The 56439-nt window shown below is 60.4% G+C and carries 53 protein-coding genes and 1 pseudogene; 33 read left to right on the top strand and 21 right to left on the bottom strand.

All coding sequences use genetic code 11. The annotated features are described in order from the left end of the window. Positions 1 to 167 precede the first annotated feature (167 nt). From AOA59_RS32410 to AOA59_RS16320, 3 genes are all read left to right on the top strand, one after another. On the top strand, positions 168 to 341 hold the full coding sequence (locus AOA59_RS32410; protein WP_158235252.1) for a hypothetical protein: 174 nt from the start codon (positions 168 to 170) through the stop codon (positions 339 to 341). 41 nt (positions 342 to 382) lie between these two features. Continuing rightward, positions 383 to 1993 (top strand): anti-phage dCTP deaminase, encoded by a 1611-nt coding sequence (locus AOA59_RS16325; protein ID WP_099488311.1) that lies wholly within the window; start codon positions 383 to 385, stop codon positions 1991 to 1993. 230 nt (positions 1994 to 2223) lie between these two features. After that, on the top strand, positions 2224 to 3720 hold the full coding sequence (locus AOA59_RS16320; protein ID WP_099488309.1) for a YifB family Mg chelatase-like AAA ATPase: 1497 nt from the start codon (positions 2224 to 2226) through the stop codon (positions 3718 to 3720). A gap of 182 nt (positions 3721 to 3902) precedes the next feature. Here the strand turns inward: AOA59_RS16320 and AOA59_RS16310 are convergent, their stop codons facing one another. Further along, positions 3903 to 4481 carry a TetR/AcrR family transcriptional regulator gene (locus AOA59_RS16310; RefSeq protein WP_099488307.1) on the bottom strand — a complete coding sequence of 193 codons (579 nt, stop codon included), beginning with the start codon at positions 4479 to 4481 and terminating at the stop codon, positions 3903 to 3905. A 112-nt stretch (positions 4482 to 4593) separates the two neighbouring features. Between AOA59_RS16310 and AOA59_RS16305 the strand changes: the two genes are divergently transcribed. After that, the gene (locus tag AOA59_RS16305; protein ID WP_170036726.1) at positions 4594 to 5508 is read left to right on the top strand and encodes an ABC transporter six-transmembrane domain-containing protein; all 915 of its coding nucleotides are present in this window, start codon (positions 4594 to 4596) and stop codon (positions 5506 to 5508) included. Between the two features lie 3 nt (positions 5509 to 5511). On the opposite strand, the gene AOA59_RS16300 is transcribed toward AOA59_RS16305, so the two are convergent. Beyond that, positions 5512 to 7488 carry a methyl-accepting chemotaxis protein gene (locus tag AOA59_RS16300; protein ID WP_099488303.1) on the bottom strand — a complete coding sequence of 659 codons (1977 nt, stop codon included), beginning with the start codon at positions 7486 to 7488 and terminating at the stop codon, positions 5512 to 5514. A 167-nt stretch (positions 7489 to 7655) separates the two neighbouring features. Then, a complete protein-coding gene (locus AOA59_RS16295) occupies positions 7656 to 8576 on the bottom strand; it encodes a LysR substrate-binding domain-containing protein (protein ID WP_099488301.1) in 921 nt (306 codons plus the stop codon). Between the two features lie 136 nt (positions 8577 to 8712). On the opposite strand from AOA59_RS16295, the gene AOA59_RS16290 reads away from it, so the two are divergent. After that, positions 8713 to 10116, top strand: coding sequence for a NorM family multidrug efflux MATE transporter (locus tag AOA59_RS16290; protein WP_099488299.1), 1404 nt, complete (start codon positions 8713 to 8715; stop codon positions 10114 to 10116). Between the two features lie 129 nt (positions 10117 to 10245). Here the strand turns inward: AOA59_RS16290 and AOA59_RS16285 are convergent, their stop codons facing one another. Further along, a complete protein-coding gene (locus tag AOA59_RS16285) occupies positions 10246 to 11910 on the bottom strand; it encodes a bifunctional diguanylate cyclase/phosphodiesterase (RefSeq protein ID WP_065931889.1) in 1665 nt (554 codons plus the stop codon). Positions 11911 to 12164: 254 nt separating this feature from the next. Between AOA59_RS16285 and rep the strand changes: the two genes are divergently transcribed. After that, a complete protein-coding gene (gene rep, locus AOA59_RS16280) occupies positions 12165 to 14174 on the top strand; it encodes a DNA helicase Rep (RefSeq protein WP_056860818.1) in 2010 nt (669 codons plus the stop codon). Between the two features lie 58 nt (positions 14175 to 14232). Then, on the top strand, positions 14233 to 14805 hold the full coding sequence (locus tag AOA59_RS16275) for a xanthine phosphoribosyltransferase (RefSeq protein WP_094948722.1): 573 nt from the start codon (positions 14233 to 14235) through the stop codon (positions 14803 to 14805). A 70-nt stretch (positions 14806 to 14875) separates the two neighbouring features. Here AOA59_RS16275 and AOA59_RS16270 read toward each other — a convergent pair whose 3' ends face one another. From AOA59_RS16270 to dadA, 6 genes are all read right to left on the bottom strand, one after another. Continuing rightward, on the bottom strand, positions 14876 to 16798 hold the full coding sequence (locus AOA59_RS16270) for an acetyl-CoA hydrolase/transferase C-terminal domain-containing protein (protein ID WP_065931890.1): 1923 nt from the start codon (positions 16796 to 16798) through the stop codon (positions 14876 to 14878). A 133-nt stretch (positions 16799 to 16931) separates the two neighbouring features. Continuing rightward, positions 16932 to 17348 carry a cytochrome c5 family protein gene (locus AOA59_RS16265; protein ID WP_099488297.1) on the bottom strand — a complete coding sequence of 139 codons (417 nt, stop codon included), beginning with the start codon at positions 17346 to 17348 and terminating at the stop codon, positions 16932 to 16934. A 181-nt stretch (positions 17349 to 17529) separates the two neighbouring features. After that, on the bottom strand, positions 17530 to 18078 hold the full coding sequence (locus AOA59_RS16260; RefSeq protein WP_017135864.1) for a cupin domain-containing protein: 549 nt from the start codon (positions 18076 to 18078) through the stop codon (positions 17530 to 17532). Between the two features lie 116 nt (positions 18079 to 18194). Then, positions 18195 to 19268, bottom strand: a complete 1074-nt coding sequence (gene alr / locus AOA59_RS16255; protein ID WP_099488295.1) for an alanine racemase — start codon at positions 19266 to 19268, stop codon at positions 18195 to 18197. Between the two features lie 79 nt (positions 19269 to 19347). Then, entirely contained in the window at positions 19348 to 19701 is a 354-nt protein-coding gene (locus tag AOA59_RS16250) for a RidA family protein (protein ID WP_056860823.1), read from the bottom strand. Continuing rightward, positions 19673 to 20977, bottom strand: a complete 1305-nt coding sequence (dadA, locus tag AOA59_RS16245) for a D-amino acid dehydrogenase (protein WP_017135861.1) — start codon at positions 20975 to 20977, stop codon at positions 19673 to 19675. Before dadA ends, AOA59_RS16250 begins: the two co-directional genes overlap by 29 nt. 156 nt (positions 20978 to 21133) lie before the next feature. On the opposite strand from dadA, the gene AOA59_RS16240 reads away from it, so the two are divergent. Further along, entirely contained in the window at positions 21134 to 21622 is a 489-nt protein-coding gene (locus AOA59_RS16240) for an Lrp/AsnC ligand binding domain-containing protein (RefSeq protein WP_003176896.1), read from the top strand. Positions 21623 to 21748: 126 nt separating this feature from the next. On the opposite strand, the gene AOA59_RS16235 is transcribed toward AOA59_RS16240, so the two are convergent. Continuing rightward, positions 21749 to 22102 carry a YkgJ family cysteine cluster protein gene (locus AOA59_RS16235; RefSeq protein ID WP_017135860.1) on the bottom strand — a complete coding sequence of 118 codons (354 nt, stop codon included), beginning with the start codon at positions 22100 to 22102 and terminating at the stop codon, positions 21749 to 21751. Positions 22103 to 22217: 115 nt separating this feature from the next. Between AOA59_RS16235 and AOA59_RS16230 the strand changes: the two genes are divergently transcribed. Further along, a complete protein-coding gene (locus AOA59_RS16230; protein ID WP_099488293.1) occupies positions 22218 to 23510 on the top strand; it encodes an FAD-binding oxidoreductase in 1293 nt (430 codons plus the stop codon). Here the strand turns inward: AOA59_RS16230 and AOA59_RS16225 are convergent, their stop codons facing one another. Further along, positions 23511 to 23735 (bottom strand): DUF1127 domain-containing protein, encoded by a 225-nt coding sequence (locus tag AOA59_RS16225; protein WP_099488292.1) that lies wholly within the window; start codon positions 23733 to 23735, stop codon positions 23511 to 23513. A gap of 166 nt (positions 23736 to 23901) precedes the next feature. On the opposite strand from AOA59_RS16225, the gene AOA59_RS16220 reads away from it, so the two are divergent. Both AOA59_RS16220 and AOA59_RS16215 read left to right on the top strand, forming a co-directional pair. Continuing rightward, on the top strand, positions 23902 to 25326 hold the full coding sequence (locus tag AOA59_RS16220; RefSeq protein WP_068933817.1) for a PLP-dependent aminotransferase family protein: 1425 nt from the start codon (positions 23902 to 23904) through the stop codon (positions 25324 to 25326). A gap of 61 nt (positions 25327 to 25387) precedes the next feature. After that, positions 25388 to 26956: a phospholipase D family protein gene (locus tag AOA59_RS16215; RefSeq protein WP_099488290.1), complete on the top strand. Its 1569-nt coding sequence runs from the start codon at positions 25388 to 25390 to the stop codon at positions 26954 to 26956. Between the two features lie 126 nt (positions 26957 to 27082). On the opposite strand, the gene AOA59_RS16210 is transcribed toward AOA59_RS16215, so the two are convergent. Both AOA59_RS16210 and AOA59_RS16205 read right to left on the bottom strand, forming a co-directional pair. Next, complete coding sequence (locus tag AOA59_RS16210) at positions 27083 to 28225, bottom strand: MFS transporter (RefSeq protein WP_099488288.1); 1143 nt, start codon at positions 28223 to 28225, stop codon at positions 27083 to 27085. Positions 28226 to 28405: 180 nt separating this feature from the next. After that, positions 28406 to 29899 (bottom strand): aldehyde dehydrogenase, encoded by a 1494-nt coding sequence (locus AOA59_RS16205; protein WP_065931898.1) that lies wholly within the window; start codon positions 29897 to 29899, stop codon positions 28406 to 28408. Positions 29900 to 30129: 230 nt separating this feature from the next. On the opposite strand from AOA59_RS16205, the gene AOA59_RS16200 reads away from it, so the two are divergent. Next, the gene (locus AOA59_RS16200; RefSeq protein ID WP_069787131.1) at positions 30130 to 30492 is read left to right on the top strand and encodes a cupin domain-containing protein; all 363 of its coding nucleotides are present in this window, start codon (positions 30130 to 30132) and stop codon (positions 30490 to 30492) included. Between the two features lie 71 nt (positions 30493 to 30563). On the opposite strand, the gene rpmG is transcribed toward AOA59_RS16200, so the two are convergent. Both rpmG and rpmB read right to left on the bottom strand, forming a co-directional pair. After that, complete coding sequence (gene rpmG, locus AOA59_RS16195; protein WP_003176906.1) at positions 30564 to 30719, bottom strand: 50S ribosomal protein L33; 156 nt, start codon at positions 30717 to 30719, stop codon at positions 30564 to 30566. 11 nt (positions 30720 to 30730) lie between these two features. Beyond that, the gene (rpmB, locus tag AOA59_RS16190; protein WP_003176907.1) at positions 30731 to 30964 is read right to left on the bottom strand and encodes a 50S ribosomal protein L28; all 234 of its coding nucleotides are present in this window, start codon (positions 30962 to 30964) and stop codon (positions 30731 to 30733) included. A gap of 458 nt (positions 30965 to 31422) precedes the next feature. On the opposite strand from rpmB, the gene AOA59_RS16185 reads away from it, so the two are divergent. Beyond that, entirely contained in the window at positions 31423 to 33015 is a 1593-nt protein-coding gene (locus AOA59_RS16185) for an ABC transporter substrate-binding protein (protein ID WP_056860831.1), read from the top strand. A 27-nt stretch (positions 33016 to 33042) separates the two neighbouring features. On the opposite strand, the gene radC is transcribed toward AOA59_RS16185, so the two are convergent. Further along, a complete protein-coding gene (gene radC, locus AOA59_RS16180) occupies positions 33043 to 33717 on the bottom strand; it encodes a DNA repair protein RadC (protein ID WP_056860832.1) in 675 nt (224 codons plus the stop codon). Between the two features lie 143 nt (positions 33718 to 33860). Between radC and coaBC the strand changes: the two genes are divergently transcribed. The 4 genes and pseudogenes from coaBC to argB all read left to right on the top strand — a co-directional run bounded on the left by coaBC (position 33861) and on the right by argB (position 38117). Further along, positions 33861 to 35069: a bifunctional phosphopantothenoylcysteine decarboxylase/phosphopantothenate--cysteine ligase CoaBC gene (coaBC, locus tag AOA59_RS16175; RefSeq protein ID WP_015886530.1), complete on the top strand. Its 1209-nt coding sequence runs from the start codon at positions 33861 to 33863 to the stop codon at positions 35067 to 35069. Positions 35070 to 35074: 5 nt separating this feature from the next. Then, a complete protein-coding gene (dut, locus tag AOA59_RS16170; protein ID WP_056860833.1) occupies positions 35075 to 35530 on the top strand; it encodes a dUTP diphosphatase in 456 nt (151 codons plus the stop codon). A 240-nt stretch (positions 35531 to 35770) separates the two neighbouring features. Further along, positions 35771 to 37192 (top strand): annotated as a pseudogene (locus AOA59_RS16160) (phosphomannomutase/phosphoglucomutase); the annotation flags it as partial. A gap of 19 nt (positions 37193 to 37211) precedes the next feature. After that, positions 37212 to 38117 (top strand): acetylglutamate kinase, encoded by a 906-nt coding sequence (argB, locus tag AOA59_RS16155; protein WP_015886532.1) that lies wholly within the window; start codon positions 37212 to 37214, stop codon positions 38115 to 38117. Between the two features lie 166 nt (positions 38118 to 38283). Here argB and pyrE read toward each other — a convergent pair whose 3' ends face one another. Next, positions 38284 to 38928 (bottom strand): orotate phosphoribosyltransferase, encoded by a 645-nt coding sequence (gene pyrE, locus AOA59_RS16150; RefSeq protein WP_017135848.1) that lies wholly within the window; start codon positions 38926 to 38928, stop codon positions 38284 to 38286. Positions 38929 to 39010: 82 nt separating this feature from the next. On the opposite strand from pyrE, the gene AOA59_RS16145 reads away from it, so the two are divergent. After that, positions 39011 to 39790 carry an exodeoxyribonuclease III gene (locus tag AOA59_RS16145; RefSeq protein ID WP_003176915.1) on the top strand — a complete coding sequence of 260 codons (780 nt, stop codon included), beginning with the start codon at positions 39011 to 39013 and terminating at the stop codon, positions 39788 to 39790. Between the two features lie 58 nt (positions 39791 to 39848). Here AOA59_RS16145 and AOA59_RS16140 read toward each other — a convergent pair whose 3' ends face one another. Both AOA59_RS16140 and rph read right to left on the bottom strand, forming a co-directional pair. Further along, positions 39849 to 40217 (bottom strand): DUF4870 domain-containing protein, encoded by a 369-nt coding sequence (locus AOA59_RS16140; RefSeq protein ID WP_065931900.1) that lies wholly within the window; start codon positions 40215 to 40217, stop codon positions 39849 to 39851. Between the two features lie 22 nt (positions 40218 to 40239). Continuing rightward, positions 40240 to 40962: a ribonuclease PH gene (gene rph / locus AOA59_RS16135; protein WP_003213280.1), complete on the bottom strand. Its 723-nt coding sequence runs from the start codon at positions 40960 to 40962 to the stop codon at positions 40240 to 40242. Between the two features lie 218 nt (positions 40963 to 41180). Between rph and AOA59_RS16130 the strand changes: the two genes are divergently transcribed. The 6 genes from AOA59_RS16130 to AOA59_RS16105 all read left to right on the top strand — a co-directional run bounded on the left by AOA59_RS16130 (position 41181) and on the right by AOA59_RS16105 (position 46477). Further along, entirely contained in the window at positions 41181 to 42044 is an 864-nt protein-coding gene (locus AOA59_RS16130; RefSeq protein WP_056860836.1) for a YicC/YloC family endoribonuclease, read from the top strand. Positions 42045 to 42054: 10 nt separating this feature from the next. Next, positions 42055 to 42675: a guanylate kinase gene (gmk, locus tag AOA59_RS16125; RefSeq protein ID WP_065931902.1), complete on the top strand. Its 621-nt coding sequence runs from the start codon at positions 42055 to 42057 to the stop codon at positions 42673 to 42675. Positions 42676 to 42842: 167 nt separating this feature from the next. After that, positions 42843 to 43106 (top strand): DNA-directed RNA polymerase subunit omega, encoded by a 264-nt coding sequence (rpoZ, locus tag AOA59_RS16120; RefSeq protein ID WP_003176920.1) that lies wholly within the window; start codon positions 42843 to 42845, stop codon positions 43104 to 43106. A 60-nt stretch (positions 43107 to 43166) separates the two neighbouring features. Further along, positions 43167 to 45272, top strand: coding sequence for a bifunctional GTP diphosphokinase/guanosine-3',5'-bis pyrophosphate 3'-pyrophosphohydrolase (gene spoT / locus AOA59_RS16115; RefSeq protein WP_056860838.1), 2106 nt, complete (start codon positions 43167 to 43169; stop codon positions 45270 to 45272). 24 nt (positions 45273 to 45296) lie between these two features. Beyond that, positions 45297 to 45677, top strand: coding sequence for a RidA family protein (locus tag AOA59_RS16110; protein WP_003176922.1), 381 nt, complete (start codon positions 45297 to 45299; stop codon positions 45675 to 45677). Positions 45678 to 45733: 56 nt separating this feature from the next. After that, entirely contained in the window at positions 45734 to 46477 is a 744-nt protein-coding gene (locus tag AOA59_RS16105; protein WP_099488286.1) for a hypothetical protein, read from the top strand. Positions 46478 to 46584: 107 nt separating this feature from the next. On the opposite strand, the gene AOA59_RS16100 is transcribed toward AOA59_RS16105, so the two are convergent. Next, positions 46585 to 47436, bottom strand: coding sequence for an SDR family oxidoreductase (locus AOA59_RS16100; RefSeq protein ID WP_099488285.1), 852 nt, complete (start codon positions 47434 to 47436; stop codon positions 46585 to 46587). 189 nt (positions 47437 to 47625) lie between these two features. Here AOA59_RS16100 and exbB point away from each other — a divergent pair, with 189 nt between their 5' ends. The 9 genes from exbB to AOA59_RS16055 all read left to right on the top strand — a co-directional run bounded on the left by exbB (position 47626) and on the right by AOA59_RS16055 (position 56246). After that, entirely contained in the window at positions 47626 to 48609 is a 984-nt protein-coding gene (gene exbB / locus AOA59_RS16095; RefSeq protein ID WP_065931905.1) for a tonB-system energizer ExbB, read from the top strand. Positions 48610 to 48615: 6 nt separating this feature from the next. Beyond that, on the top strand, positions 48616 to 49041 hold the full coding sequence (gene exbD, locus AOA59_RS16090; RefSeq protein ID WP_003195519.1) for a TonB system transport protein ExbD: 426 nt from the start codon (positions 48616 to 48618) through the stop codon (positions 49039 to 49041). Then, positions 49038 to 49787 (top strand): energy transducer TonB, encoded by a 750-nt coding sequence (locus AOA59_RS16085; protein ID WP_099488283.1) that lies wholly within the window; start codon positions 49038 to 49040, stop codon positions 49785 to 49787. Before exbD ends, AOA59_RS16085 begins: the two co-directional genes overlap by 4 nt. Positions 49788 to 49956: 169 nt before the next feature. Further along, on the top strand, positions 49957 to 50292 hold the full coding sequence (locus AOA59_RS16080) for a cupredoxin domain-containing protein (protein ID WP_170875876.1): 336 nt from the start codon (positions 49957 to 49959) through the stop codon (positions 50290 to 50292). 3 nt (positions 50293 to 50295) lie between these two features. Continuing rightward, positions 50296 to 51123 carry an FTR1 family protein gene (locus AOA59_RS16075; RefSeq protein WP_065931907.1) on the top strand — a complete coding sequence of 276 codons (828 nt, stop codon included), beginning with the start codon at positions 50296 to 50298 and terminating at the stop codon, positions 51121 to 51123. Then, complete coding sequence (locus AOA59_RS16070) at positions 51120 to 51650, top strand: iron transporter (protein ID WP_069787135.1); 531 nt, start codon at positions 51120 to 51122, stop codon at positions 51648 to 51650. The genes AOA59_RS16075 and AOA59_RS16070 overlap by 4 nt, the downstream gene beginning before the upstream one ends. 113 nt (positions 51651 to 51763) lie before the next feature. After that, a complete protein-coding gene (locus AOA59_RS16065) occupies positions 51764 to 52684 on the top strand; it encodes a hydrogen peroxide-inducible genes activator (protein WP_015886540.1) in 921 nt (306 codons plus the stop codon). A gap of 8 nt (positions 52685 to 52692) precedes the next feature. Next, positions 52693 to 54768, top strand: a complete 2076-nt coding sequence (gene recG, locus AOA59_RS16060) for an ATP-dependent DNA helicase RecG (RefSeq protein WP_065931937.1) — start codon at positions 52693 to 52695, stop codon at positions 54766 to 54768. 77 nt (positions 54769 to 54845) lie between these two features. Continuing rightward, positions 54846 to 56246, top strand: coding sequence for an aminoacyl-tRNA deacylase and HDOD domain-containing protein (locus tag AOA59_RS16055; RefSeq protein ID WP_069787136.1), 1401 nt, complete (start codon positions 54846 to 54848; stop codon positions 56244 to 56246). Positions 56247 to 56439 lie beyond the last annotated feature (193 nt).

Genomic DNA, 56439 nt, shown 5'->3' with positions numbered 1-56439 from the left:
ACTCCTTCCGTCATCACACGGAGGCTTTTTGGCCTCCAGGCTTGCCAGGAAGAAACAACAAGCTAACCTATCGATTGTAAAGACATTGATTTTGTGTTTGGCGACTGTAGAATGCACCGACTTTGAAAGCCCACGCTCCGCGCTTCAACGGGAGAAAGGAAACGGAAATGAAGAGATCTGACGATACAAATGTTTATCAAAATGATAAATCAGTCCAACAGGACAAAAATCAGAACTCCAACATCGTCGGCTTCGCTGCTTTCAAAGAAAAAAAAGCCGAAAACGAATACAATAAAGCCATTAAAAATATTCTAGCGCGAGCGCAAAAAGTAGACTGGTAACAAAGGGTAGACCTTTTGTCTCGCGTTCAAGGGCGCGATGAATGTCAGTACCAATTTCTAAGGAAAGAGCCTCACCTAGCAACGACAAAACTACTAATACTCGCGATATCAGAGAGCGAATAGAAGGTCGTCGCAGTGATGAGATAATTATCGCGTTTTGCGGTCCAGTCGGCTGCAACTTAGCAGATGTGATAAGAACTACTCGCACCCAGTTTGAAGAGTACGGTTATGTCACTGAACATATAAAAATCAGCGACATAATAAAGGCTCATTACAAAAAAAACGGGCTTCCCGATAACCTTAAACACTTATCTCTTGAGCCTACTGCGGGCAAAGAACGTTACACAACCCTTCAAGACCTCGGAAACAACCTAAGACAACAGTTTGATCCACAGATATTAGCTGCTCTCTCAATGGCTAGCGTGGCAACTAAACGTGATACAGCAATGTCAAAGGTTGATACGGACAAACCACCAAAAACCATCTATATAATTGACCAACTCAAACACCCCGAAGAGGTGGAGCTTTTTAAACTGGTTTACGGTGAAATATTTTATTTAATAGGTGTTTTAAGCCCGCAAAATGTCAGATTCAATTATCTAACGCGAACAGAAAAAATCCCAGGGCATGAAGCTCAATACTTAATTGATCGAGACCGAAACGAAATAAATGCAACGTACGGACAAAAGCTGGAAAAGACCGTACAACTAGCTGATTACTTCATTAGAAATAATCAAGATTCGATTTCCAATCTTTTTGCTCCTTGCCAGCGTTTTGTAGCATTGGTCCATGGCAAAAACGGCGTTACGCCGACCAAAGATGAATCTGGAATGTACGCCGCCTATTCGGCCTCCCTAAAATCGGCCTGTCTAAGCAGGCAGGTTGGCGCTGCAATCGCAAACAAAGAAGGAAATGTCATTTCCCTAGGTTGGAATGACGTCCCGAAATTTGGTGGAGGACTTTACACATCCGACACTGAAAACGACCAACGCTGTATATATCATGGAGGGAAATGCTACAACGATATCCACAAGTCCGCCCTTATCCAAGATATTGTGGCAATTGTTAGCTCAAAAGTAACTGTTACCGACGAGATTAAATCAGAGCTTGCCAAACTTATCCAAAAGGAAACTAGAGCCGGCTCAATTATTGAGTTTTCTCGTGCGATCCATGCGGAAATGGAGGCAATTCTTGGCCTAGCCAGATCCCAAGGCAATTCGACAGACTCTTGCGTGCTATACACGACTACGTTTCCGTGCCACAACTGCGCACGCCACATTATCGCTGCTGGAATTCAGCGAGTTGTCTACATCGAACCCTATGAAAAAAGCCTAGCGCTTGACTTGCATGAAGATGCTATAACTACTGATGCAAATCATGCTGGAAAAACTCTATTCGAAACGTTCTCTGGCGTTTCACCCAGCAAATATGCATCATTTTTCGTAGCCCGAGGAGATAGAAAAGACAAATCAGGTATGGCCATAGACATAATAAAAATCGAAGCTCTGCATATAGGAACCGAGTACCTAGACCCATACCAAACGATAGAAAGTAAAGTTGTCCAAGATCTAGTATCTAAAGTTTCCCCTCCAATACCACCCGCTCCGCCCCCCTCTGACCCATGGCCTCCAGAACCGCCTAAGGCCGCATGATAAAACGCGAGGCTGGCGCTTATAGTTCCGGCCTACACAACTCGAAGTATTTTGTTCAGAAGTTACCGAATTTTATTGATCAGGACTGTAGTCTAGCCGCTTACCTATGGCTAAAAATCTACTCGCAATATTTTGCTTTATTTCCGACTGCAAATTAAATTAGCACCTCAAAATTTTAATACTACCCTTGAAAAACCCGCAGGAAGCGGCCTCCCACTCAAGGAACGAGCATGTCCCTCGCCATCGTCCACAGCCGTGCCCAAATTGGCGTAGACCCCCCCGCCGTTACCGTCGAAGTGCATATGGCCAATGGTCTTCCATCGCTTACCTTGGTGGGCCTGCCGGAAACCGCCGTCAAGGAAAGCAAGGACCGCGTGCGCAGCGCCATCCTCAACTGTGCGCTGCAATACCCGGCCCGCCGTATCACCCTCAACCTGGCGCCCGCCGACCTGCCCAAGGATGGCGGGCGTTTTGATCTGGCGATTGCCTTGGGCATCCTGGCCGCCAGCGTGCAGGTGCCGGCATTGATGCTCGATGACGTGGAATGCCTGGGGGAATTGGCCCTGTCCGGTGAGGTGCGGGCGGTCAAAGGCGTGCTGCCGGCCGCGCTGGCCGCACGCAAGGCCGGGCGCACCGTGATAGTGCCGCGGGCAAATGCCGAGGAGGCGTGCCTGGCGTCGGGGTTGAAGGTGATTGCAGTGGACCACCTGCTGCAAGTGGTGGCGCACCTGAATGGGCTGGTGCCGATTGAGCCGTATAAGTCCGACGGTTTGCTGTACCTGAACAAGCCCTACCCGGACCTGAGTGAGGTGCAAGGCCAGCTTGCCGCCAAGCGCGCACTGCTGATTGCGGCGGCGGGCGCGCACAACCTGCTGTTCAGTGGCCCACCCGGCACCGGCAAGACCTTGCTCGCCAGCCGCCTGCCTGGTTTGCTGCCGCCCTTGAGTGAGCAGGAAGCCCTGGAAGTGGCGGCCATTCAGTCAGTGGTCAGCCTGGCGCCGTTGAGCCATTGGCCGCACCGTCCGTTTCGTCAACCGCACCATTCAGCGTCGGGGCCGGCGCTGGTGGGCGGCGGGTCAAAACCGCAGCCGGGGGAAATTACCCTGGCCCATCATGGCGTGCTGTTTCTGGATGAGCTGCCGGAGTTTGATCGCAAGGTGCTGGAAGTGCTGCGCGAGCCGCTCGAATCCGGGCATATCGTGATCTCCCGCGCCCGCGACCGGGTGAGTTTTCCGGCACGTTTTCAATTGGTGGCCGCCATGAACCCCTGCCCTTGCGGCTATTTGGGCGAACCCAGCGGGCGCTGTCGGTGTACGCCGGAGCAGATTCAGCGTTATCGCAACAAGCTCTCAGGGCCGTTGCTGGACCGGATCGACTTGCACCTGACCGTGGCACGGGAGACCACTGCGCTGAACCCGACCCAACACACTGGCGATAATACGGCGACGGCTTCGGCGCAGGTGGCAGAGGCTCGAGAACGCCAGCAAAAGCGCCAGGGCTGCGCCAATGCCTTTCTGAATCTGCCGGGGTTACGCGAGCACTGCACACTGGCAAAAGCCGATGAAGGCTGGCTGGAAAGCGCCTGCGAGCGACTGACCTTGTCCCTGCGCGCAGCCCACCGGCTGCTCAAGGTAGCGCGCACCCTGGCGGACCTTGAGCGGGTTGAAAACATTGCCCGGCATCATTTGCAGGAGGCCTTGCAGTACCGGCCTGCGGCAGTCGGCTAGCGCTTAATGAACGCAAATTCTGTGGCATGTGGACTTTTGTGGCGAGCGGGCTTGCCTCGCGTTGGAGTGCGAAGCGCTCCTGATCCGGCCAATACGATTCAACCGGTAGAGCCGGGGCCGCTGCGCAGCCCAACGCGGGGCAAGCCCGCTCGCCACAGTAAAATGGTGTAAATACCGAGCCCTTATGCGGAGAAACCCAACAGCAGCTGCGCCACTTCCATGACCTCATCCAGTACCGCCTCGGCCGATTCCACAGACGGCTTGAGCATCAGGTCATCGGCATACCCCATCGCCAACGCGAAGATTTGCCGGGCCGCGCGTTGCGGCGAGTCGCAGCGAAAAATCCCCTCAGCCACGCCTCGCTCAATCACCTCAGCCAGCATGCCTTGCCACTGCGCGTTTATTACCAGATACGCCTGGGCCATTTGCGGGTCGTGCATGGCTTCGTCCCAGGCATCCAGCCACAACGCCCAGCCGGCATCAGCGGTGCTCGGCAGGCAATCACCTAAAAAACCCACCAGCGCCTCAAGCGGCGGCGTATCCGCCAACGGCTCGCGCACTTCATCCAATTGCTCATTGGCAAAGCGCACAAAGGCTTCGCGACGCAGTTCGTTCCAGTCGCTGAAGTAGTGATAAACGTGGCTGCGCGACAGTCCGGCATGCTCGGCCAGGTCGCGGGTGGACACATCGGCAAAGCCCTTGCTGCGAAACAGCTCCAGGGCAGCGGCGATGATCTGGTCTTTACGGTCGATACGCGACATGGGCAATTCCTTTGGGCGCCGGTAGATAAGCGGCGCTTGCTTTTTGAGCGATCGCTCAAGGATACTTGAGCAGTCGCTCAATAATAGCGTCTATCACTCCTTTGGTGCACCCATGTCATCCGTGACCCCGCAAATCCTGATTGAAGAAAGCAAGAAAATCGGCCAGCAATCCGCCGGCCAAACGCTCAAGGCGATCGCCAAGGCATACCCCGGCAAGCTGTTCTGCACACTGTCACTGGTGGCGCTGGAGAATGCGCTGCTGTTGGCCTACCCGTTGTTTGCCGGGTTTGCGGTGGACTCGATTATCCGTGGCGATGCCACCAGCGCATTGTTCTATGCGTTGGTGGTGATGGCGTTCTGGGTGGTCGGCGCGGCGCGACGGGCGCTGGATACACGCACCTTTACGCGAATCTACGCCGACCTTGCGGTGCCGGTGATTCTTAACCAGCGCCTGCAGAACCACAGCACCTCAAAATCCGCCGCACGGGTGGTGCTTGCGCGCGAATTCGTCGACTTCTTTGAAAAGCACGTGCCGATTATCGCCACGGCGCTGGTCTCGATTATTGGCGCGGCGGTGATGCTGATCGTGATTGAGCCTTGGGTCGGCCTGGCGTGCCTGGCCGCCCTGCTCTTATGCGTGACGCTGCTGCCACGCTTTGCCCAGCGCAACCAGGAACTGCATGAGCGCCTGAATGATCGCCTGGAGAAAGAAATCGGCCTGGTGGAAAAAGTCGGCGCACCGACCTTGCGTCGCCACTACCACGTGCTGTCACGCCTGCGCATCTGGCTGTCCGACCGCGAGGCCGCCGCGTACCTGTTTCTCGGCACGCTGGCAGCCCTGCTGTTTGTGGTCGCGATCAGCCAGCTGGCTTTGTCGCCGGCGGTCAAGGCCGGCCACATCTACGCGGTCATGACCTACCTGTGGACCTTCGTCACCAGCATGGACGAGGCACCGGGGATGGTCGACCAACTGGCGCGTCTCAAGGATATCGGTAAGCGCGTGGACCCAGGCCTGGGCGAGCATTAAGCCTTAACGAAAACGGTCGACCTCCTGCCGCAAGCCTGCCGCCAGGGTTTCCAGTTCCTTGGCGGTAATGGCCAGGTTCGACACCACTTCGCGCTGTTCGCTGTTAGCCAATGCGATGCTTTGCAAGTTGCTGCTCAGCACGTTGGCCGTGCTGCTCTGCTCCTGGGTCGCGGTGGTAATGGCAGCAAATTGCTGGCCTGCCGAACGGCTTTGCTCGTCGATGCGCGCCAGGGCCGAAGCGACGTCGGCGTTGCGCGACAGGCCTTCCTGCATCAACACGTTGCCGTGTTCCATGGTGCTGATGGCGTTGCCGGTTTCCTGCTGGATGCTTTGGATCATCACCGAGATTTCGTCGGTGGCCTGGCGCGTGCGCGAGGCCAGGTTGCGCACTTCGTCGGCAACCACCGCAAAGCCCCGGCCTTGTTCACCGGCCCGCGCCGCCTCGATGGCGGCGTTGAGCGCCAGCAGGTTGGTTTGCTCGGCAATCGAGGTGATCACGCCGACGATCCCGCCAATTTCCTGGGAGCGCTGGCCCAAGGTGTTGATCACCGTGGCCGTGCTGTTGAGGGCGGTGGCGATATGCTCCAGCGACGACGACGCCTCTTGCATCGAGGTGCGGCCAATACGTGTCTGCTGGGCGTTTTCCTGGGCCAGTCGCTCGGTATTGCCCATGTTGTCGGCGATGTTCAGCGAGGTGGCGCTGAACTCTTCCACTGCGCCGGCCATGCTGGTGATTTCGCCGGACTGCTGCTCCATGCCCTCATAGGCCCCACCCGACAGGCCGGACAACGCCTGAGCCCGGCTGTTGACCTCTTCGGCCGCTTTACGGATGTGCGAGACCATGGTCGACAGCGCCTCACCCATCTGGTTGAAGCTGCTCGCCAACTGGCCGATTTCGTCATGGCTGGACACATTCAAGCGTGCGCTCAAATCGCCGGCGCCCAAGGCTTCGGCCTGGCGCACCAAGTCGCTCAAAGGCTGCAATTTGCTGCGCAGCAACCACACCGCCGCGCCCACTGCCAGCAACATCGCCAGCACGCTGCCGATCACCAGGCGAATACCGACTGCCCACGTGACTGCACGTATTTCGGACTTCGGCATACTCGCCACCACCGACCACGGCCCGCCGTCGAACGGCACCGCAACGCTGTAGAAGTCTTCGTTCTTGTCGCTCCAGAAGCGGCCTTTGCCTGGGCTCTTGGCCAGATCAAGAATCACCGGGACCGCCTGATCCAGCGCCTGCACACCCGCCGGCGGCACCAGCCAGTGCTTCTGCTCGTCCAACAAGGCGAGCGAGCCGGTGTGGCCGATACGAAAGCGTTTGAGGTTGTCGAACTGGGCCTTTTGCTCGTCGGTGTAATCAAAGCCGATAAACAACACGGCGATCACCTTGCCGGCGGCATCGCGCACGGGGCTGTACTGGGTCATGTAGGCACGATCAAACAACACCGCCCGCCCAATGTAATTCTGCCCGGCCAAAAGGCGCTGGTAGGCCGGATGCTGGTGATCCAGCACAGTCCCGATAGCGCGATTGCCGTCTTGTTTGGTCAGTGAGGTGCTGATGCGGATGAAGTCTTCGCCACTGCGCACAAACACCGTGGCCACCCCGCCGGACATCTGCTTGAACTCGTCCACCTCTGCGAAATTGTTGTTCAACACCTCATCGCCCAGCAGCAGGCTTGGGGTCTGCACACCGGCCACGGCGACTTGCTGGTCCGCGCGTACACTCAAGCCGGCGCCAAAGCGCTTTTCAAACAGCCCGCTCAATCGCTGAGTGCTCTCGCGCAAGGTGCTGTGGAAGGTGTTGAGTTGGTCGGCCAGCAAGCGTGCCTCGCTGGCCAGGTGTTCCTCGCGGGTGTCGAGGTTGGCCGAGTCGAGGGAACGCAGGGCAAATACCGTACTGCCGCTGATGACGACCGCCAAAATGACGGCCAAGGCGAGGCCTAACTGAGAGGCGATCCGAGCGCGAGGTTGAGACATGACAGCTCCTGGCCGAGGCCAGGATCATCCTGATCTCTTAGCGCAGCTCGGCAAATTATCGTGTGGGAAACGCTGGAAAATGGGGGTTCCAACACACCTTATTCGGCAAGCGCGGGCAATACTTGAGCGATACACAGGGGTATCGCGCAAACGATTGCATCGAAGGGCTAGGCAAGACGTTCAACCTGGGGCAATTCCATGGCGTTGACTTCGCCTTGAAGAAACTCCGCCAATCGCCGCAAGCGCTCACCACCGGGGCGGGTTTTCGGCCACACCAGGTAGTAATTTTCCCCACTGGCCACCGCCGTCGGCCACGGCAGGCTCAAACGGCCCTGGGCCACTTCTTCGGCCACCATCAGCAAATCGCCCATGGACACGCCGTAACCCCGCGCGGCGGCGATCATGCCCAACTCCAGGGTATCGAACACCTGCCCGCCCTTGAGCGACACCTGGGACGACAACCCCATGCGCTCCAGCCAATTGCGCCAGTCACGGCGGTCGGGCGTGGGGTGCAGGAGCTCAGCGCTTGCCAGGCGCGGGATATCCCAGGGGCCGTCATTGAGCAGGTTAGGCGCGCCCACAGGGATCAGTAATTCGGGGAACAGGTAACAGGCCTCCCAATCCGCCGGGAAGTGCCCGTAGCTCAGCAATACAGCGCAGTCGAAGGGTTCCTGGTTGAAGTCCACTTCATCCACGCTCATCCATGCGCTGGTCAGTTGCACCTCATTGCCCGGTTGCAAGGCGCGGAAACGGCTGAGCCGCGCCAGCAACCAGCGCATGGTCAGGGTCGGCGGCGCCTTCATGCGCAGGATGTCGTCTTCAGCGTTCAGGGTGTGGCAGGCGCGCTCCAGCGCCGCGAAGCCTTCGCGCACGCCGGGCAACAGCAGACGCGCCGCTTCGGTGAGCTGCAGGTTGCGGCCACTGCGCTGGAACAAGCGGCAGGAGAAGTGTTCTTCGAGCGTGCGGATATGCCGGCTGACCGCACTTTGCGTAATGGAAAGCTCATCCGCCGCACGGGTGAATGAGTTGTGCCGGGACGCGGCTTCAAAGGCGCGCAAGGCATACAGCGGAGGCAGACGACGTGGCATGAAAGAACCTCCTCAGAGCAATACCCCACCCTAGCATGAGTTTTAATCATGCGAGTGATCGCTTTTATCCTTTTGTGTAATGCGCCAGGAGCGCCGAGAATCAACCCTTTCCCCAACCTCTGACTTTTTGAGCGTGATGATCATGCAACATCCGGTGCGTACTGAACTCTGGGCCATTCTGCGGTTGTCAGGGCCGTTGATTGCCTCACAGTTGGCGCACATGCTGATGGTGCTGACCGACACCCTGATGATGGCCCGCCTGAGCCCCGAAGCCCTGGCCGGTGGCGGCCTGGGCGCGGCGAGTTATTCGTTTGTGGCGATTTTCTGTATCGGCGTGATTGCCGCCGTCGGCACGCTGGTCGCCATCCGCCAGGGTGCCGGTGACATCGAAGGCGCCACGCGCCTGACCCAGGCCGGGCTCTGGCTCGCCTGGCTGATGGCGTTGGTGGCCGGTTTGCTGCTGTGGAACCTCAAGCCGGTGCTGCTGATGTTTGGCCAGACCGAAACCAACGTGCAGGCGGCGGGGCAATTCTTGACCATCCTGCCGTTCGCCCTGCCCGGCTACCTGAGCTTCATGGCGTTGCGCGGCTTTACCAGCGCCATCGGCAAGGCGACACCGGTGATGGTGATCAGCCTGGGCGGCACCGTCATTAACTACCTGCTCAACCATGCGCTGATCGAGGGCATGTTCGGTCTGCCGAAGCTCGGCTTGATGGGCATCGGCCTGGTCACAGCGATCGTCGCCAACTGCATGGCCCTGGCGTTGATGTGGTACATCCGCAGCAACCGCGCTTATGCGGCCTACCCGCTCGGCACGGGCCTGTTGCGCCTTAACACGCAGTATCTGCGTGAGCTGTGGCGCCTGGGCCTGCCGATTGGCGGCACCTACGCGGTGGAGGTCGGCTTGTTCGCCTTCGCGGCGCTGTGCATGGGCACCATGGGCAGTACGCAATTGGCAGCGCATCAGATTGCCCTGCAAATCGTTTCGGTGGCGTTCATGGTGCCGGCGGGGATGTCCTACGCGATCACCATGCGCATCGGCCAGCATTATGGCGCCGGTAAATTACTGCAGGCTCGCATGGCCGGGCGGGTCGGGATCGGTTTTGGTGCATTGGTGATGTTGGGGTTTGCCGTGGTGCTGTGGCTGTTTTCCGATGCGCTTATCGGGCTGTTTCTGGACCATAACGACCCGGTTTTCCACGACGTCATCGTGCTGGCGGTCAGCCTGTTGGCCGTGGCAGCCTGGTTTGAATTGTTCGACGGCGTGCAGACCATTGCCATGGGCTGTATTCGCGGGCTGAAGGACGCCAAGACCACCTTCCTGGTCGGGCTCGGGTGTTACTGGCTGATCGGCGCGCCGTCGGCGTGGTTGATGGCGTTCACGCTGGGTTGGGGGCCAACGGGCGTGTGGTGGGGGTTGGCGCTTGGGCTGGCGTGTGCGGCCGTCAGCCTGACGTGGGCGTTTGAGGCGAAGATGAAGCGGATGATTCGGCAGGAGCCTGAAGTGCACACGCAATTTCAAGCCATGCAGCCAGACTGAAGCATGTGCTCGGTCAATGTGGGAGCTGGCTTGATGGCGATGGCGGTGTGTCAGGTGCCAAATTGGCGGGCTGGCCTGCCGCTATCGCAGGCAAGCCAGCTCCCACATTTTTAATGGGGTTTACAAGATTTAACCCAGCAACGCCTGCTGGCTCTTGCCGAACGTCAAATACTCCACCAGCTCCGGCAACGGCAACGGCTTGCTGATCAGGTAACCCTGAGCCTGATCACACCCAAACAGCCGCAACAACGCCAGCTGCTCAGGGGTTTCCACACCCTCGGCGACCACTTCCAGGTTGAGGTTGTGGGCCAGGTTGATCATGGCGTGCACCAGCTTGCGGTTTTCTTCGCGCTCTTCCATGCCGCCGACAAAGCTCTTGTCGATCTTCAGCAAGGCAATCGGCAGGCTGTTGAGGTGCACGAACGAGGAAAAACCGGTGCCGAAATCGTCCAGGGAAAACCGCACACCCAGGCGGCCAAGGGCGTCCATGGTCTGCTTGACCAGGTCACTGCGGCGCATCACGGCGGTTTCGGTCAGCTCGAACTCCAGCCACTGCGCCTCCACGCCACGTTCGGCAATCAGCCGGCTCAACGTGGAAAGCAGCTGGCTGTCCTGGAACTGGCGAAACGACAGGTTGACCGCCATGTGCAACGGCGGCAGGCCGCGTTCGCGCAGGTCTTGCATGTCGCGCAGGGCGCGGGAGATCACCCAGTAACCCAGCGGCACAATCAGGCCACTCTGTTCGGCCAAGGGCACGAACTCGCTGGGCGGCAACAGGCCACGCTCGCCGTGGCGCCAGCGCACCAAAGCTTCCAGGCCGACGATATGCCCGTCGTCCAGGTCCAGGCGCGGCTGGTAATGCAGCTCCAGTTCGTCGCGACGCAACGCACGGCGCAGTTCACTCTCCAGGTCGGCCAGGCTGCGGGCGTTGCGGTTGATGCGTTCATTGAAGATATGAAAGGTGCAGCCCTGAGTACTTTTGGCCTGCTGCATGGCGATGTGCGCGTGCCACATCAGCGGGTCGGCCCCGGCGCGGGCACGGGCGTGTGCCACGCCCAGGCTGCAGCCGATCAGCAGGCTTTCGCCATCCACCCAATACGGCTCGGCCATGGCTTCGGTAATGCGCTCGGCCATCCACTCGGCGCGCTGGGGCGCACGGCGGGTGTCGATCAACAGGGCGAATTCGTCGCTGCCCAGGCGCGCCAGTTGGTCGCCGGCTTCGAGCTGGCTCTTGAGCCGCGAGACCACTTGCAGGATCAAGCGATCGCCGGCCTGATGGCCCAAGGCGTCGTTGGCGTGACGGAAGTTATCGAGGTCCAGATGGCCGAGGGCAAGGCCACGGCCTTCGTTTTCGGCCAGACGCGCTGCCAGCAAGGTCTGGAAACCCTGGCGGTTGGCGATACCGGTGAGCGGGTCCTGTTCGGCCAGGCGCTGCAGGGTGTTTTCCAGCACGCCGCGCTCACGCACGTGGCGCAGGCAGCGGCGCAAGGTATCGGTGCCCAATGCACCAAGGACCAGCCAATCGCTCACGCCCAGCGGTGAAACCAGCGGTTCCTGCTCCAGCAGCAATATGCACGGCAGGCTGCAACGGCCTGGGCCGGGTTGCAGGCTGGGTGTGGTCAATAACACGGCACTGTGGTCGTCATCGAACAGACGGCTCACCGAGTCCCAGTTGGGCGCGCTGACCAGCACAGCCCCATCGCCCATCGGCGCCAGGCACTCGCGCAACAACGCTGCCCACGCTGGCTCATCGGCCAGTAGCAGCAAACGCAAGGGTTCGACAGGCGTAGACAAGCTAGCTCCCTAGACTCTGCAAAATTTTTGGCGGCGGGCATTATGACGCGCGGCCTGATAATCACCAATGATAGGGGTTATCAAATACGACAGCTGCAAGCATTCGTCGTACAAGTGCCCACATCCTGCGGCAAAGTATCAAAACCGGCAAATTTAGATCGAGTGGTACGTCACACCGTCGTTCTAAAGCAGCAGAATCTTGCCAGCCTGTTAAAATGCCCGCCCTTTTGAACAACGACTCCTGAATTTTCTGTATGTCCCGACTCAATCCCCGGCAGCAAGAAGCCGTGAACTACGTCGGCGGCCCTCTATTGGTGCTCGCCGGTGCTGGCTCCGGCAAGACCAGCGTGATCACCCGCAAGATCGCGCACCTGATCCAGAACTGCGGCATCCGTGCCCAGTACATCGTCGCCATGACCTTTACCAACAAGGCCGCGCGCGAAATGAAGGAGCGTGTCGGCACGCTGCTCAAGGGCGGCGAAGGCCGTGGCCTCACGGTGTGTACCTTCCACAACCTGGGCTTGAACATTATCCGCAAGGAGCATGCGCGGCTGGGCTACAAGCCGGGTTTCTCGATCTTCGACGAGACCGATGTGAAGTCGCTGATGACTGACATCATGCAAAAGGAGTACGCAGGCGACGACGGCGTGGATGAGATCAAGAACATGATCGGCGCCTGGAAAAACGACCTGATCCTGCCGCCCCAGGCCCTGGAAAACGCGCGCAACCCCAAGGAACAGACCGCCGCCATCGTCTACACCCACTACCAGCGCACGCTCAAGGCGTTCAACGCGGTGGACTTCGACGACCTGATCCTGTTGCCGGTAAAGCTGTTCGAGGAACACGCCGACATCCTCGAAAAATGGCAGAACAAGGTGCGCTACCTGCTGGTGGACGAATACCAGGACACCAACGCCAGCCAATACCTGCTGGTGAAGATGCTGATCGGCACGCGCAACCAGTTCACCGTGGTAGGCGACGACGACCAGTCGATCTACGCCTGGCGTGGCGCGCGCCCGGAAAACCTGATGTTGCTCAAGGACGACTACCCGTCCCTGAAAGTGGTGATGCTGGAGCAGAACTACCGCTCCACCAGCCGTATCCTGCGTTGCGCCAACGTGCTTATTTCCAACAACCCCCACGAGTTTGAAAAACAACTGTGGAGTGAGATGGGTCACGGCGACGAGATCCGCGTGATCCGCTGCCGCAACGAAGACGCCGAAGCCGAGCGCGTGGCCGTGGAAATCCTCAGCCTGCACCTGCGTACCGACCGGCCCTACAGCGATTTTGCGATCCTGTATCGCGGCAACTACCAGGCCAAACTGATCGAGCTGAAGTTGCAGCACCACCAGGTGCCGTATCGCCTTTCAGGCGGCAACAGCTTTTTCGGACGCCAGGAAGTAAAAGACCTGATGGCCTACTTCCGGCTGATCGTGAACCCGGATGACGACAACGCCTTCCTGCGCGTAATCAACGTGCCGCGTCGGGAAATCGGTTCGACCACCCTGGAAAAGCTCGGTAACTACGCCACCGAACGCAAGATTTCAATGTACGCCGCCACCGACGAAATCGGTCTGGGCGAGCACCTGGACACGCGCTTTACCGATCGCCTGTCGCGCTTCAAGCGCTTCATGGACAAGGTGCGCGAGCAATGCGCCGGCGAAGACCCGATCAGCGCCCTGCGCAGCATGGTCATGGACATCGACTATGAAAACTGGTTGCGCACCAACAGTTCCAGCGACAAGGCTGCGGATTACCGCATGGGCAACGTCTGGTTCCTGATCGAAGCGTTGAAAAACACGCTGGAGAAGGACGAAGAAGGCGAGATGACCGTCGAGGACGCCATCGGCAAGCTGGTGTTGCGCGACATGCTTGAGCGCCAACAGGAAGAAGAAGACGGCGCCGAAGGCGTGCAGATGATGACCCTGCACGCGTCCAAAGGCTTGGAATTCCCTTACGTGTTCATCATGGGCATGGAAGAGGAAATCCTCCCGCACCGTTCCAGCATTGAAGCCGACACCATCGAGGAGGAACGGCGCCTGGCCTACGTGGGCATTACCCGCGCACGTCAGACATTGGCCTTCACCTTCGCCGCCAAGCGCAAGCAATACGGCGAGATCATCGATTGTGCGCCCAGCCGGTTCCTGGATGAACTGCCGCCGGACGATCTGGCCTGGGAAGGCAATGACGACACCCCGACTGAGGTGAAGGCCGTTCGCGGCAACACCGCCCTGGCGGACATACGCGCGATGTTAAAGCGCTAGAATCGACTACTTTTTAATCTACTTTCGGCGCACACCGCGCCATTAGAGGAAGCTTTCCGTGGAAGCACTGCACAAGAAAATTCGCGAAGAAGGCATCGTGCTTTCCGATCAGGTCCTCAAGGTTGACGCCTTTTTGAACCACCAGATCGACCCGGCGCTGATGAAGTTGATCGGCGACGAATTCGCTGAGCGGTTCAAGGACTCGGGCATCACCAAGATCGTCACCATCGAAGCGTCGGGCATCGCCCCGGCGATCATGACCGGTCTGAACCTGGGTGTACCGGTGATCTTCGCCCGCAAGCAACAGTCCCTCACGCTGACCGAAAACCTGCTGTCGGCGACCGTGTATTCCTTCACCAAGAAGGTCGAAAGCACCGTGGCGATTTCCCCACGGCACCTGACCAGCAGCGACCGCGTGCTGGTGATCGATGACTTTTTGGCCAACGGCAAGGCGTCCCAGGCGCTGATTTCGATCATCAAGCAAGCCGGCGCGACCGTTGCAGGCTTGGGGATTGTGATCGAGAAGTCGTTCCAGGGTGGCCGTGCGGAGTTGGATGCGCAGGGTTATCGGGTTGAGTCGCTGGCTCGGGTGAAGTCGTTGGCCGGTGGCGTCGTCACCTTCATCGAGTAATCACTGCCTGAACTCGATTAAAAATGGGGGAGCTGGCTTGCCAGCTCCCCCATTTGATTTTTGGTGCCTGTCAGTGCGCGGTGGCCTGCAGGCCGGCGAGCAATAAGCGCTGGTACAGATCCTCTTTCAACCCCTCCGGCTGATCCAGCCGCATGCGCTTCAAATGCTCGGGAAACGCCTCCGGCTCCGGCGCATCCAGTGCCGCCCGGCCCAATTCCAGAATCTCCGTCAGCTTGAATTTGCTCTTGAGCCAGTTAAGGGCGCGCAACAGGTCCCGTTCCTCATCGGTAAAATCAGTGCCCAACGGATATTCCGGGAACAACCGGCGATGCCGCGCCTGAATGCCCTTGAGCCGCTCCGGCGTATTGTCGGAAAAGCGTGGGTCCAGTTCGAAGTCCTTGGGCAGTTTGCCGGCCTTTTGCGCCTGTTCGATCAGGTCGGTCTGGAAGCGTGAGTCGGTGACCTGAAGCAGCGCCTCGATCACCTTGGCATCCGTCTGACCACGCAAATCGGCAATGCCGTATTCGGTGATGACGATATCCCGCAGGTGCCGTGGGATGGTGCAGTGCCCGTACTCCCAGACGATATTGGAACTGACCTCCCCCGCCGACTCGCGCCAGCTGCGCAGAATCAGGATCGAACGCGCACCTTCCAGCGCATGGCCTTGCGCAACAAAGTTGTACTGCCCGCCTACGCCGCTGAGTACGCGGCCGTCTTCAAGCTGGTCGGCCACGCCTGCGCCGAGCAACGTCACCATGATCGCGCTGTTGATAAAGCGCGCATCCAGGCGTTGCAGACGCTTGAGTTCCTCCTGCCCGTACAGCTCGTTGATGTAGCTGATGCCGGTCATGTTGAATTCGAGGCGTTTGGCGTGAGTCATTTCCTGCAAACGCTGGTAAAAGCTGCGCGGCCCGAGGAAGAAACCGCCGTGAATGGAAACACCGTCGGGCTGCGCGGCGTCATCCAGGGTGCCGGCGTTGGCCTGCTGCTGGGTCGTCACATCCGGGTAGACTTTGCGCCGAATAATCCCGGCATCGGCCAGCACCAGCAGGCCGTTGACGAACATTTCACTGCACCCATAAAGGCCGCGGGCAAAGGGCTCGACACCGCCTTCGCGGCTGATTAACGGCGCCCACTGATACACATCCAAGTCAGTCAGCAATAAGCGATAGGCTTCGTTATCGGCCTGGCGCGCCAGCAAGGCGGCGGTCAGCGCATCGCCCATCGAGCCAATGCCAATCTGCAACGTGCCGCCATCGCGCACCAGGGTGCTGGCATGCAAGCCGATAAAGTGGTCTTGAAAGCCGACCGGCATATTCGGTGTGGAGAACAGCGTGGTGCTGTCCTTCTCGTCGATCAGGTAATCGAAGGCGTCCATACCCAGTTCGGCATCGCCGGGCATATAGGGCAAATCGCTGTGAACCTGGCCGACGACAAGGATGGTGTCGCCTGCTTCGCGGCGCTTGGCAATCATCGGCAGCAGGTCGAGGGTGATATCGGGGTTGCAGCTCAGGCTCAGCCGGTCGGGGTGCTCGGCGCTGCTGGCGACCAATTGCGCCACCAGGTTCAAGCCGGCGGCGTTGATATCGCGGGCGGCGTGGCTGTAGTTGCTGCTGACGTAGTCCTGCTGCGCCGACGTACTGTGCAGCAGGCTGCCGGGCTGCATGAAGAACTGCTGCACGCGGATGTTCCTTGGCAGGCTGTCCTTGTGCAAATCCGCTAGAAAGTCCAGCTCGGGATAATCACCAAATACCCGCTCGATAAAGGGTTCGAGAAAGCGCTTCTGCAACCCGTCACCCAGGGTCGGGCGGCCTAGGGCCAGCGCGGTGTAAATCGTCAGCTCGCGCTCCGGCAGCTTGGCGATACGCCGGTACAGCGCGTTGACGAACAGGTTGGGCTTGCCCAAACCGAGCGGCATGCCCATGTGGATATGCGCCGGCAAGCGCGCCAGTACGTCGTCAACTGCTTGCTCGATTGAACACAACTGCACCATCCGACCCTCCTGAACATTCCGTGATTAGGGGTTGGACCGAGCTTGCCGGGTCTTTGCTGCAATGAACAGCGCAGAAGTACAAATCGCAGGCACAAAAAAGCCGCTGGTCAGCGGCTTTTTGGCGAAGATCGGTTTATTTCAAACCCGACATCTTCTCGATTGCACCCTTGAGTTCGGCATCCGAGCAATCGGCGCAGGTACCTTTAGGCGGCATGGCATTCAGGCCGGTGATGGCCTTGGCCAACAGGCCATCGAGGCCGCCTTGATGATCGGCGCGGTCTTTCCAGGCTGCGGTGTCACCGATTTTTGGTGCACCCAGCAAACCGGTGCCGTGGCATGCATTGCAGTGCTTGGCAATCACGTCATCCGGTGTCTTCGCGCCACCGCCGCCGCCCGCAGCCACGGCAACTTCCATCCCTTTACATTCCTGGCCCTGGACACACACCTGGCCGACAGGCTCCAGGCGCTTGGCAATTTCATCATTGGTCGCAGCTTGAGCGCTGACAGCCCATAGGGCCAGTACGGTTGCTGGTGCAGCCAGCATTTTCATAATTAGGTTCACGCGTTCACCCTCAATGGTGGCTATTCACGCCTGCGGCCACGGTTTCGCAGGCGGCGAAAGTATAACGGTTAGCCCGTCAGGCCGAAACAACCCTATTAAATAAAGGGAGATTCGGCCCCACGGTTACAGCGACGGGTATGTCTGCAACGCTGGCAGCACGCCTCTTCTGTCAAAAGTTCGCAGGTGTGGCTGCGCTGATTAGTCGCGCCGGCACATCGAACGGGTTGCGAAAACGATGCGGCTTGGTGCTTTCAAAGTAGTAGCTATCGCCGGCTTCGAGCACAAAAGTTTCAAGACCGACCACCAACTCCAAACGACCTTCCACCAGAATCCCGGTTTCTTCGCCTTCGTGGGTGAGCATTTCTTCGCCCGTGTCGGCGCCCGGCGGGTAGATCTCGTTAAGAAACGCAATCGCCCGGCTGGGGTGCGCGCGCCCCACGAGTTTCATGGTGACGGCACCGTCCGAGATGTCGATCAGCTCATTGGCTTTATAGACGATCTGCGTCGGTTTTTCCTGGAGGATCTCCTCGGAAAAGAACTCGACCATGGACATGGGGATGCCGCCCAGCACCTTGCGCAAGGAGCTGATCGAGGGGCTGACACTGTTTTTTTCGATCATCGAAATGGTGCTGTTGGTGACACCCGCGCGCTTGGCGAGCTCACGCTGGGAAAGACCTTTGAGTTTACGGATGGATTGCAGTCGTTCGCCGACGTCCAATGCAGGAGCCTCCTAGGATTCAGGCTTTGTTGTAGTTGAGCGTTATCATGGCGACAGCGTTCAGTATTTACAACACTTGGGCCTAAATCCCGGCAGGCTCTGCTCGTAGGCGCGGCTTAAGCCCCGCAATAGAGCCTTGGCACGCGGCGCAGGTTACAGAAAATCTGGTAGGGGATAGTCTCGGCAGCCGCCGCGACGTCACTGGCAAGGATATTTTTGCCCCACAGCTCCACGCTGGAACCGAGCCCGGCCTGGGGCACGTCGGTGAGGTCAACGCAGAGCATGTCCATGGACACACGGCCCAGCAACTGGCTGCGCTGGCCTGCCACCAGCACTGGCGTGCCGGTCGGTGCATGGCGCGGGTAGCCGTCGGCATAGCCCATGGCAACCACGCCGACGCGCATCGGTTTTGGCGTGATGAACTTGGCGCCGTAACCGATCGGCTCACCGGCCGGCAGTTCACGCACGCAGATGACTTTCGATTCCAGGGTCATCACCGGCTGCAAACGTGCGGCAATGGCCTGGTCCTCACCAAACGGCGTGGCACCGTAGAGCATGATGCCAGGGCGCACCCAGTCGCTGGACATAGTCGGCCAGCCCATCACCGACGGCGAATTGCGCAGGCTCACTTCGGCCGACAACCCTTGGCGTGCCGCTTCAAACACCGCCACTTGCTCATCACTGCGCACGCAATCGAGCTCATCGGCGCGGGCGAAGTGGCTCATGAGTACGATCTTGGCCACTTTGCCGCTGGCCAGCAGGCGCTGGTACGCCTCGTGGTAATCCTTGGGGTGCAGGCCCACGCGGTGCATGCCCGAGTCGAGCTTGAGCCAAATGGTCAGCGGTTTGCTCAGCCGGGCTTGCTCGATGGCTTCCAACTGCCACAACGAATGCACCACGCACCAAAAATCATGCTCGATGATCAGCGGTAATTCGTCAGCTTCGAAAAAACCTTCCAGCAGCAATACCGGCGCACGAATCCCCGCAGCCCGCAGCTCCAATGCCTCCTCGATGCACGCCACCGCAAAGCCATCCGCCTCGGCTTCCAGCGCCTGGGCCACACGTACGGCACCATGGCCATAGGCATCCGCTTTGACCACCGCGAGGGCCTTGGCCCCCGTGACTTCACGGGCCAGTTGGTAGTTATGGCGCAGGGCTTGGAGGTCGATCAGGGCACGGGCAGGACGCATGGCGGCAGGCTTCTAGGCGGTAAAGTGAAGAAAAACCGGCGCCGACTATCAGCCACGGCACCGGGGGAAAAAGCTACGTTTAAGGCAGCGCCGCCACCACGGACAGCTCTACCAGAATTTCCGGTTCGCACAGCTTGGCCTCAACCGTCGCACGGGCCGGAGCCACGCCTTTAGGCAGCCACTTGTCCCACACTGCGTTCATGCCGGCGAAATCGGCGTCGATGTCTTTGAGGTAGATCGTCACCGACAGCAACTTGGTTTTGTCGGTGCCGGCCAGGTCCAGCAAGCGCTCGATATTGGCCAGAGTTTCGCGGGTCTGCTGTTCAATCCCGGCATTCATGTCGTCGCCGACTTGCCCTGCCAGATACACGGTACCGCTGTGAACAACGACCTGGCTCATGCGCTCATTGGTGAGCTGGCGCTGGATTGACATGTTTTGCGGACTCCTGGTGGTTGCTGCCGTAACGGGAAATATCGAGACCTTCGGCGCTGATCTGCGGCGTTTTTTTCGCCATCAGGTCAGCCAGCAAGCGGCCAGAGCCGCACGCCATGGTCCAGCCAAGGGTGCCGTGGCCGGTGTTCAGGAACAGGTTCTTGAACGGGGTGGCGCCGACAATCGGCGTGCCGTCGGGTGTGGTCGGGCGCAGGCCGGTCCAGAAAGTGGCCTCGGTCAAATCGCCGCCCTGAGGATAAAGGTCGTTGACGATCATCTCCAGGGTTTCACGTCGACGAGGGTTCAGCGACAGGTCAAAACCGGCTATTTCAGCCATGCCGCCGACGCGAATGCGGTTGTCGAAGCGGGTGATCGCGACCTTGTAGGTTTCATCCAGAATGGTCGAAGTCGGCGCCATCGCCGGGTTGGTGATCGGCACGGTCAGCGAGTAGCCCTTGAGCGGATACACCGGCGCCTTGATCCCCAGCGGCTTGAGCAGCTTGGGCGAGTAACTGCCCAGGGCCAGTACGTAGCGGTCGGCGGTTTCCAGCTTGCCATCGATCCACACGCCATTGACGCGATCACCGGCGTAGTCGAGGCGCTGGATGTCCTGCTCGAAACGGAATTCCACGCCCAACTGCTTGCACATGTCCACCAGACGCGTGGTGAACATCTGGCAGTCGCCGGTCTGGTCGTTGGGCAGGCGCAAGGCGCCGGCGAGGATATCGGTGACGCTGGCCAGGGCTGGCTCAACGCGGGCAATGCCGGCGCGGTCGAGCAGCTCGAACGGCACGCCGGATTCTTTCAATACGGCGATGTCTTTGGCCGCGCCATCCAACTGAGCCTGGGTGCGAAACAACTGGGTAGTGCCGAGGCTGCGGCCTTCGTAGGCAATACCGGTTTCTGCACGCAATTCGTCGAGGCAATCACGGCTGTACTCGGACAGGCGCACCATGCGCTCTTTGTTCACCGCGTAACGGCTCTGGGTGCAGTTGCGCAGCATCTGCGCCATCCACAGGTACTGATCGATATCGGCGGTGGCCTTGATCGCCAGTGGCGCGTGGCGTTGCAGCAACCACTTGATGGCCTTGAGCGGCACGCCTGGCGCGGCCCATGGCGAGGCATAACCCGGTGACACCTGGCCTGCGTTGGCGAAACTGGTTTCCATGGCAGCGGCGGGCTGACGGTCGACCACAACCACTTCAAAGCCGGCCCGCGCCAAATAGTAGGCACTGGTCACCCCAATGACGCCGCTACCCAAGACCAGAACGCGCATTTTTATATCCTCATCACGGGCTTAGCCGCTGACGTGTGTTATTCGAGCAATGATGGGCGCAGTGTAAAAAACAATGACCAGTGCATTTCACTATATAAATGCCTATATTTGGCGACAATTCTCGGCAAAAACCCTTTTCACAGAGGCGTATCCCCTATGCGTACCAACACCCAGACCAAGCGGGAGCTGGACAAGATCGACCGCAATATCCTGCGCATCCTGCAAACCGATGGGCGTATTTCGTTCACGGAGCTGGGGGAAAAGGTCGGGCTGTCGACCACGCCGTGCACCGAGCGGGTCCGCCGCCTGGAGCGCGAAGGGATCATCATGGGCTACAACGCGCGGCTCAACCCGCAGCATTTGAAGGGGAGTTTGCTGGTATTTGTCGAGATCAGCCTGGATTACAAGTCGGGCGACACCTTTGAGGAATTCCGCCGCGCCGTGCTGAAGCTGCCCCATGTGCTGGAGTGCCACTTGGTGTCAGGCGACTTCGACTACCTGGTGAAGGCGCGGATTTCCGAGATGGCCTCGTACCGCAAATTGCTCGGCGATATCTTGCTCAAACTGCCGCATGTGCGCGAATCCAAGAGCTATATCGTGATGGAAGAGGTGAAAGAGAGCCTTAACCTGCCGATCCCGGATTAACTGACACGATGTGGTCAATGTGGAAGCTGGCTTGCCTGCGATAGCGGTGTGCCAGGAAACATCATTCTGACTGAACCACCGCTATCGCAGGCAAGCCAGCTCCCACATTTTGAGCGAGTACTTATGCTAGACCAGTACTTGCCGGGTGCTCGCCATGTATTCATGAATCTGTTTTTCCACCCGAGGATGAATCAACTCCACCGGCCGCCGCCCATTCGGGCACGGCAACGTCTTGGTAGTGCCAAACAACCGGCAAATCAGCGGCCGCTCGTCATACACGGTGCAGCCGTTCGGCCCCAGGTGCACGCAGTTCAGCTCGTCCATGGCCGCCTCCTGCTCGGCGGCAGTCTTGCGGGGCAGGCGCGACATTTCCTCGGGCGAGGTGGTCACCGGCCCACAGCAGTCGTGGCAGCCGGGGACACACTCGAACGAAGGGATCTGCCTGCGCAGCGCGCTGATTTTCTGGCTGTTGCAACTCATCGAAACACTTACCGAACGGCGAATAGGCGTGGATTCTGACGCAAAACGTGCTGCGCAGACAGCTTCGTCCGACCGCTGTATCCTGCGTCAAATTTTCCAAACAGGGATGCTCCCCATGACCGCCAGCGCCCGGCACACCGCTTCCTACTACGCCGCCAGCAGCGTTTCACAGCCAGACTACCCGGCGTTGATGGGCGAAGTGCGCGCCGATGTGTGCGTGATTGGCGGCGGCTATTCCGGCATAAACACAGCGCTTGAGCTGGCCGAACGCGGCTTTAGCGTGGTGCTGCTGGAAGCGCGCAAGCTCGGCTGGGGTGCCAGCGGCCGCAACGGCGGGCAGTTGATTCGCGGCGTCGGCCACGGCCTGGACCAGTTCAGCAACGTGATCGGCAGCGACGGCGTGCGCCAGATGAAGCTGATGGGCCTGGAAGCCGTCGAGATCGTGCGCGAGCGGGTCGAGCGCTATCAGATCCCCTGCGACCTGACCTGGGGTTACTGCGACCTCGCCAACAAACCCCGCGATTTGATCGGCCTGGCCGAAGACGCCGAAGAACTGCGCAACCTCGGTTATCGCCATGAAGTGCGTCTGCTGCAAGCCAACGAGATGAGCAGCGTGATCGGCTCCGAGCGCTATGTGGGCGGCATGATCGACATGGGTTCCGGCCATTTGCACCCGCTGAACCTGGCCCTCGGCGAAGCTGCCGCCGCGCAGCAGCTGGGCGTGAAGTTGTTTGAGCAGTCCGAAGTGACGCGCATCGACTACGGCCCCGAGGTCAAGGTGCACACCGCCAAAGGCAACGTGCGCGCCAACACCCTGGTGCTGGCCTGCAACGCTTATCTCAACGGCCTGAACCCGCATTTAAGCGGCAAGGTGCTGCCCGCCGGCAGCTACATCATCGCCACCGAATCCTTGAGTGAAGCCCAGGCCGCCAGCCTGCTGCCGCAGAACATGGCGGTGTGCGATCAACGCGTGACCGTGGATTACTTCCGCCTGTCCGCCGACCGCCGCCTGCTGTTCGGCGGAGCCTGCCACTATTCCGGCCGCGACCCGCAGGACATCGGCGCCTATATGCGCCCCAAAATGCTCAAGGTGTTCCCGCAACTGGCGGACGTGAAGATCGACTACCAATGGGGCGGCATGATCGGCATCGGCGCCAACCGCCTGCCGCAGATCGGCCGGCTGGCCGAACATCCCAATGTGTATTACGCCCAGGCATACGCCGGCCACGGCCTCAACGCCACCCACCTGGCAGGCAAGCTGCTGGCCGAAGCCATCAGCGGCCAACAGCAGGGGCGTTTTGATTTGTTCGCCCAAGTGCCGCACATCACCTTCCCCGGCGGCCAACATCTGCGCTCGCCGCTGTTGGCGCTGGGGATGCTCTGGCACCGCTTCAAAGAGCTGCTCTGATCAGTCGCGCCAGAACGGCTTCATGCCCTCCTGGCGCGCCTGTTCGGCGGTCAACCCGACGTCACGCAGTTGCTCACCGGTCAGGTGCAGCAAGGCTTTGCGCGTGCGGCGGCGGTGCCAGAACAGACTCCAGCGGCTGATATCGCGCGGCGCCTTCGCCCGCTCCTGCCCTGCCTGCAATTGCTGACTGTGTAACATCAGCCGCACATCGCTCATGCCGTTCATCGTGTTGCCCCTCATTTGCCTGTTGCCATGAGTGACTAGGATGGGCGTGCAGGCAAAACCATTACAGATTCAACTCACCTTTATTAAATCCATACAGATACTGCCCATGAAGGGCTGAATCCTGTATTTTGCGCCTATCTGTACTGGTCCCATCGGAGCGATCACCATGACCCTCTACGTCAACCTCGCCGAATTACTGGGCACGCGCATCGAACAGGGCTTCTATCGCCCCGGCGATCGCTTGCCGTCCGTGCGGGCCTTGAGTGTGGAACACGGGGTGAGCCTGAGCACCGTGCAACAAGCCTATCGCTTGCTGGAAGACAACGGCCTGGCGATGCCAAAGCCCAAGTCTGGCTACTTTGTGCCGGTCGGACGCGAGTTGCCGGCGCTGCCGGAAATCGGCCGCCCGGCACAGCGCCCGGTGGAAATTTCGCAGTGGGACCAGGTGCTGGAACTGATTCGCGCCGTGCCGCGCAAAGACGTCATACAGATGGGCCGTGGCATGCCGGACGTATTGTCGCCGACCATGAAGCCCCTGCTGCGCAGCCTGGCCCGCGTGAGCCGACGCCAGGACCTGCCGGGGCTGTATTACGACAATATCCTTGGCTGTATGGAGTTGCGTGAGCAGATCGCCCGACTGTCTCTGGATTCCGGCTGCCAGCTGACTGCCGAAGATATCGTGATCACCACCGGCTGCCATGAGGCGCTGTCTGCCAGCATTCACGCGATTTGCGAGCCTGGGGATATTGTCGCAGTCGACTCGCCAAGCTTTCACGGCGCCATGCAGACCCTCAAAGGCCTGGGCATGAAGGCGCTGGAAATCCCCACCGACCCCATCACCGGTATCAGCCTCGAAGCACTGGAGCTGGCGTTGGAACAGTGGCCGATCAAGGTCATCCAGCTGACGCCCAACTGCAATAACCCGCTGGGCTACATCATGCCCGAGGCACGCAAACGCGCGCTGCTGACCCTGGCCCAGCGTTTTGACGTGGCGATTATTGAAGACGATGTGTATGGCGAATTGGCCTACAGCTACCCGCGCCCACGCACGATCAAATCCTTCGACGAAGATGGCCGCGTGCTGCTGTGCAGCTCGTTCTCGAAAACCCTGGCACCCGGCCTGCGCATCGGCTGGGTGGCGCCGGGGCGTTATCTGGAGCGGGTGCTGCACATGAAATACATCAGCACCGGTTCCACGGCGACGCAACCGCAGATCGCCATCGCCGAGTTTCTCAAAAACGGCCACTTCGAACCGCATTTGCGGCGCATGCGCACCCAATACCAGCGTAATCGCGACTTGATGCTCGATTGGGTCAGCCGTTATTTCCCCGCAGGCACCCGTGCCAGCCGGCCCCAAGGCAGCTTCATGCTGTGGGTGGAGCTGCCGGAAGGCTTTGATACCTTGAAACTCAACCGCGTGCTGGTGGAACAAGGCGTACAGGTGGCAGTGGGCAGCATCTTTTCCGCCTCCGGCAAATACCGTAATTGCCTGCGCATGAACTACGCTGCCAAGCCAACGCCGCAGATCGAAGAGGCAGTGCGCAAGGTCGGCGCCGCCGCGATGAAGATGCTCGCCGAGGTGACCGACTGACCTTTCCCCGCAATCTGCCGTCATATCCCACAACCGCCCCGACCTGGAAGCAGTGCCCTTGATGATTCGACGGCTTTTACCGTTTTTGCTGCTGAGCGCCCTGGCCCTGGCCGGCTGCGCCACGGTCGATGCACCGCGCATCTCCAGCGACGCCCTGCCTGCGGCGCAATCCTCATTCGGCCGCTCGATCCAGGCCCAGGCGGCGCCGTACCAGGGTCGTTCGGGCTTTCGATTGCTGCCCAATAGCAGCGAAGCCTTCATGGCCCGTGCCGAGCTGATCCGCAATGCCCAGAGCAGCCTCGACCTGCAGTACTACATCGTGCACGACGGCATCAGCACGCGCATGCTCGTGGATGAACTGCTCAAAGCCGCCGACCGTGGCGTGCGCATCCGCATCCTGCTGGACGACACCACCAGCGACGGCCTCGATCAGGTTATTGCCACCCTCGCCGCCCACCCGCAGATCCAGATTCGCCTGTTCAACCCGCTGCACCTGGGCCGCAGCACCGGCGTGACACGGGCGATGGGCCGGCTGTTCAACCTGTCGCTGCAACACCGGCGCATGCACAACAAGCTGTGGCTGGCGGATAACAGCGTGGCCATTGTCGGCGGGCGCAACCTGGGCGATGAGTATTTCGATGCCGAGCCCAACCTCAACTTCACCGATATCGACATGCTCAGCGTCGGCCCGGTGGCCGAGCAGCTCGGGCATAGCTTTGATCAGTACTGGAACAGCGCGCTGAGCAAGCCCATCGACGATTTCGTCTCAAGCACCCCATCCAGGGGCGACCTGAACGCCGCACGCGCACGCCTGCAAGATTCGCTGGCCGAGTCGCGTCAGCAGAATCACGCCCTCTACAACCGCTTGCGCACTTACCAGACACAACCGCGCATGGACATCTGGCGCCGCGAGCTGATCTGGGCCTGGAACCAGGCGCTGTGGGATGCGCCGAGCAAAGTGCTGGCCAAGGCCGACCCCGATCCACGCTTGCTGTTGACCACGCAACTGGCACCGGAGCTGGAGGGCGTCAGCCATGAGCTGATGATGATTTCGGCGTATTTCGTACCGGGGCAACCCGGGCTGGTGTACCTGACCGGGCGCGCCGATGCGGGTGTATCAGTCAGCCTGCTGACCAATTCCCTCGAAGCCACCGACGTACCCGCCGTGCACGGCGGCTATGCACCCTATCGCAAGGCGTTGCTGGAACACGGCGTGAAACTCTACGAGCTGCGCCGCCAACCGGGCGATCCAAGTTCAGGCAGCGGACCGCACCTGTTTCGCCGCGGCACCTTTCGCGGCTCGGACTCCAGCCTGCACAGCAAGTCGATGATCTTTGATCGGCAAAAGTCGTTTATCGGCTCGTTCAACTTCGACCCGCGCTCGGTGCTGTGGAACACCGAAGTCGGGGTGCTGGTGGACAGCCCCGAGCTGGCGGAACACGTGCGCAACCTGGCGCTGCAAGGCATGGCGCCGGCGTTGAGCTATGAGGCGAAACTGCAAAATGGCCAGGTGGTGTGGGTGACCGAGGATAACGGCCAATTGCACACCCTGACACGGGAGCCGGGCAGTTGGTGGCGCCGGTTTAATGCGTGGTTCGCCACCAGTGTTGGCCTGGAGCGCATGCTGTAAGAAAGGTGCAGCTCAACTGTGGGAGCCGGGCTTGCCCGCCATGGCGGAGTGTCAGGTACTTATGGGCAAGCTGGCACACCGCTATCGCAGGCAAGCCAGCTCCCACAGTTGATTGCATTTCAAGGTTTAAGCAGGCTGTGCGCCGCCGAATGCGCCTTGGCGCAGCAGCAACACCACCAGCCCCAGCGCCCCGGCCGCCATCAGCAACGGCAGCGCATGCCCGCTGATCCATTGGCTGCCCGCCCCGGCTACCAGCGGGCCGATCAGGCAACCAATGCCCCACAGCTGCGCCACGTGGGCATTGGCGCGCACCAGCGCGTCGTCGCGATAACGCTCACCGATCAGGATCAGCGACAAGGTGAACAACCCACCGGCGCTGGCGCCAAAGATCACCCACACCGGCCATATCAATTGCGTATGCAGCAGCAATGGAATCGCCAGGCTTGAGGCCAGCAACAACACCGCGCAGCTCAAGAACAAGGTGCGGCGCGGCAGGTAGTCGGCCAAAGCACCAATGGGCAATTGCAACAGCGCATCACCGACCACCACGGTGCTGACCATGGCCAAGGCAATCTCGGCAGTGAAGCCCTGCTGCAGGCAATACACCGGCAGCAGCGTCAGAATCATCGCCTCGAACGCGGCGAACAAGGCCACCGCCCAGGCAATTGCCGGCAAAGTCAGGCAGAAGCGCCACAGGTCACTGAAGGTCACGCTGAAGGACTCGGCGGTGGGAGCGCCGGAACGCCCCAGCAGCAACAGCGGCGCAACCACCAACAAGCCAACGCCCACCCAGAAGCCATAGTCATGGTCAGTGCCGAGTACGCCCAGCAGCAGCGGGCCCGACAATTGGCTCAAGGCATAGCTGCAGCCGTACAGCGCCACCAGGCGGCCACGCCATTGCTCAACCACCAACTGGTTGATCCAGCTTTCACCCAGGATAAACACGATGGTCAGGATCACGCCGATCATCAGCCGCAGCACCAGCCACACCGGGTAGCTGGGCAGGATCGCCAATAAGCCTATGGAGATGGCACCGGCCCACAAGCACAGGCGCATCAGGTTGGCGGTGCCCAGCCACGAGGCCATCCGGCTGGAGACCTTCGCGCCGAGCAGTACGCCAAAAGCCGGCATGGCGGCCATCACGCCAATGGCGAAGCTGCCATAGCCCCAGCCTTCGAGACGCAGGGACACCAGCGGCATGCTGACGCCCAGGGCCAGGCCGACGCTGAGGACAGAGGCCAGCACGGCGAAATAAGTCGCCCAACGCATTTCCACGCTCCTGTGGATAATTATCAAGATCACACAAAACAGTGTGGGAGCGGGCTTGTGTGGGAGCCGGGCTTGCCCGCGATGCAGGCACCTCGGTGTGTCAGTTACACCTTGGTGATGCTATCGCAGGCAAGCCAGCTCCCACACAAGCCGGCTCCCACATTTGACCTGCGGTGTTGCTTACAGCTTGATCCAGGTCGATTTCAGCTCGGTGTACTTGTCGAACGCATGCAGCGACTTGTCGCGACCGTTACCCGACTGTTTGAAACCACCAAACGGCGCGGTCATGTCGCCGCCATCGTATTGGTTGACCCACACGCTACCGGCGCGCAAAGCCTTGGCAGTCAGGTGTGCCTTGGAGATATCGGCGGTCCACACGGCTGCGGCCAGGCCATAAACGGTGTCGTTGGCAATGGCGACCGCTTCTTCGGCGCTGTCGAAAGTGATCACCGACAGCACTGGGCCGAAGATTTCTTCCTGGGCGATCTTCATGGCGTTGGTCACGCCGTCGAAAATCGTCGGCTCCACATAGGTGCCACCGGTTTCTTGCAGGGTGCGCTTGCCGCCCGCCACCAGCTTGGCGCCGTCGGCATGGCCTGCTTCGATGTATGACAGCACGGTGTTCATCTGCTGGGTGTCCACCAGGGCACCGACGTTGGTCGCCGGGTCCAGCGGGTTGCCTGGCTTCCAGCCCTTGAGAGCCTCGATCACCAGCGGCAGGAATTTATCCTTGATGGAGCGCTCGACCAGCAGGCGCGAGCCGGCGGTGCAGACTTCGCCCTGGTTGAAGGCGATGGCACCCGCGGCAGATTCGGCGGCGGCTTGCAGGTCCGGCGCATCGGCAAACACGATGTTCGGGCTCTTGCCGCCCGCTTCAAGCCACACGCGCTTCATGTTCGACTCGCCGGAGCGGATCAACAGTTGCTTGGCGATTTTTGTGGAACCGGTAAACACCAGGGTGTCGACGTCCATGTGCAGCGCCAGCGCGTTGCCGACGGTGTGACCGTAGCCCGGCAGCACGTTCAACACGCCTTTTGGAATGCCGGCTTCAACCGCCAGGGCCGCGATGCGGATAGCCGTCAGCGGGGATTTTTCGGACGGCTTGAGGATCACCGAGTTACCGGTGGACAGCGCAGGGCCGAGTTTCCAGCACGCCATCATCAGCGGGAAGTTCCACGGCACGATGGCACCCACTACGCCGACCGGCTCGCGGGTCACCAGGCCCAACTGGTTGTGCGGGGTGGCGGCGACTTCGTCGTAAATCTTGTCGATCGCCTCGCCGCTCCAGCTAAGGGCGTTGGCGGCGCCAGGCACGTCAATTCCCAGGGAGTCGGAAATCGGCTTGCCCATGTCCAGGGTTTCGAGCAGCGCCAGCTCTTCGGCATTGGCGTTGAGCAGCGCCGCGAAACGGATCATGACGGCTTTGCGCTTGGCCGGCGCCAGGCGCGACCAGACACCGGAATTGAACGTCGCGCGGGCGTTTTCGACAGCACGCTGGGCGTCGGCGGCGTCACAGCTGGCAACGGTGGTCAGCAAGCGGCCATCGACCGGGCTGATGCATTCGAACGTGTCACCGGAAACAGCAGCGGTGTACTCACCATTGATGTAGGCGCGGCCTTCGATCTTCAGATCCTTGGCGCGTTGTTCCCAATCGGCACGGGTCAGGGTGGTCATGCGAGTGTCCTCCTCTTATTGAATACAAGGGCCAGGTGATGTCCCCCGGCAGCCTCAAAGAATTCTTGCCCGGCCAGCCTGCTGTTCGGCTCAAGGCAGCTGCCACCCTAAACCAGCGGCTGGGGGTGTTTCAATATATTTGACATAACGGCGGTAAACGCCCTTGCGATGTTCATTTTAATAAACATAGACTTTGGGCTCTCCAACCGCAGGCCAGACGGGACACGCACATGAGCATCCAGGATATCGTCGACTTCAGCCAAGCCAACACCACCCCGGAACGCTATCGCCCGGCCGCCGAAAAAATCCTCAAGGGCGACCCCGAGCAGACCCTTTATAACCACTACAACAGCCCGTGCGGTCAGATGAGCGCAGGCGTGTGGGAAGGTGAAGTCGGGCAGTGGAAGGTCAATTACAGCGAGCATGAGTATTGCGAGATTGTGCAGGGGGTTTCGGTACTGCGTGATGCCGATGGCAACGCCAAGACCTTGCGTGCCGGCGACCGTTTCGTGATCCCTGCCGGGTTCAGCGGCACCTGGGAAGTGCTGGAGCCGTGCCGCAAGATCTACGTAGTGTTCGAGCAGAAAGCCTGATCAGCACATTTCAGGCAAAAAAAAGCCCGTCTCGTGAGAGACGGGCTTTTTTTCACAAGGAAGAAAATCAATTACTTGATTTTGCCTTCTTTGTAGATCACGTGCTTGCGAACGCGCGGGTCGAACATTTTCTTTTCGAGCTTGTCCGGGGTAGTACGCTTGTTCTTGTCGGTAGTGTAGAAGTGACCAGTACCGGCGCTAGAGATCATTCGAATCAATTCACGCATGATAAAGCTCCTTAAATCTTGCCAGCGGCGCGGATTTCGGCCAGCACGACAGTGATGCCACGCTTGTCGATGATACGCATGCCTTTGGCAGATACACGCAGGCGAACAAAACGTTTCTCTTCTTCAACCCAGAAGCGGTGATGCTGCAGGTTCGGCAGGAAACGACGACGGGTTTTGTTATTTGCGTGGGAAATGTTATTCCCAGTCACCGGACCCTTACCGGTAACTTGACAGACTCTCGACATGCCTCAGCCCTCTAAAACCACATGCCCAACCCGGCATGGGTTGGCCGCTTAATCTCTCAGTCATTTGGCGCCAGGCGCCGCGTTTCTTTAAGGGTCTTACCGGCTACACCTACAGTGAAGGAACCGGGCCCCTAGAAAAGAGCGCTGCTTTATACCAGAAAGACCCTGATGCAACAACAGCCCGTGTGTTTTTACCGGCGTAAATCTTGGCAATAGATGCCCGAACCGTTGCCAGGAGGGGCCGCTGCAACAGCCGACCACTCGTCGCACAGAATGATTTACCGCGCCCGCCGGCACACAAAAGTGCAAGACGAAACGCGCTGAGGCGCCATCAAAACAGCATTCGCGCCAAAAGCACAGGCAAAAATGGGCTAGTCATTTATCAATCAGACCACTACGGTAGGCTTTTTCCAGACTGCACTCGCAGATGGGCCTTCGATCTGCAAAGGAAACCGAATATGCGCCTCGCTGCCCTACCCCTATTGCTCGCCCCTCTATTTATCGCGCCGCTGGCCTCTGCGGCCACTAATTTGAGCGTTTGCACCGAGGCCAGCCCCGAAGGGTTCGATGTGGTGCAGTACAACTCGCTGACCACCACCAATGCCTCGGCCGACGTGCTGATGAACCGCCTGGTGGACTACGACGCCACCGCCGGCAAACTGGTGCCGAGCCTGGCGGACAGCTGGGAAGTGTCGCCGGACGGGCTGGTGTACACCTTCAAGCTGCACCCTGACGTGAAATTCCACCGCACCGAGTATTTCACCCCAAGCCGCACCCTGACGGCCGAAGACGTGCGCTTCAGTTTTGAGCGCATGCTCGACCCGGCCAACCCATGGCACAAGATCGCCCAGAGCGGCTTCCCCCATGCGCAGTCGCTGCAATTGCCCACACTGGTCAAGAAGATCGACGCCCTGGACCCATTGACCGTGCGCTTCACCCTGGATCACGCCGATTCCACTTTCCTCGCCGCGTTGAGCATGGGTTTTGCCTCGATTTACCCGGCCGAATACGCCGACAAGCTGCTCAAGGCCGGCACGCCCGAAAAACTCAACAGCCAGCCAATCGGCACCGGCCCGTTCGTGTTTGTACGGTTCCAGAAAGACGCCGTGGTCCGCTATAAAGCCAACCCGGATTACTTTGCCGGCAAACCGGCTGTGGATAACTTGATCTTCGCCATCACCCCGGATGCCAACGTGCGCCTGCAAAAGCTGCACCGCGATGAATGCCAGATCGCCCTGTCACCCAAGCCACTGGATGTGGGTGAGGCCGAAAAAGATCCCGCGCTCAAAGTAGAAAAAACCCCGGCTTTCATGACCGCATTCGTCGCGATCAACAGCCAGCACCCGCCGCTGGACAAACCCGAAGTGCGCCAGGCGATCAACCTGGCTTTCGACAAAGGCAGCTACCTCAAGGCCGTATTTGAAGGCACCGCCGAAGCGGCCAATGGCATTTACCCACCCAATACCTGGAGCTACGCCAAGGACTTGCCGGGTTATCCACAGGACATCGCCAAGGCCAAAACGCTGCTGGAAAGAGCCGGACTCAAGAATGGCTTCAAGACCACCATCTGGACTCGCCCCACCGGCAGCCTGCTGAACCCCAACCCCAACCTAGGCGCTCAGTTGCTGCAAGCGGACCTGGCCAAGGTCGGCATCCAGGCCGAGATTCGCGTGATCGAGTGGGGTGAACTGATCCGCCGCGCCAAAGCCGGCGAACATGACCTGTTGTTCATGGGCTGGGCCGGTGACAATGGCGACCCGGATAACTTCCTCACCCCGCAGTTCTCGTGCGCAGCGGTAAAATCCGGCACCAACTTCGCCCGCTACTGCGACCCGACCCTGGACAAGCTGATCAGCGCCGGCAAGACCACCAGTGAACAAGGTGTGCGCAGCAAGCTCTACCAACAGGCCCAGGCACAGATTCAGCAGCAGGCGCTGTGGCTGCCATTGGCGCACCCCACTGCGTTCGCTCTGGCACGCAAGAATATCAATGGCTATCAGGTGAGCCCATTTGGGCGCCAGGACTTCTCCAAGGTCAGCGTCAAGCCTTGAGAGCCGGCCCCGTACCAATGGGCGGGGCTATAACCACCCGTATTCCGCCATCGACAGCGGGTCGCCATCGCCCACGATGATGTGGTCGAGCACCCGCACATCCACCGACTCCAAGGCCTTCTGCAATATCTTGGTTAATTTTCGATCAGCCGCACTCGGTTCGACGCTCCCGGACGGATGGTTATGGCACAGGATCAGCGCCGCCGCGTTGTAAGCGAGCGCGCGCTTGACCACTTGTCGCGGATAAACGATGGCCGTGTCGATGGTGCCCTCAAACAGCGCCTCAAAGCCCAGCACCCGGTGCTTTGAGTCAAGAAACAGGCAGCCGAATATCTCGTGGGGCTCGTGGCGCAGCAACGCCTTAAGGTACTCACGTACGGCCAGCGGGCTTTCCAGTACCGAGTCGTCACGCAAGCGTTCGGCCATATGCCGCCGAGACATTTCCAGCACCGCCTGCAACTGGGCAAATTTCGCCGGCCCCAGCCCCAAGTGCTGGCTGAACAGGGTCTGGCTGGCCTCCAACAGCGGGCGCAGACCACCGAATTGCGCCAATAGATGGCGCGCCAGGTCGACTGCGCTTCTGCCGGAAACCCCGGTACGCAGGAAGATCGCCAACAACTCGGCATCCGACAGACTCGCCGCGCCCCATTCCAAAAGCTTCTCCCGTGGGCGTTCCGCCACAGGCCAATCGCGAATACTCATCCCACCTCCCTCTGCACGCGCGCCGCTGTTGCCTGGCGGTCGCTGTGTTATCTTAAGCCCTCTTTTTTGCATGTGATTTCCCCTGGGGAGGGGGCATCGCAGGCGTCACTGAACCGGCATCACTGAACTGGAAAGGCAAACCAATGCAGCGTCTGTATCGGAAACGCATCGTTCTCGGCGTCGGCGGCGGCATTGCCGCCTACAAGAGCGCAGAACTGGTTCGCAGGCTCCTGGACCAGGGCGCCGAAGTGCGCGTGGTCATGACCCGTGGTGGCAGTGAGTTCATCACCCCGCTGACCATGCAGGCCCTGTCTGGCCACCCGGTTCACCTGGACCTGTTGGACCCGGCGGCCGAAGCCGCCATGGGCCACATCGAGCTGGCCAAATGGGCCGACCTGGTGTTGATCGCCCCGGCCACCGCCGACCTGATCGCCCGCCTGGCCCAGGGCATCGCCGATGACCTGCTGACCACTCTGGTACTGGCCACCGACGCCACCGTCGCCATCGCACCGGCCATGAACCAGGCCATGTGGCGCGACCCGGCCACCCAGGCCAACACCCAACTCCTGCAAAGTCGCGGCCTCAAAGTGTTTGGCCCGGCTTCGGGCAGCCAGGCCTGTGGCGACGTGGGCATGGGCCGCATGCTTGAGGCCACCGACCTCGCGCTGTGCGCCGCCGAGTGCTTTCAGCACCTGGCTCTCACGGGCAAACATGTGCTGATTACCGCCGGCCCGACCCAGGAAAACATCGACCCGGTGCGTTACATCACCAACCATAGCTCAGGAAAAATGGGCTTTGCCTTGGCCGAAGCTGCGGTCGAGGCAGGCGCACGCGTCACCCTGATCACCGGCCCGGTGCACTTGCCAACACCCGATCGCGTCACGCGAATCGACGTAGTCAGCGCCCGGGACATGCTGGCGGCCTGTGAAGCGGCCATTCCCTGCGACCTGTTTATCGCCTCGGCAGCGGTTGCAGACTACCGCCCGGAGGTTGTCGCCCCGCAAAAGCTTAAGAAAGACCCTACAAGCGGTGACGGCCTGCTCCTGCAAATGGTGCGCAACCCGGACATCCTGGCCACCATCGCCACACGCCCGGACCGTCCATTCAGCGTCGGTTTCGCCGCCGAAACCGAGCACTTGCTGGACTACGCCGCACGCAAGTTGAAAGACAAAAACCTCGACTTGATCGTTGCCAATGATGTCGCCAACCCGAGCATCGGCTTCAACAGCGAGGAAAATGCTTGCAGCGTGATCGACCGCGAGCTGCACGCCACCCTTTTCGCCCAGACCAGCAAGGGCAAGATTGCCCGTCAACTGATCTCATTTATCGCCCAACGGCTGAACCAGGTTTAATTTACATGCACGCTTTGCAAGCCAAGATCCTCGACCCTCGCATCGGCAACGAATTTCCTCTGCCGGCCTACGCCACTCCAGGCTCCGCCGGCCTGGACCTGCGCGCCATGCTCAAGCAAGACACCGTGCTTGAGCCGGGCCAGACAATCCTGATTCCTACCGGCCTGTCGATCTACGTCGGCGACCCAGGCCTGGCGGCATTGATCCTGCCGCGCTCCGGCCTGGGCCACAAACATGGCATCGTGCTGGGCAACCTCGTAGGCCTGATCGATTCGGACTATCAGGGCGAATTGATGGTGTCGTGCTGGAACCGTGGCAACACCGCGTTCAACATCGCTGTCGGCGAGCGCATCGCCCAGTTGGTGCTGGTACCGGTGGTACAGGCACACTTCGAACTGGTGCAGGAGTTCGACGAAACTCAGCGCGGCGCAGGTGGTTTTGGGCATTCCGGCAGCCACTGACTAAGCTGAACCTTGCCGGACGCATTTGTCCGGCAAGACGCCACCGCATGGCTATTCAGGATGAAGAATGTGCGGATTTATTCAGCGAGATTTCCATAACGAAATCAATGCATTACGCATTTTCCGAAAGTGCATCGACACGCCGATGGCATTTTTGCACCACGAACTCTCTGCCGAAAACACCGTCATACCCTTCAGTTTGAGCCTGCCGGTCAGCCACTTTAAGGCCAGCTTTGCCCCCTTCAGATGGAGTTCACCCCCGCGATGAGTACCGCAGCCCGAGTAGCCCCGACATTCCCCGACAGCATCTTCCGCGCCTACGACATTCGTGGCGTCGTGCCCAAGACCCTGACCGCCGAAACCGCCTACTGGATCGGCCGCGCCATCGGTGCCCAGAGCCTGGCCCAGGGCGAGCCCAATGTCTCGGTAGGCCGTGATGGCCGCTTGTCCGGCCCGGAGTTGGTGGAACAACTGATCCAGGGCCTCGCCGACAGCGGTTGCCACGTCAGCGACGTCGGCCTGGTGCCGACACCGGCGCTGTACTACGCGGCCAACGTACTGGCCGGCAAGTCAGGGGTGATGCTCACCGGCAGCCATAACCCGTCGGACTACAACGGCTTCAAGATCGTGATCGCCGGTGACACCCTGGCCAACGAACAGATCCAGGCCCTGCACGATCGCCTCAAGACCAACGACCTGACCAGCGGCAAAGGCAGTGTCACCAAAGTCGACATCCTGCAACGCTACTCTGACCAGATCACCGGCGACGTCAAACTCGCGCGCCGCCTGAAAGTGGTGGTGGACTGCGGCAACGGCGCGGCTGGCGTGATCGCTCCGCAACTGCTCGAAGCCCTCAACTGTGAAGTGATCCCGCTGTTCTGCGACGTCGACGGCAACTTCCCCAACCATCACCCGGACCCAGGCAAGCCTGAAAACCTGGTGGACTTGATCGCCAAAGTCAAGGAAACCGGCGCCGACGTGGGCCTGGCTTTCGACGGTGACGGCGACCGAGTTGGCGTGGTGACCAACACCGGCGAAAACGTGTTCGCCGACCGCCTGCTGATGCTGTTTGCCCGTGACGTGGTGGCGCGCAACGCCAACGCCGAAATCATCTTCGACGTGAAGTGCACCCGCCGCCTCACGCCGTTGATCAAGGAATATGGCGGTCGCCCGCTAATGTGGAAGACCGGTCATTCGTTGATCAAAAAGAAAATGAAGGAAACCGGCGCGCTGTTGGCCGGTGAAATGAGCGGCCACGTGTTCTTCAAAGAGCGCTGGTTCGGTTTCGACGACGGCATTTACAGCGCCGCCCGTCTGCTGGAGATCCTCAGCAAGGAAAAATCCACGGCGCAAGAGCTGTTTCAGACCTTCCCGAACGATATTTCTACGCCAGAGATCAATATACATGTGACCGAGGAGAGCAAATTCAGCATCATTGACGCACTGCACGATGCGCAATGGGGCGAAGGCGCCAACCTGACCACCATTGATGGTGTGCGAGTCGATTACGCCAAAGGCTGGGGCCTGGTTCGCGCGTCCAACACCACGCCGGTGCTGGTCCTGCGCTTCGAGGCGGATACCGAGGCGCAGTTGCAGCGCATCAAGGACGTGTTCCACGCCCAGTTGAAACGTGTTGCCCCTGATCTCCAATTACCGTTCTGATTTTTTACCGGAGCCCTGAATGACCCTCGAACGCGAAGCCGCTGCCAATACTGCCAAGGTCCTGTCCGAAGCGTTGCCTTACATTCGACGCTACGTCGGCAAGACGCTGGTGATCAAGTACGGCGGCAATGCCATGGAAAGCGACGAGCTGAAAACCGGTTTTGCCCGCGACATCGTGTTGATGAAAGCCGTGGGGATCAACCCGGTGGTCGTCCATGGTGGCGGCCCGCAAATCGGCGACCTGCTCAAGCGCTTGTCGATCGAGAGCCACTTCATCGATGGCATGCGCGTCACTGACGCGCAAACCATGGACGTGGTGGAAATGGTCCTGGGTGGCCAGGTCAACAAGGACATCGTCAACCTGATCAACCGCCACGGCGGCAGCGCCATCGGCCTGACCGGCAAGGACGCGGAGCTGATCCGCGCGAAAAAACTGACGGTGACCCGCCAGACGCCGGAAATGACCCAGCCGGAAATCATCGACATCGGCCAGGTAGGCGAAGTGATCGGCATCAACACCGACTTGCTCAACCTGTTGGTCAAGGGCGATTTCATTCCGGTGATCGCGCCAATCGGCGTGGGCGCCAACGGTGAGTCCTACAATATCAACGCCGATCTGGTGGCCGGTAAGGTGGCTGAAGCACTGAAAGCCGAGAAGCTGATGCTGCTGACCAACATCGCCGGCCTGATGGATAAGGAAGGCAAGGTGTTGACCGGTTTGACCACTCAACAAGTGGACGAACTGATCGCCGATGGCACCATCTACGGCGGCATGCTGCCGAAGATCCGCTGCGCGCTGGAAGCCGTGCAAGGCGGCGTGGGCAGCTCGCTGATCCTGGATGGCCGCGTGCCGAATGCGATCCTGCTGGAAATTTTCACCGATACCGGTGTGGGCACGCTGATCAGTAACCGCAAGCGTCCTTAAACGGCGAAAACAAAAGGCCCCGCTCAATCCAGTTGAGCGGGGCCTTTTGTGGGTACTCGGTCCAAATGTGGGAGCGGGCTTGCTCGCGAAAGCGGTGGGTCAGTCACCGGATATGTTTCTGACCCACCGTATTCGCGAGCAAGCCCGCTCCCACAGGTGTTCCGTGTCAGACGCCGAATTGCTCGCGATACGCACGCACCGCCGGCAAATGCTGCTTGAGCTGCGCGTCATCTTCCAGGTATTGCAGCACCTGGTTCAGCGACACGATGCTCACCACCGGAATACCGAAATCACGCTCCACTTCCTGGATTGCCGACAGCTCACCGTTGCCGCGCTCCTGGCGGTTCAGCGCGATCAGCACGCCGGCGGCCTTGGCGCCTTCCTGGGACGCGATGATCTGCATCACTTCACGGATGGCGGTACCGGCGGTGATCACGTCATCGATGATCAGCACGTCGCCCTTGAGCGGGGCACCGACCAGGCTGCCGCCTTCGCCATGGGCCTTTGCCTCTTTGCGGTTGAAGCACCATGGCAAATCCAGCTCATGATGTTCAGCCAAAGCCACCGCCGTAGCGGCCGCCAAAGGGATGCCCTTGTAGGCTGGGCCGAACAGCACGTCGAAGGAAATACCGCTGTCGACGATGGCGGCCGCGTAGAAACGACCCAGCTGAGCGAGGGCCGAACCCGAGTTGAACAAGCCTGCATTGAAGAAGTAAGGGCTGGTGCGCCCGGACTTCAACGTGAACTCACCGAAGCGTAAAACGCCGCGATCGATGGCAAAACGAATGAAATCGCGTTGATACGCCTGCATGAAAAAAGCCTCAGATACCACGGATTTAGCTAATTAGGTAGACGGCGTGTATCATACACGCACGCGATTTTTGGGGCCATTTATGCGGATCATCAGTGTGAACGTCAATGGTATTCAGGCTGCAGTCGAGCGTGGTTTGCTCAGTTGGCTGCAAGCACAGAATGCCGACGTCATCTGCCTGCAGGACACCCGCGCCTCCGCCTTTGAACTGGACGACCCAGCCTTCCAACTGGATGGCTACTTCCTTTATGCCTGTGATGCCGAAGTCCCTGCCCAAGGTGGCGTGGCTCTGTACTCACGGTTGCAACCCAAGGCGGTCATCAGCGGCCTCGGCTTCGAGACAGCCGACCGCTACGGGCGCTACCTGCAAGCCGATTTCGACAAGGTCAGCATCGCGACCTTGCTGCTTCCTTCGGGGCAGAACGGCGATGAAGACTTGAACCAGAAGTTCAAGCTAATGGACGATTTCGCCCGTTATCTGGATAAACAGCGACGCAAACGTCGCGAGTACATTTACTGTGGCTCGCTGTACGTGGCGCAACAGAAGCTGGATATCAAGAACTGGCGCGACAGCCAGCAATCCCCGGGTTTCCTGGCGCCTGAACGGGCCTGGATGGACGAGATTGTCGGCAACATGGGCTATGTGGATGCCCTGCGCGAAGTCAGCCGTGAAGGCGACCAGTACAGCTGGTGGCCGGATAACGAACAGGCTGAGATGCTCAACCTGGGCTGGCGTTTCGACTACCAGTTGCTGACCCCGGGTCTGCGCCGGTTCGTTCGCAGCGCACGCCTGCCGCGCCAGCCGCGCTTCTCGCAGCATGCGCCGCTGATCGTGGACTACGACTGGACACTGACCATCTAAGGTCTTTTTCCAGGCACAAAAAAACCGACATCGCTGTCGGTTTTTTTGTGCCTGCTCATTATTTGACCACTCGCCAGGTCAAGGGGTAGCGATAGGCAATCCCCTTGTTGGCCTTGATGCTGCCGATGATCGTCAGCACCACCGTGGCAATGGCCAGGGCGACCATCAGGAAAAACCCGATTACCGCGAAGGCCAGCACGATGCACACCATCCAGGCGATGGCCACGGTGATCTGGAAGTTCAGGGCTTCCTTGCCCTGATCATCAATGAACGGGTCCACTTCCTTCTTCATCTGCCACAGGATCAGCGGCCCCACGACACTGCCGAAGGGGAACACAAACCCCAGAAACGCCGCGAGATGACACAACATGGCTCCCTGGCGCACTTCGTAGGAAGGCGTAGGTGCGGGCAACTGGCTGTCATTCATGGCGCTTCTCCTTGAGGCGGGCTCAGTCGGCCAGGGCGGCGTTCTGCAGTTCGAAGATTTCGGTCATGCCTTTCTGGGCCAGGGCGAGCATGGCGTTCAGGTCGGCCGGCTGGAATGGCGCGCCTTCGGCGGTGCCCTGCACTTCGATGAAACCACCGGTGCTGGTCATCACCACGTTCAGGTCGGTCTCGGCAGCCGAGTCTTCCAGGTAGTCCAGGTCCAGCACAGGCTCGCCCTGATACATGCCAACCGACACGGCAGCGATCATCTGCTTGAGCGGGTCGCCGCCTTTGAGGCCGCCGCGCTTCTTGATCACTTTAAGCGCATCAACCAGGGCCACCATGGCGCCAGTGATGGAGGCGGTGCGGGTGCCCCCGTCCGCCTGGATGACGTCGCAGTCGACGTACAGGGTCACGTCGCCCAGCTTGGACATGTCCAGGGCGGCGCGCAGCGAGCGGCCGATAAGGCGCTGGATTTCGAGGGTGCGGCCGCCTTGCTTGCCACGGCTGGCTTCACGCTGGTTACGCTCGCCGGTGGCGCGCGGCAGCATGCCGTACTCGGCAGTCAACCAACCCTGACCCTGGCCTTTAAGGAAACGCGGCACGCCGTTTTCGACGCTGACGGTGCAAATCACCTTGGTATCGCCAAACTCGACCAGTACAGATCCCTCGGCGTGTTTGGTGTAGTTGCGGGTGATGCGGATCGAGCGGAGCTGATCGGCAGCGCGACCACTTGGACGTTTCATAGGGGATACCTGTACGAAGGACGAAAAACTGCCGAGCATTATAGAGCCGCGAACCGTTTCGGGGCACTTCTAAAAAATTCGGTTACGAATGTTCAGACTAATGCCCATTGTTTGGGCGCACTCACCCCACTGCGCTACAATCCTGCGCCTTCGCAGCCTGTCGGCTTCAAATTTACTCATCAGCCCGCATTTGCGGGTCTGCATCGCGAGGTACTTCCATGGTGCACAGCATGACCGCCTTCGCCCGCGTCGAAAAAGCCGGCGTCCAGGGCACCCTGAGCTGGGAACTGCGCTCGGTCAACAGCCGTTACCTGGAGCCGCACCTGCGCCTGCCGGAGTCGTTCCGCGACCTCGAAGGCGCCGTGCGTGAAGCGTTGCGCCAGGGTATCTCGCGGGGCAAGCTGGAATGCACCCTGCGGTTTACCGAAGAAACCACCGGCAAGCCGCTGCAGGTCGACCGTGACCGCGCCGCGCAGCTGGTAGCCGCCGCCGAAACCATCGCCGGCCTGATCAAACAGCCTGCTGCGCTGAACCCGCTGGAAGTGCTGGCCTGGCCCGGCGTGCTGGTGGCTGACGCCACCGACCCGCAAGCCCTGAACGCCGAAGCCCTCGCGCTGTTCACCCAGGGATTGAAAGAGCTCAAGGCCGGCCGCGAGCGCGAAGGCGCCGAACTGGCCCGCCTGATCAATGAGCGCCTGACTTCGATCGAAGAAGACGTGGTCACCCTGCGCGAGCTGGTGCCGCAGATGCTCGCTACCCAGCGTCAAAAGGTTCTGGACCGCTTCACCGACATGAAGGCCGACCTCGACCCCGTGCGCCTGGAGCAGGAAATGGTGCTGCTGGCGCAAAAAAGCGACGTGGCCGAAGAACTCGACCGCCTTAGCACCCACATCCTTGAAGTGCGCCGCGTGCTCAAATCAGCGGGTGCCGCCGGTCGGCGCCTGGACTTCCTGATGCAGGAACTCAACCGCGAAGCCAATACACTGGGCTCCAAGGCGTTTGATCCGCGCAGTACCACGGCTGCGGTCAACCTCAAAGTGTTGATCGAGCAGATGCGCGAACAAGTACAGAATATTGAGTAAGGCAACTTCCATGACCCACAGCACCGGCACCCTTTACATCATTTCCGCCCCTTCGGGCGCGGGCAAGAGCAGCCTGGTCAAAGCCTTGACCGACGCCGACGAACACATCCGCATCTCGGTCTCGCACACCACCCGCGCCATGCGCCCCGGTGAAGTGAACGGCGTGCACTATCACTTCGTCGAGCGCACCGAATTCGTCAAGATGATCGAACACGGCGACTTCCTGGAACGCGCCGAAGTGTTCGGCAACCTCTATGGCACCTCGCAAAGCCACCTGCAGCAGACGCTGGACGAAGGCCACGATCTGATCCTGGAAATCGACTGGCAGGGCGCCGAACAAGTGCGCCAGCTGATGCCCAAAGCGCGTTCGATCTTCATCCTGCCGCCGTCTTTGGAGGCGTTGCACCAGCGTCTGACCAACCGTGGCCAGGACAGCGACGAGATCATCGAAGGCCGCATGCGCGAAGCTGTCAGCGAAATGAGCCACTACGTCGACTACGACTACCTGATCATCAACGACGATTTTGCCCACGCACTGGATGATTTGAAGGCGATTTTCCGCACCAATCAGCTCCAGCAAAAGCGTCAACAGCAGCGTTTTGGCAAATTACTGGCTGAACTGCTCGGTTGATTGGCTCTTCCCAAAACCGCTGCGAGGGCTTTACATTGGCACTTGTAGCGGTTTTGCGAGGGCGCGGGAAAAATCAGCGCTTCCCTAAACGCTGGTGATTTTTTAAACTGTTTAGTCCGCTCGCCCAACCGGGCAGCGCGCATCTTGCATTCGCTCCGAGGAATACCATGGCCCGCGTAACCGTTGAAGACTGCCTAGAACACGTGGATAACCGCTTTGAGCTGGTCATGCTCTCTACCAAGCGTGCCCGTCAACTGGCCACCGGCGGCAAAGAGCCCCTGGTCCAGTGGGAAAACGACAAGCCTACCGTTGTAGCCCTGCGTGAAATCGCTGAAGGCCTGATGAGCTACGAGTTCATCGCCAACGCTGAAATCGTTGAAGACGAACCGCTGTTTGCAGCGTTCGAGGACGAGTCCAACGAGGCCGTCTAAGCCTATGCCTGGTCGACGTAGCACGGCGCGGGGTCACAGCCAACGGCAGGAGTTCATACTTTGCCGAGCATAGACGCCCTCGCCGATCGCTTATCGGCCTACCTCGGCCCAGACCAGGTCAACCTGGTCCGCCGAGCGTATTTCTACGCCGAACAAGCCCACGACGGCCAACGCCGCCGAAGCGGTGAGGCGTATGTCACCCATCCTCTTGCGGTGGCAAATATTCTTGCCGACATGCACATGGACCATCAGAGCCTGATGGCCGCGATGCTGCATGACGTGATCGAAGACACCGGCATCGCCAAGGAAGCGCTCAGCGCGCAATTTGGTGAAACCGTGGCCGAACTGGTCGACGGGGTCAGCAAACTGACCCAGATGAACTTCGAGACCAAGGCCGAAGCCCAGGCAGAAAACTTCCAGAAAATGGCCATGGCCATGGCGCGGGATATCCGTGTGATTCTGGTCAAGCTGGCCGACCGGCTGCACAACATGCGCACGCTGGAAGTGCTGTCCGGTGAAAAACGCCGGCGCATCGCCAAGGAAACCCTGGAAATCTACGCGCCCATCGCCAATCGGCTGGGCATGCATGCCATTCGTATCGAATTCGAAGACCTCGGCTTCAAGGCCATGCACCCAATGCGCTCGGCGCGCATCTACCAGGCGGTCAAGCGCGCACGGGGCAACCGCAAGGAAATCGTCAACAAGATCGAAGAGTCGCTGAGCCACTGCCTGGCGATCGACGAGATTGAAGGCGAAGTCAGCGGCCGGCAGAAGCACATCTACGGTATCTACAAGAAGATGCGCGGCAAGCGCCGGGCCTTCAACGAGATCATGGACGTGTACGCGTTCCGGATCATCGTCGACAAGGTAGACACCTGCTACCGCGTGCTGGGCGCTGTACATAATCTGTACAAACCCTTGCCGGGGCGCTTCAAGGACTACATCGCCATTCCCAAGGCCAACGGCTATCAGTCGTTGCATACCACGTTGTTCGGTATGCACGGGGTGCCGATCGAGATACAGATCCGTACGCGGGAAATGGAAGAGATGGCCAACAATGGCATCGCCGCCCACTGGCTGTACAAGTCCAGCGGTGACGAACAGCCAAAGGGCACTCACGCCCGTGCTCGCCAGTGGGTCAAAGGCGTGCTGGAAATGCAGCAACGTGCCGGCAACTCCCTGGAATTTATCGAAAGCGTGAAGATCGACCTGTTCCCGGACGAGGTCTACGTGTTCACGCCCAAAGGCCGAATCATGGAGCTGCCCAAAGGCTCCACGGCGGTCGACTTTGCCTACGCGGTGCACACCGACGTCGGTAACAGCTGCATTGCCTGCCGGATCAACCGTCGCCTCGCACCGCTGTCCGAACCGCTGCAAAGCGGCTCCACGGTCGAGATTGTCAGTGCACCCGGCGCGCGCCCGAACCCGGCCTGGCTCAACTTCGTGGTTACCGGTAAAGCGCGGACACACATCCGCCACGCCCTGAAGTTGCAACGCCGCTCCGAATCCATCAGCCTCGGCGAACGCCTGCTGAACAAGGTCCTCAACGGTTTTGACAGCGCCCTGGACAAGATCCCGGCCGAGCGCGTGCAAGCGATGCTCCACGAGTACCGCCAGGAAACCATCGAGGACCTGCTGGAAGATATCGGCTTGGGCAACCGCATGGCCTATGTAGTCGCACGCCGCTTGCTCGGCGAAGGCGAACAGTTGCCAAGCCCGGAAGGCCCGCTGGCGATTCGCGGCACCGAAGGCCTGGTACTCAGCTACGCCAAATGCTGTACGCCGATCCCGGGCGACCCGATTGTCGGCCACCTGTCGGCGGGCAAAGGCATGGTGGTGCACCTGGACAACTGCCGCAATATCACCGAAATCCGCCACAACCCGGAGAAATGCATCCAGCTTTCCTGGGCCAAGGATGTCACCGGCGAATTCAACGTCGAGCTGCGTGTAGAGCTGGAGCATCAGCGCGGCCTGATCGCCTTGCTGGCCAGCAGCGTCAACGCGGCCGACGGCAATATCGAAAAAATCAGTATGGATGAACGCGATGGCCGCATCAGCGTAGTCCAGCTGGTGGTCAGCGTGCACGACCGCGTGCACCTGGCCCGCGTGATCAAGAAACTGCGCGCCCTGACCGGAGTGATCCGCATCACCCGCATGCGTGCATAGCCCCTCTCTTACAAGGAGCAACTCATGACCAAGACTGTTATCACCAGCGACAAGGCCCCGGCCGCCATCGGCACTTACTCCCAGGCGATCAAGGCGGGTAACACCGTCTACATGTCCGGCCAGATTCCGCTGGACCCAAAGACCATGGAACTGGTTGAAGGCTTTGAAGCGCAAACCGTACAAGTCTTCGAAAACCTGAAATCCGTAGCCGAAGCCGCCGGTGGTTCGTTCAAGGACATCGTCAAGCTGAACATCTTCCTCACCGACCTGAGCCACTTCGCCAAGGTCAACGAGATCATGGGCAAGTACTTCGAACAGCCGTACCCAGCCCGCGCCGCCATCGGCGTTGCCGCCCTGCCAAAGGGCGCACAGGTTGAGATGGACGCGATCCTGGTCATCGAATAAAACACCCGGCGCAGCCTCTACAGGCTGCGCCGACTTTGTTTCAGAAGGATTTCATGATGCGCAAAGCGCTTGTAGCCACTTCGTTGCTCGCCCTGTTGCTCGGCGGCTGCGCCAGCAACCCCGCCGACCTGGATGTGAGTGGCACCTGGATCAACCAGGCCGCCATCAGCGCGGCAGCCAAGGGCGGCCCTTTGCGTGAAGCGCTGCAGAGTTTTGGCCCGAACCTCGAATGGGAGGTCAACACCAAGGCTTTGCAGGCGCGCTACTACAACGGCTTTGAAGTCGTTGAAGGCAAATTGCTCGGCGATAAATCCGGCGCCTGGAGCGTCGAGTTCTACGGCAGCTCCGCCACCGAACTCAAGCGCAAAGGCAAACAACTGCTGCAAGTGGCCAACGATAACGAGCCTGAGCAACTGTTCGCCCGTGCCAAGGATCCCGCTCCGGAAGGTGCGCCACTGGGTGCCAACTTCGAGCGGGCGCTATATGCAGCCTACATGGGCGGCGACTGGAAAATTACCGACGGCAACGGCAGCGGCTCCACGGTGCAGTTCCAGGCCGACGGCAAGGTCGCCGGCCTGCCAGGCGTCGACCGCTACTCGCTGTGCCTGGCTGGCGACTGCGCCTCCATGAGCGGCGGCTACGACAGTATCTGGCTGCAATTGAACGGCCAGGGCAACCCGTGGATCTTCGCGCGCAAAGGCAAGCAGCTGGAAATCTTCCAGGCGATCAACACCGCCCTGGCCGACGAAGTGCCGCAGTTCACACCCGGCCCGCGCCAATGGCTGCTTGAGAAGAAATAGAACCAAATGTGGGAGCCGGCTTGCCTGCGATGACGGTGGTTCAGTCGAGATAGATGTCGACTGATACTTCGCTATCGCAGGCAAGCCAGCTCCCGCATTTTTTTGTTTCAGCCCTTGAGAATCGCAGCATAGCCTTCGCGATAAGTCGGGTAGGTCGGCATCCAGCCCAACGCCTTGGCCCGGGCGTTGCTGCATTGCTTGCTGCCTGCACGTCTTACACTGGCGTCATCCGCCCACTCCGTCACGCCCAGGTATTCGCGCAACCAGCCCACCACCTCCGCCAAGGGCGCTGGGGCATCGTCGACACCGATGTAGATTTTTTCCAGCGAGCCGCCCTGCTCAATATGGCGTAGCAAAAAGGCCAGCAAACCTGCCGCATCATCGGCGTGAATCCGGTTGCCATATAAAGGTGGATCGATTGCCACACGATAGCCTTGGCGCACCTGGGTCAGCAGCCATTCACGGCCAGGACCGTAAATACCGGTCAAGCGCACGATGCTCGACGGGATACCGCTGTTGAGAGCCACTTGCTCGGCTTCCAACATGACCTGGCCGGAATAGCCTTTCGCTTGGGTCTCGGAGGTTTCGTCGACCCACTCACCATTCTGCTGGCCATACACGCTGCTGCTGGACACAAACAGCAAATGTTTGGGCGTTTGGCCGTAGTCGTTCAGCCACTCCAGCACATGCTGCAACCCTTGCACGTATGCCGCACGATACCCGGCCTCATCGTGGTCGGTGGCGGCTGCGCAATACACCAGGTAATCCACTGCACCGATCGGCCAGGTCTCAGGGCAATCCTTTTTGAACAGGTCGCCGGCAATACCGATCACGCCATCGGGGAGCTTTGAAATATCACGGCGCAGGCCGTGAACCTCCCATTCCGAGGCCAGCAATTGGCTAGCCAGCCGACTACCCACATCGCCGCAACCGGCAATCACAACAGAAGGCGCAGACATCATAAAACTCCGTTCTTAAAGGTCTAGATTAGCCTTCGCAGATGACGAGCGGCCAGAAAAAGGAGAAATAAAGTAACTGTATTACTTCTGTTAACAAGAATTACTTGCAATAATAACCGCCCATTTGTCCTCGACCCCCAAGGGTCTGGCAGGACGATCACTCCATTTTTTCTCTCAGGTCCGGCCAGCATGACACGTAATACAAACCCCGCTTCGCCAACCAAGCTTCACAGCCCATCCCGCGCCTGGCGTGCGATTGCTGCGCTGCTGTTCAGCGTACTGCTGGCACCGACCGCCGCCTTCGCTGATGCCACCGCCCCAACCGCACCGGCTGCTGCCGAGCACACTGGCGCCACGCCTGCCGCTCCTGTGGCTGCGCCGGTTGCCACCGACCCGGCCCAGGCTGCAGGCGACGCAGCACCTGCCGACCAAACCGGTGTAGTGCTGGAAGAAGACAACAGCCTGGGCATGGCCCATGACCTGTCGCCTTGGGGCATGTACCAGAACGCTGACGTGGTGGTAAAAGCCGTGATGATCGGCCTGGCCATCGCCTCGATCATCACCTGGACCATCTGGATCGCCAAGGGCTTCGAGCTGCTGGGGGCCAAGCGCCGCCTGCGCACTGAAATCGTCCACCTGAAAAAAGCCACCACCCTCAAGGAAGCCAGCGACAGTGCGACCAAGAAGGGCACCCTGGCCAACCTGCTGGTACACGACGCGCTGGAAGAAATGCGCCTGTCGGTCAATACCCGCGAAAAAGAAGGGATCAAGGAGCGCGTCAGCTTCCGCCTCGAACGCCTGGTTGCAGCCTGTGGCCGTAACATGAGCAGCGGCACCGGCGTACTCGCCACCATCGGTTCCACCGCACCGTTTGTCGGCCTGTTCGGCACCGTGTGGGGCATCATGAACAGCTTTATCGGCATCGCCAAAACCCAGACCACCAACCTCGCCGTCGTCGCCCCCGGCATTGCCGAAGCCCTGCTGGCAACCGCCCTGGGCCTGGTTGCCGCGATTCCTGCGGTGGTGATCTACAACGTCTTCGCCCGTTCGATTGCCGGCTACAAGGCCCAGGTATCGGACGCGTCGGCAGAAGTCCTGCTGCTGGTCAGCCGCGACCTCGATCACCTGCCTACCGAGCGCAGCTCGCAACCGCACATGGTGAAAGTGGGGTAATCGGCCATGGGCCTGCATTTGAATCAAGGCGACGACGAACTCGTCGAGAACCACGAGATCAACGTCACGCCGTTTATCGACGTAATGCTCGTGCTGCTGATTATCTTCATGGTGGCCGCGCCGCTGGCGACCGTGGATATCAAGGTCGACCTGCCCGCGTCCAGCGCCAAGCCTGCGCCGCGGCCAGAGAAGCCGATTTTCCTCAGCGTCAAGGCAGACCAACGTCTGTTCCTGGGCGAAGAAGAAGTCAAAGCTGAAACCCTGGGCCCGGTGCTCGACGCCAAGACCCAGGGCAAGAAAGACACGACGATCTTCTTCCAGGCCGACAAAGGCGTGGACTACGGCGACCTGATGAGCGTGATGGATGCGCTGCGCGCAGCCGGCTACCTCAAGGTAGGCCTGGTCGGACTTGAGACGGCAGCCAAGAAATGATCACGACGCGCCACAAACTGACGCGTTATGGCACCAGCCTCGCCGTCGTGCTGGGCGTGCATGCCGTCGCGATCATCATCGCGCTCCAGTGGTCCGCGCCGCATCCGGTAACGTTGCCACCGGCGGCCATGGTCATCGACCTGGCGCCGATGCCTGCACCGCCACCGCCGGCGCCGCCCAAGGTTGTCACGCTGCCACAGCCGCCTGCCCCCGTGGAAGAGCTGCCCCTGCCAAAACTGGCCGAGGCGCCGAAGCCAACGATCCAGGTGCCCAAGCCGGTCAAGCCAAAACCCAAACCTCAGCCGCCCAAGCCGGTGGAGAAGAAGCCCGAGCCGCCCAAGGAAAAACCCTCCGAAGAGCCGCCGAGCGAATCGCCACAAAACAATGCGCCGGCTGAAAAGTCCGCCCAGCCGGTTCCGGGCCCTTCGCCACAACAGATCGCAGCCAAAGCGTCCTGGGAAGGCACCCTGCTGGCGCACTTGCAGAAGTACAAGAAGTACCCGCCAGGCGCCCAACAGCGCGGCAAGGAAGGCTTGAACCGCCTGCGCTTTGTGGTCGATGCTGAAGGCAACGTGCTGTCCTACGAATTGGTGGGCCGCTCCGGCAACGCCGATCTGGACCGTGCGACTCTGGACATGATCCGTCGTGCCCAGCCCTTGCCCAAGCCACCGGCCGACATGCTGAAAGGCGGCAGCGTCGAAATCGTCGCGCCGTTTGTTTACAACATCGAAAAACGTCGTCGTTAACCCTCTGCGTGGGCACCTGTCGGGTGCCCACGGTTGCTGCTCCCTCCTCTCTCACACCCGCCAACCTGAACCTGGATTGAACAGGCTTCGCGTCGGCGCAATCTTCACTTGTAACATTTAATTACAATGCCAATCATCCGCGAATAGTTCTCATTAGTGGATATCCGGTGTGCCCAACCTCGCCCGATTGACCCTCGCCCTGCTCGCGTTTCCGCTCGCCGCCCATGCGGATCGCCTGGTCACGCTAAACATTCAAAACCACACCTTCACCCCTTCAAGTTTCGAAGTGCCGGCGGGCGAACGCTTTCGTATTCAACTCACCAGCCATGACGAGAGCGTGGATGAGTTCGAAAGCTATGACATGAAGTTCGAGAAAATCATCGTCCCCGGCAACACCATCACGGTTTTCGCCGGCCCGCTGCACCCTGGCACCTACACCTTTTTCGATGACTACCACCCAGACCAGGCCAAAGGCACGGTCACCGCCGTCGCGCCGAAGGAGTAGCCCATGCTCGCGTGTCTATTGATCGTGTTTCGTGAAGTGCTGGAAGCCGGGATTGTGGTCGGGATCATCATGGCCGCCACTCAGGGCCTGGCACGCCGCGGCCTGTTTATTGGCGGCGGAGTCGCAGCCGGCGTACTCGGGGCCGGCCTGCTTGCGCTGTTCACTGGTGCAATCACCCAAGCGCTGCAAGGGTTTGGTCAGGAAATCTTCAACGCAGCGATTTTGATCGTGGCGGTCCTCATGCTCGGTTGGCACAACCTGTGGATGGCCACCCATGGGCGCGAACTGGCGACGCAATTGCGCAGCGCCGGCAATGCGGTGCTGCGCGGGGAGAAATCGCTCTGGGCATTAGCCGTGGTGATCACCGTGGCAGTGTTGCGCGAAGGCTCGGAAATAGTGCTGTTCCTTTACGGCATTGCCGCCTCGACCCAGACCGACCCGCTGACGATGCTGGTCGGCGGCGTGCTCGGCATCATTGCCGGCGCGGCGCTGTCGTGGCTGCTGTATCGCGGCCTGGTCGCCATCAGCCTGAAACGCCTGTTCTCGATCACCTCCTGGATGATTGCCCTGCTCGCCGCCGGAATGGCCGGGCGCGCCGCCGCGATCCTTGCCGGCATCGACCTGATTCCTGCCTGGGGCTATCAGCTCTGGGATACCTCCTGGCTGGTGTCCGACGCCAGTCTCACCGGCAGGGCGCTGCAAGCGCTGGTGGGCTACACCGATCGACCGCTGGGTGTGCAGCTGGTTGCCTGGGTCGCCACGCTACTGCTCTTGGTGATGGGCAGCCGATTGATTCACTCACGTTCCACCTCCCAAGGAGCTACCCAATGAAACACCTGAGCAAACCCCTGGCTGCCGCGCTGCTATTGGCCGGCACCGTGGCCATGTCGACCCTGGCACAGGCACGCGAATATCCGATTGGCGGCCCGGTACAGGCCAACGACATGGAAATCGCATCCTCCTACCTGGTCGGCATCGAAATGGCGCCGATGCCGCCGGGCATGGTCATGAGCAAGGACTCGGTGCACCTGGAAACCGACGTCCACGCCACCGCCGACAACAAATACGGCCTGGCCAACGGTGAATGGGTGCCGTACCTGACCATCAGTTACTCGCTGGTCAAGCAAGGCGCGCCGGACTACAAGGAAATCGGCACCCTGCTGCCGATGGTCGCCAAAGACGGCGCCCACTACGCCAACAACGTGAAGATGGACGGCCCCGGCACCTACACCGTGGTACTGCGTTACGAGAGCCCGCAGATCAAAGGTTTCTTCCATCACGTCGACAAAGAAACCGGCGTACCGGAATGGTGGTCTCCCTTCACCGAAACCTTCACCTTCAAGTACCCACAGAATTAAGTGCTTACTTACGACACCCGATTACCGGGTGTCGTAAACACCACAGTGTCTGATAACGTGCGTCTATCGATTGCAGCCGGTATGCTTGGCCCGCAACCTCATGGACGCCCGCTATGACTCTTACAGAATTACGCTACATCGTGACCCTCGCCCAAGAACAGCACTTCGGCCACGCGGCCGAGCGTTGCCATGTCAGCCAGCCGACGCTGTCGGTGGGTGTGAAAAAGCTTGAAGACGAACTCGGTGTGCTGATTTTCGAGCGCAGCAAGAGCGCCGTGCGCCTCACGCCGGTGGGCGAAGGCATCGTTGCCCAGGCCCAAAAGGTACTGGAGCAAGCGCAAAGCATTCGCGAGCTGGCCCAGGCCGGCAAGAACCAGCTGACCGCACCGCTCAAAGTCGGCGCCATCTACACCGTCGGCCCATACCTGTTCCCGCATCTGATTCCGCAACTGCACCGCGTTGCGCCGCAGATGCCGCTGTATATCGAAGAAAACTTTACCCACGTACTGCGCGACAAACTGCGCAACGGTGAGCTGGACGCGATCATCATCGCCCTGCCGTTCAACGAAGCAGACGTGCTGACCCTGCCGCTCTACGACGAGCCGTTCTACGTGCTGATGCCGGCCTCCCACCCGTGGACGCAGAAAGACACCATCGACGCCGGCCTGCTCAACGACAAGAGCCTGTTGCTGCTGGGCGAAGGCCACTGCTTCCGCGACCAGGTACTGGAAGCCTGCCCGACCCTGACCAAAGGCAACGACGGCGCCAAGCACACCACCGTGGAATCCAGCTCCCTGGAAACCATCCGGCACATGGTCGCGTCCGGCCTGGGCATTTCGATTCTGCCGCTGTCGGCGGTGGACAGCCATCACTACGCTCCCGGCGTGATCGAAGTGCGCCCTCTCACGCCACCGGTGCCGTTCCGTACCGTGGCGATTGCCTGGCGCGCGAGCTTCCCACGCCCGAAAGCCATTGAGATCCTCGCCGACTCGATCCGCCTGTGTTCGGTGGCCAAACCGCCTGCTGCGAGCTAAGCAAACGTATGACTGAGCTGTCGCAGGTGTCGGTGACGGCACTTAAAGGTGTCGGTGACGCCATGGCCGAGAAGTTGGCCAAGGTCGGCCTGGAAAACCTCCAGGACGTGCTGTTCCACCTGCCCCTGCGTTATCAGGACCGCACACGCGTCGTGCCCATCGGCCACTTGCGCCCTGGGCAGGATGCGGTGGTCGAAGGCACGGTCAGCGGCGCCGACGTGGTCATGGGCAAGCGCCGCAGTTTAGTCGTGCGCCTGCAGGACGGCACGGGCGGCCTGAGCCTACGCTTCTACCATTTCAGCAACGCGCAAAAGGACGGCCTCAAGCGTGGTACCCGCGTGCGTTGCTATGGCGAAGCGCGCCCCGGCGCATCGGGCCTGGAGATCTATCACCCGGAATACCGAGCCATCACCGGTGACGAACCGCCGCCGGTCGACACCACGCTCACACCGATCTACCCGCTCACTGAAGGCCTGACCCAGCAACGCCTGCGCCAGCTGTGTATGCAAACGCTGACGATGCTCGGCCCCAAAAGCCTGCCCGATTGGCTACCTCTGGAGCTGGCGCGCGACTATCAACTGGCGCCGCTGGACGATGCGATTCGCTACCTGCATAACCCACCCGCCGACGCTGACGTCGACGAACTTGCACTGGGCCATCACTGGGCTCAGCATCGCCTGGCCTTCGAAGAACTGCTGACCCACCAACTGTCCCAGCAGCGCCTGCGCGAAAGCATGCGCTCCCTGCGCGCGCCGGCGATGCCCAAGGCCACGCGCCTGCCCGCCCAATACCTGGCCAACCTTGGCTTTGCGCCGACGGGCGCCCAGCAACGGGTAGGTAATGAAATCGCCTACGATCTCAGCCAGCATGAACCGATGCTGCGCCTGATCCAGGGCGACGTGGGCGCGGGCAAGACCGTGGTTGCCGCCCTCGCCGCCTTGCAGGCATTGGAAGCCGGTTACCAGGTGGCGCTGATGGCGCCTACCGAAATCCTCGCTGAACAGCACTTCATCACCTTCAAGCGCTGGCTCGAACCCTTGGGCCTGGAAGTGGCGTGGCTGGCCGGCAAGCTCAAGGGCAAGGTGCGTGCCGCCGCCCTGGAGCAGATCGCCGGTGGCGCACCGATGGTGGTGGGCACTCACGCCTTGTTCCAGGACGAAGTGCAGTTCAAGAACCTGGCGCTGGTGATCATCGACGAACAGCACCGCTTCGGCGTGCAGCAGCGTCTCGCGTTACGCCAGAAAGGCGTGGGCGGGCGCATGAACCCGCACCAGTTGATCATGACCGCCACGCCGATCCCGCGCACCCTGGCGATGAGCGCCTACGCCGACCTCGACACCTCGATCCTCGATGAGCTGCCGCCCGGCCGCACCCCGGTCAACACCGTGCTGGTCACCGACACGCGCCGCGTCGAAGTGATCGAGCGCGTGCGCGGCGCCTGCGCCGAAGGCCGTCAGGCGTACTGGGTGTGTACGCTGATCGAAGAGTCCGAAGAACTGACCTGCCAGGCCGCCGAAACCACCTTTGAAGACCTCACCAGCGCTCTGGGCGAACTTAAGGTCGGGCTGATCCACGGGCGCATGAAGCCTGCGGAAAAAGCCGCGGTGATGGCCGAGTTCAAAGCTGGCAACCTGCAACTGTTGGTGGCCACCACGGTGATTGAGGTCGGCGTGGACGTGCCCAACGCCAGCCTGATGATCATCGAAAACCCCGAACGCCTGGGCCTGGCCCAACTGCACCAACTGCGCGGCCGTGTCGGCCGGGGCAGCGCCGCCAGCCACTGCGTGCTGCTGTACCACCCGCCGCTGTCACAGATTGGCCGTCAGCGCCTGGGCATCATGCGCGAAACCAACGACGGTTTTATCATCGCCGAAAAAGACCTCGAACTGCGCGGCCCCGGTGAAATGCTCGGCACCCGCCAGACCGGCCTGTTGCAATTCAAGGTCGCCGACCTGATGCGCGATGCCGACCTGCTGCCTGCCGTGCGTGATGCGGCGCAAGCGCTGCTGGAGCGTTGGCCGGAGCATGTCAGCCCTTTGCTGGATCGCTGGCTCAGGCACGGGCAGCAATACGGCCAAGTGTGACGCCTGACTCACTTATCCAACCAACAGGTGTATCAAGCTGGTTATACTCCAATGACTGTAAGAAATTGGATCAGGCCATGTCAGAAGTCGCCCTCGCCACAGCCCCACTGACCGCCCCGCCGGTCATTCGGGCTCTGCTCGCAAAGCTCGCCATCCCTTACACGGAAGTGACCGAACACGCCGGCCTGAATCCCGCACAAAAGGTCCAGGCGGTACTGCTGGAAGATGCCGTGGGCGCACTCATGGTGCTGTTCCCCCAGAGCCAGTTACTCGACCTCAACCGCTTGGCAGAACTCACCGGCCGTCGCCTCACGGCCGTGTCGCCGGACCGCATCGAACGCATGCTGGCCAAGCACGACTTGAGCCTGTTGCCGGGCTTGCCGGCGCTGACCAGCTCGCCATGCCTGTACGAAGGCAGCCTGCTCAGCGAGCCAAGCTTGTTGGTGCACTCCGGTGAAGCCGGGCTGCTGCTGGAAATCGCCAGCAGCGATTTCAAGAGCATGCTCACCAAGGCCAGTGCCGGGCACTTCGGCGAACCGCTGAGCAACATCCGCCCCAACCTCGACCGCCCCAATGATGACCGCGAGGAAATCACCCAGGCGATGCAAGCGTTCACCGCACGTCGTATCCAGCAGCGTCTGGAAGCGACTATCGAGATTCCACCACTGGCCGACACCGCACAGAAAATCATCAAGCTGCGCGTCGACCCCAACGCCACCATCGATGACATTACCAGCGTCGTCGAAACCGACCCGGCCCTTGCGGCCCAAGTGGTGAGCTGGGCCGCGTCGCCGTACTACGCCTCGCCGGGCAAGATCCGTTCAGTCGAAGACGCCATCGTGCGCGTGTTGGGCTTTGACCTGGTGATCAACCTGGCGCTGGGCCTGGCCCTGGGCAAAACCCTGAGCCTGCCCAAGGACCATCCGCACCAGTCCACGCCGTACTGGCACCAGTCGATCTACACCGCCGCCGTGATCGAAGGCCTGACCCGCGCTATGCCCCGCGCCCAGCGCCCGGAAGCCGGCCTGACGTACCTCGCCGGCCTGCTGCACAACTTCGGCTACTTGCTGCTGGCCCATGTATTCCCGCCACACTTCTCGCTGATCTGCCGTCACCTGGAGGTCAACCCGCACCTGTGTCACAGCTATGTCGAACAGCATCTGCTGGGCATCAGCCGCGAGCAGATCGGCGCCTGGCTGATGCGCTACTGGGATATGCCGGACGAACTGTCCACCGCCCTGCGCTTCCAGCACGACCCGACCTATGACGGGCAATATGCCGAATACCCGAATCTGGTGTGCCTGGCGGTACGCCTGCTGCGCAGCCGTGGGATTGGTTCCGGGCCGGATGAAGCCATCCCGGACGCCCTGCTGGAACGCCTGGGCCTGAGCCGGGAAAAGGCTGAAGAAGTGGTCGGTAAAGTGCTGGATGCCGAAGTGCTGTTGCGCGAGCTGGCATCCCAGTTCAGCCAGGGATAAGTCTGCCGCCTGCTGCATAGCTTTCGCAGGCAAGCCAGCTCCCACACCTGACCGCGTTCCAGCGTTGGAATGCAGTCAACTGTGGGAGCTGGCTTGCCTGCGATGAATACAACTCGGTCTGCCTGAAAGACTCGCGTTAGCAGGACACCGCAGACGATATGCCATTGATATCGCCTTCGCACAGGGTTCGACC

The sequence above is a fragment of the Pseudomonas sp. 2822-15 genome (assembly GCF_002742515.1).
GTDB lineage: Bacteria > Pseudomonadota > Gammaproteobacteria > Pseudomonadales > Pseudomonadaceae > Aquipseudomonas > Aquipseudomonas salomonii.
Note: the sequence above shows the minus strand (reverse complement) of the source record. Positions and strands in the feature narration are given on the sequence as shown.

Excerpts from the sequence above, each read along its gene's own strand:
- AOA59_RS32410 (WP_158235252.1), top strand. The coding sequence starts at position 168 with ATGAAGAGATCTGACGATACAAATGTTTATCAAAATGATAAATCAGTC.
- AOA59_RS16325 (WP_099488311.1), top strand. The coding sequence starts at position 383 with ATGTCAGTACCAATTTCTAAGGAAAGAGCCTCACCTAGCAACGACAAA.
- AOA59_RS16320 (WP_099488309.1), top strand. The coding sequence starts at position 2,224 with ATGTCCCTCGCCATCGTCCACAGCCGTGCCCAAATTGGCGTAGACCCC.
- AOA59_RS16310 (WP_099488307.1), bottom strand. The coding sequence starts at position 4,481 with ATGTCGCGTATCGACCGTAAAGACCAGATCATCGCCGCTGCCCTGGAG.
- AOA59_RS16305 (WP_170036726.1), top strand. The coding sequence starts at position 4,594 with ATGTCATCCGTGACCCCGCAAATCCTGATTGAAGAAAGCAAGAAAATC.
- AOA59_RS16300 (WP_099488303.1), bottom strand. The coding sequence starts at position 7,488 with ATGTCTCAACCTCGCGCTCGGATCGCCTCTCAGTTAGGCCTCGCCTTG.
- AOA59_RS16295 (WP_099488301.1), bottom strand. The coding sequence starts at position 8,576 with ATGCCACGTCGTCTGCCTCCGCTGTATGCCTTGCGCGCCTTTGAAGCC.
- AOA59_RS16290 (WP_099488299.1), top strand. The coding sequence starts at position 8,713 with ATGATCATGCAACATCCGGTGCGTACTGAACTCTGGGCCATTCTGCGG.
- rep (WP_056860818.1), top strand. The coding sequence starts at position 12,165 with ATGTCCCGACTCAATCCCCGGCAGCAAGAAGCCGTGAACTACGTCGGC.
- AOA59_RS16270 (WP_065931890.1), bottom strand. The coding sequence starts at position 16,798 with ATGGTGCAGTTGTGTTCAATCGAGCAAGCAGTTGACGACGTACTGGCG.
- AOA59_RS16265 (WP_099488297.1), bottom strand. The coding sequence starts at position 17,348 with ATGAAAATGCTGGCTGCACCAGCAACCGTACTGGCCCTATGGGCTGTC.
- alr (WP_099488295.1), bottom strand. The coding sequence starts at position 19,268 with ATGCGTCCTGCCCGTGCCCTGATCGACCTCCAAGCCCTGCGCCATAAC.
- AOA59_RS16250 (WP_056860823.1), bottom strand. The coding sequence starts at position 19,701 with ATGTCAATCCAGCGCCAGCTCACCAATGAGCGCATGAGCCAGGTCGTT.
- dadA (WP_017135861.1), bottom strand. The coding sequence starts at position 20,977 with ATGCGCGTTCTGGTCTTGGGTAGCGGCGTCATTGGGGTGACCAGTGCC.
- AOA59_RS16240 (WP_003176896.1), top strand. The coding sequence starts at position 21,134 with ATGCGTACCAACACCCAGACCAAGCGGGAGCTGGACAAGATCGACCGC.
- AOA59_RS16235 (WP_017135860.1), bottom strand. The coding sequence starts at position 22,102 with ATGAGTTGCAACAGCCAGAAAATCAGCGCGCTGCGCAGGCAGATCCCT.
- AOA59_RS16230 (WP_099488293.1), top strand. The coding sequence starts at position 22,218 with ATGACCGCCAGCGCCCGGCACACCGCTTCCTACTACGCCGCCAGCAGC.
- AOA59_RS16225 (WP_099488292.1), bottom strand. The coding sequence starts at position 23,735 with ATGAACGGCATGAGCGATGTGCGGCTGATGTTACACAGTCAGCAATTG.
- AOA59_RS16220 (WP_068933817.1), top strand. The coding sequence starts at position 23,902 with ATGACCCTCTACGTCAACCTCGCCGAATTACTGGGCACGCGCATCGAA.
- AOA59_RS16215 (WP_099488290.1), top strand. The coding sequence starts at position 25,388 with ATGATTCGACGGCTTTTACCGTTTTTGCTGCTGAGCGCCCTGGCCCTG.
- AOA59_RS16210 (WP_099488288.1), bottom strand. The coding sequence starts at position 28,225 with ATGCGTTGGGCGACTTATTTCGCCGTGCTGGCCTCTGTCCTCAGCGTC.
- AOA59_RS16205 (WP_065931898.1), bottom strand. The coding sequence starts at position 29,899 with ATGACCACCCTGACCCGTGCCGATTGGGAACAACGCGCCAAGGATCTG.
- AOA59_RS16200 (WP_069787131.1), top strand. The coding sequence starts at position 30,130 with ATGAGCATCCAGGATATCGTCGACTTCAGCCAAGCCAACACCACCCCG.
- rpmG (WP_003176906.1), bottom strand. The coding sequence starts at position 30,719 with ATGCGTGAATTGATTCGAATGATCTCTAGCGCCGGTACTGGTCACTTC.
- rpmB (WP_003176907.1), bottom strand. The coding sequence starts at position 30,964 with ATGTCGAGAGTCTGTCAAGTTACCGGTAAGGGTCCGGTGACTGGGAAT.
- AOA59_RS16185 (WP_056860831.1), top strand. The coding sequence starts at position 31,423 with ATGCGCCTCGCTGCCCTACCCCTATTGCTCGCCCCTCTATTTATCGCG.
- radC (WP_056860832.1), bottom strand. The coding sequence starts at position 33,717 with ATGAGTATTCGCGATTGGCCTGTGGCGGAACGCCCACGGGAGAAGCTT.
- coaBC (WP_015886530.1), top strand. The coding sequence starts at position 33,861 with ATGCAGCGTCTGTATCGGAAACGCATCGTTCTCGGCGTCGGCGGCGGC.
- dut (WP_056860833.1), top strand. The coding sequence starts at position 35,075 with ATGCACGCTTTGCAAGCCAAGATCCTCGACCCTCGCATCGGCAACGAA.
- argB (WP_015886532.1), top strand. The coding sequence starts at position 37,212 with ATGACCCTCGAACGCGAAGCCGCTGCCAATACTGCCAAGGTCCTGTCC.
- pyrE (WP_017135848.1), bottom strand. The coding sequence starts at position 38,928 with ATGCAGGCGTATCAACGCGATTTCATTCGTTTTGCCATCGATCGCGGC.
- AOA59_RS16145 (WP_003176915.1), top strand. The coding sequence starts at position 39,011 with ATGCGGATCATCAGTGTGAACGTCAATGGTATTCAGGCTGCAGTCGAG.
- AOA59_RS16140 (WP_065931900.1), bottom strand. The coding sequence starts at position 40,217 with ATGAATGACAGCCAGTTGCCCGCACCTACGCCTTCCTACGAAGTGCGC.
- rph (WP_003213280.1), bottom strand. The coding sequence starts at position 40,962 with ATGAAACGTCCAAGTGGTCGCGCTGCCGATCAGCTCCGCTCGATCCGC.
- AOA59_RS16130 (WP_056860836.1), top strand. The coding sequence starts at position 41,181 with ATGGTGCACAGCATGACCGCCTTCGCCCGCGTCGAAAAAGCCGGCGTC.
- gmk (WP_065931902.1), top strand. The coding sequence starts at position 42,055 with ATGACCCACAGCACCGGCACCCTTTACATCATTTCCGCCCCTTCGGGC.
- rpoZ (WP_003176920.1), top strand. The coding sequence starts at position 42,843 with ATGGCCCGCGTAACCGTTGAAGACTGCCTAGAACACGTGGATAACCGC.
- AOA59_RS16110 (WP_003176922.1), top strand. The coding sequence starts at position 45,297 with ATGACCAAGACTGTTATCACCAGCGACAAGGCCCCGGCCGCCATCGGC.
- AOA59_RS16105 (WP_099488286.1), top strand. The coding sequence starts at position 45,734 with ATGCGCAAAGCGCTTGTAGCCACTTCGTTGCTCGCCCTGTTGCTCGGC.
- AOA59_RS16100 (WP_099488285.1), bottom strand. The coding sequence starts at position 47,436 with ATGTCTGCGCCTTCTGTTGTGATTGCCGGTTGCGGCGATGTGGGTAGT.
- exbB (WP_065931905.1), top strand. The coding sequence starts at position 47,626 with ATGACACGTAATACAAACCCCGCTTCGCCAACCAAGCTTCACAGCCCA.
- exbD (WP_003195519.1), top strand. The coding sequence starts at position 48,616 with ATGGGCCTGCATTTGAATCAAGGCGACGACGAACTCGTCGAGAACCAC.
- AOA59_RS16085 (WP_099488283.1), top strand. The coding sequence starts at position 49,038 with ATGATCACGACGCGCCACAAACTGACGCGTTATGGCACCAGCCTCGCC.
- AOA59_RS16075 (WP_065931907.1), top strand. The coding sequence starts at position 50,296 with ATGCTCGCGTGTCTATTGATCGTGTTTCGTGAAGTGCTGGAAGCCGGG.
- AOA59_RS16070 (WP_069787135.1), top strand. The coding sequence starts at position 51,120 with ATGAAACACCTGAGCAAACCCCTGGCTGCCGCGCTGCTATTGGCCGGC.
- AOA59_RS16065 (WP_015886540.1), top strand. The coding sequence starts at position 51,764 with ATGACTCTTACAGAATTACGCTACATCGTGACCCTCGCCCAAGAACAG.
- recG (WP_065931937.1), top strand. The coding sequence starts at position 52,693 with ATGACTGAGCTGTCGCAGGTGTCGGTGACGGCACTTAAAGGTGTCGGT.
- AOA59_RS16055 (WP_069787136.1), top strand. The coding sequence starts at position 54,846 with ATGTCAGAAGTCGCCCTCGCCACAGCCCCACTGACCGCCCCGCCGGTC.